This is a genomic window from Pseudomonas veronii (assembly GCF_001439695.1).
Classification (GTDB): domain Bacteria; phylum Pseudomonadota; class Gammaproteobacteria; order Pseudomonadales; family Pseudomonadaceae; genus Aquipseudomonas; species Aquipseudomonas veronii.
In genome coordinates this window covers 56,845-113,041 of sequence record NZ_JYLL01000009.1, presented here as the reverse complement: position 1 = coordinate 113,041, position 56,197 = coordinate 56,845, and the positions used below count along the sequence as shown (strand labels likewise).

General features: G+C 60.9%; 56 protein-coding genes (2 of these 56 running past the window's edge). 15 read left to right on the top strand and 41 right to left on the bottom strand.

All coding sequences use genetic code 11. The annotated features are described in order from the left end of the window. Positions 1-346, top strand: partial view of a Na+/H+ antiporter NhaA gene (gene nhaA, locus TU80_RS14250; protein ID WP_057004729.1) — the end only. Its footprint begins 830 nt before the window's first position; 346 of the gene's 1,176 nt are visible here — the last part of the coding sequence; its start codon lies off the left edge, out of view; it ends in the stop codon at positions 344-346. A gap of 76 nt (positions 347-422) precedes the next feature. On the opposite strand, the gene TU80_RS14245 is transcribed toward nhaA, so the two are convergent. Continuing rightward, positions 423-887: an outer membrane lipoprotein gene (locus tag TU80_RS14245; protein ID WP_003189251.1), complete on the bottom strand. Its 465-nt coding sequence runs from the start codon at positions 885-887 to the stop codon at positions 423-425. Positions 888-1,044: 157 nt separating this feature from the next. Here TU80_RS14245 and TU80_RS14240 point away from each other — a divergent pair, with 157 nt between their 5' ends. Further along, positions 1,045-1,287: a hypothetical protein gene (locus TU80_RS14240; RefSeq protein ID WP_017844787.1), complete on the top strand. Its 243-nt coding sequence runs from the start codon at positions 1,045-1,047 to the stop codon at positions 1,285-1,287. Positions 1,288-1,341: 54 nt separating this feature from the next. On the opposite strand, the gene pdxH is transcribed toward TU80_RS14240, so the two are convergent. The 5 genes from pdxH to dinG all read right to left on the bottom strand — a co-directional run bounded on the left by pdxH (position 1,342) and on the right by dinG (position 9,208). Beyond that, complete coding sequence (pdxH, locus tag TU80_RS14235; RefSeq protein ID WP_046384443.1) at positions 1,342-1,989, bottom strand: pyridoxamine 5'-phosphate oxidase; 648 nt, start codon at positions 1,987-1,989, stop codon at positions 1,342-1,344. Between the two features lie 27 nt (positions 1,990-2,016). After that, positions 2,017-3,297 carry an OmpA family protein gene (locus tag TU80_RS14230; RefSeq protein ID WP_057004728.1) on the bottom strand — a complete coding sequence of 427 codons (1,281 nt, stop codon included), beginning with the start codon at positions 3,295-3,297 and terminating at the stop codon, positions 2,017-2,019. Positions 3,298-3,439: 142 nt separating this feature from the next. After that, the gene (locus TU80_RS14225) at positions 3,440-4,585 is read right to left on the bottom strand and encodes a serine hydrolase domain-containing protein (protein ID WP_057004727.1); all 1,146 of its coding nucleotides are present in this window, start codon (positions 4,583-4,585) and stop codon (positions 3,440-3,442) included. Between the two features lie 82 nt (positions 4,586-4,667). After that, on the bottom strand, positions 4,668-6,965 hold the full coding sequence (locus TU80_RS14220) for a beta-galactosidase (protein ID WP_057004726.1): 2,298 nt from the start codon (positions 6,963-6,965) through the stop codon (positions 4,668-4,670). A 98-nt stretch (positions 6,966-7,063) separates the two neighbouring features. Continuing rightward, positions 7,064-9,208: an ATP-dependent DNA helicase DinG gene (gene dinG / locus TU80_RS14215; RefSeq protein ID WP_017844782.1), complete on the bottom strand. Its 2,145-nt coding sequence runs from the start codon at positions 9,206-9,208 to the stop codon at positions 7,064-7,066. A gap of 99 nt (positions 9,209-9,307) precedes the next feature. Here dinG and TU80_RS14210 point away from each other — a divergent pair, with 99 nt between their 5' ends. Beyond that, positions 9,308-9,772 (top strand): CopD family protein, encoded by a 465-nt coding sequence (locus tag TU80_RS14210; protein WP_057004725.1) that lies wholly within the window; start codon positions 9,308-9,310, stop codon positions 9,770-9,772. Positions 9,773-9,874: 102 nt separating this feature from the next. Here TU80_RS14210 and TU80_RS14205 read toward each other — a convergent pair whose 3' ends face one another. After that, positions 9,875-10,633, bottom strand: a complete 759-nt coding sequence (locus tag TU80_RS14205; RefSeq protein ID WP_046384447.1) for a hypothetical protein — start codon at positions 10,631-10,633, stop codon at positions 9,875-9,877. 171 nt (positions 10,634-10,804) lie between these two features. After that, the gene (locus TU80_RS14200; RefSeq protein ID WP_046384448.1) at positions 10,805-11,500 is read right to left on the bottom strand and encodes a PA1041 family peptidoglycan-binding anchor lipoprotein; all 696 of its coding nucleotides are present in this window, start codon (positions 11,498-11,500) and stop codon (positions 10,805-10,807) included. A 190-nt stretch (positions 11,501-11,690) separates the two neighbouring features. Here TU80_RS14200 and TU80_RS14195 point away from each other — a divergent pair, with 190 nt between their 5' ends. The 10 genes from TU80_RS14195 to TU80_RS14150 all read left to right on the top strand — a co-directional run bounded on the left by TU80_RS14195 (position 11,691) and on the right by TU80_RS14150 (position 20,350). Beyond that, positions 11,691-12,188 carry a DUF6231 family protein gene (locus TU80_RS14195; protein ID WP_017844778.1) on the top strand — a complete coding sequence of 166 codons (498 nt, stop codon included), beginning with the start codon at positions 11,691-11,693 and terminating at the stop codon, positions 12,186-12,188. A 4-nt stretch (positions 12,189-12,192) separates the two neighbouring features. Further along, the gene (locus TU80_RS14190; RefSeq protein WP_017844777.1) at positions 12,193-12,663 is read left to right on the top strand and encodes a YchJ family protein; all 471 of its coding nucleotides are present in this window, start codon (positions 12,193-12,195) and stop codon (positions 12,661-12,663) included. Between the two features lie 21 nt (positions 12,664-12,684). Continuing rightward, entirely contained in the window at positions 12,685-13,167 is a 483-nt protein-coding gene (locus tag TU80_RS14185; protein ID WP_046384449.1) for an LEA/WHy family protein, read from the top strand. Beyond that, positions 13,164-13,364, top strand: a complete 201-nt coding sequence (locus tag TU80_RS14180; RefSeq protein WP_003189235.1) for an SEC-C metal-binding domain-containing protein — start codon at positions 13,164-13,166, stop codon at positions 13,362-13,364. Before TU80_RS14185 ends, TU80_RS14180 begins: the two co-directional genes overlap by 4 nt. A 102-nt stretch (positions 13,365-13,466) precedes the next feature. Beyond that, entirely contained in the window at positions 13,467-15,908 is a 2,442-nt protein-coding gene (locus tag TU80_RS14175) for a penicillin acylase family protein (protein ID WP_046384450.1), read from the top strand. A 263-nt stretch (positions 15,909-16,171) separates the two neighbouring features. Then, positions 16,172-16,951, top strand: a complete 780-nt coding sequence (locus tag TU80_RS14170; RefSeq protein ID WP_046384451.1) for a transporter substrate-binding domain-containing protein — start codon at positions 16,172-16,174, stop codon at positions 16,949-16,951. Positions 16,952-17,008: 57 nt separating this feature from the next. Further along, entirely contained in the window at positions 17,009-17,737 is a 729-nt protein-coding gene (locus tag TU80_RS14165; RefSeq protein ID WP_057004724.1) for an ABC transporter permease, read from the top strand. Then, positions 17,734-18,444: an ABC transporter permease gene (locus tag TU80_RS14160; protein ID WP_017844772.1), complete on the top strand. Its 711-nt coding sequence runs from the start codon at positions 17,734-17,736 to the stop codon at positions 18,442-18,444. Before TU80_RS14165 ends, TU80_RS14160 begins: the two co-directional genes overlap by 4 nt. A gap of 9 nt (positions 18,445-18,453) precedes the next feature. Further along, positions 18,454-19,572, top strand: coding sequence for a succinylglutamate desuccinylase/aspartoacylase family protein (locus tag TU80_RS14155; RefSeq protein WP_057004723.1), 1,119 nt, complete (start codon positions 18,454-18,456; stop codon positions 19,570-19,572). Between the two features lie 13 nt (positions 19,573-19,585). Continuing rightward, complete coding sequence (locus TU80_RS14150; RefSeq protein WP_010563548.1) at positions 19,586-20,350, top strand: ABC transporter ATP-binding protein; 765 nt, start codon at positions 19,586-19,588, stop codon at positions 20,348-20,350. A gap of 233 nt (positions 20,351-20,583) precedes the next feature. Here TU80_RS14150 and TU80_RS14145 read toward each other — a convergent pair whose 3' ends face one another. Beyond that, positions 20,584-20,781 carry a hypothetical protein gene (locus TU80_RS14145; protein WP_057004722.1) on the bottom strand — a complete coding sequence of 66 codons (198 nt, stop codon included), beginning with the start codon at positions 20,779-20,781 and terminating at the stop codon, positions 20,584-20,586. 107 nt (positions 20,782-20,888) lie between these two features. Beyond that, entirely contained in the window at positions 20,889-21,455 is a 567-nt protein-coding gene (gene dcd, locus TU80_RS14140) for a dCTP deaminase (RefSeq protein ID WP_017844768.1), read from the bottom strand. Positions 21,456-21,854: 399 nt separating this feature from the next. Here dcd and TU80_RS14135 point away from each other — a divergent pair, with 399 nt between their 5' ends. Then, entirely contained in the window at positions 21,855-22,064 is a 210-nt protein-coding gene (locus TU80_RS14135) for a cold-shock protein (RefSeq protein ID WP_002554837.1), read from the top strand. Positions 22,065-22,254: 190 nt separating this feature from the next. Here TU80_RS14135 and rpoS read toward each other — a convergent pair whose 3' ends face one another. The 8 genes from rpoS to TU80_RS14095 form a co-directional block, all read right to left on the bottom strand. Beyond that, positions 22,255-23,259 (bottom strand): RNA polymerase sigma factor RpoS, encoded by a 1,005-nt coding sequence (rpoS, locus tag TU80_RS14130; protein ID WP_017844767.1) that lies wholly within the window; start codon positions 23,257-23,259, stop codon positions 22,255-22,257. Positions 23,260-23,364: 105 nt separating this feature from the next. Further along, positions 23,365-24,201 carry a peptidoglycan DD-metalloendopeptidase family protein gene (locus TU80_RS31570; protein WP_082643844.1) on the bottom strand — a complete coding sequence of 279 codons (837 nt, stop codon included), beginning with the start codon at positions 24,199-24,201 and terminating at the stop codon, positions 23,365-23,367. 209 nt (positions 24,202-24,410) lie between these two features. Continuing rightward, positions 24,411-25,046, bottom strand: coding sequence for a protein-L-isoaspartate(D-aspartate) O-methyltransferase (locus tag TU80_RS14120; protein WP_169850588.1), 636 nt, complete (start codon positions 25,044-25,046; stop codon positions 24,411-24,413). 41 nt (positions 25,047-25,087) lie between these two features. Continuing rightward, positions 25,088-25,837 (bottom strand): 5'/3'-nucleotidase SurE, encoded by a 750-nt coding sequence (surE, locus tag TU80_RS14115; RefSeq protein WP_017844765.1) that lies wholly within the window; start codon positions 25,835-25,837, stop codon positions 25,088-25,090. After that, a complete protein-coding gene (gene truD, locus TU80_RS14110) occupies positions 25,825-26,883 on the bottom strand; it encodes a tRNA pseudouridine(13) synthase TruD (protein ID WP_046384456.1) in 1,059 nt (352 codons plus the stop codon). Before truD ends, surE begins: the two co-directional genes overlap by 13 nt. Continuing rightward, positions 26,880-27,353, bottom strand: coding sequence for a 2-C-methyl-D-erythritol 2,4-cyclodiphosphate synthase (gene ispF / locus TU80_RS14105; protein WP_017844763.1), 474 nt, complete (start codon positions 27,351-27,353; stop codon positions 26,880-26,882). The genes truD and ispF overlap by 4 nt, the downstream gene beginning before the upstream one ends. Positions 27,354-27,407: 54 nt before the next feature. Next, entirely contained in the window at positions 27,408-28,253 is an 846-nt protein-coding gene (gene fghA / locus TU80_RS14100) for an S-formylglutathione hydrolase (protein WP_017844762.1), read from the bottom strand. A gap of 8 nt (positions 28,254-28,261) precedes the next feature. Next, on the bottom strand, positions 28,262-29,374 hold the full coding sequence (locus TU80_RS14095) for an S-(hydroxymethyl)glutathione dehydrogenase/class III alcohol dehydrogenase (RefSeq protein WP_057004721.1): 1,113 nt from the start codon (positions 29,372-29,374) through the stop codon (positions 28,262-28,264). A gap of 109 nt (positions 29,375-29,483) precedes the next feature. Between TU80_RS14095 and TU80_RS14090 the strand changes: the two genes are divergently transcribed. Further along, positions 29,484-30,386 (top strand): LysR substrate-binding domain-containing protein, encoded by a 903-nt coding sequence (locus TU80_RS14090; protein WP_046384458.1) that lies wholly within the window; start codon positions 29,484-29,486, stop codon positions 30,384-30,386. A 111-nt stretch (positions 30,387-30,497) separates the two neighbouring features. Here the strand turns inward: TU80_RS14090 and ispD are convergent, their stop codons facing one another. The 23 genes from ispD to rpsB all read right to left on the bottom strand — a co-directional run. After that, positions 30,498-31,205, bottom strand: a complete 708-nt coding sequence (gene ispD / locus TU80_RS14085; protein ID WP_017844759.1) for a 2-C-methyl-D-erythritol 4-phosphate cytidylyltransferase — start codon at positions 31,203-31,205, stop codon at positions 30,498-30,500. Further along, on the bottom strand, positions 31,202-31,480 hold the full coding sequence (gene ftsB, locus TU80_RS14080; protein ID WP_003172294.1) for a cell division protein FtsB: 279 nt from the start codon (positions 31,478-31,480) through the stop codon (positions 31,202-31,204). The genes ispD and ftsB overlap by 4 nt, the downstream gene beginning before the upstream one ends. Positions 31,481-31,651: 171 nt before the next feature. Next, positions 31,652-32,941 carry a phosphopyruvate hydratase gene (gene eno, locus TU80_RS14075; RefSeq protein ID WP_017844757.1) on the bottom strand — a complete coding sequence of 430 codons (1,290 nt, stop codon included), beginning with the start codon at positions 32,939-32,941 and terminating at the stop codon, positions 31,652-31,654. Positions 32,942-33,093: 152 nt separating this feature from the next. Continuing rightward, positions 33,094-33,939, bottom strand: a complete 846-nt coding sequence (gene kdsA / locus TU80_RS14070; protein WP_010563535.1) for a 3-deoxy-8-phosphooctulonate synthase — start codon at positions 33,937-33,939, stop codon at positions 33,094-33,096. 5 nt (positions 33,940-33,944) lie between these two features. Then, a complete protein-coding gene (gene pyrG / locus TU80_RS14065; protein WP_026139768.1) occupies positions 33,945-35,576 on the bottom strand; it encodes a CTP synthase in 1,632 nt (543 codons plus the stop codon). 273 nt (positions 35,577-35,849) lie between these two features. Next, positions 35,850-37,169 (bottom strand): tRNA lysidine(34) synthetase TilS, encoded by a 1,320-nt coding sequence (gene tilS, locus TU80_RS14060; RefSeq protein ID WP_057004720.1) that lies wholly within the window; start codon positions 37,167-37,169, stop codon positions 35,850-35,852. A 161-nt stretch (positions 37,170-37,330) separates the two neighbouring features. Next, positions 37,331-38,278 carry an acetyl-CoA carboxylase carboxyltransferase subunit alpha gene (locus tag TU80_RS14055; RefSeq protein ID WP_017844753.1) on the bottom strand — a complete coding sequence of 316 codons (948 nt, stop codon included), beginning with the start codon at positions 38,276-38,278 and terminating at the stop codon, positions 37,331-37,333. Between the two features lie 138 nt (positions 38,279-38,416). Further along, positions 38,417-41,938 (bottom strand): DNA polymerase III subunit alpha, encoded by a 3,522-nt coding sequence (dnaE, locus tag TU80_RS14050; protein ID WP_046384461.1) that lies wholly within the window; start codon positions 41,936-41,938, stop codon positions 38,417-38,419. Positions 41,939-42,014: 76 nt separating this feature from the next. After that, positions 42,015-42,647, bottom strand: coding sequence for a ribonuclease HII (gene rnhB, locus TU80_RS14045; protein WP_017844751.1), 633 nt, complete (start codon positions 42,645-42,647; stop codon positions 42,015-42,017). Next, positions 42,644-43,783, bottom strand: coding sequence for a lipid-A-disaccharide synthase (gene lpxB, locus TU80_RS14040; protein ID WP_017844750.1), 1,140 nt, complete (start codon positions 43,781-43,783; stop codon positions 42,644-42,646). Before lpxB ends, rnhB begins: the two co-directional genes overlap by 4 nt. 2 nt (positions 43,784-43,785) lie before the next feature. After that, complete coding sequence (gene lpxA / locus TU80_RS14035) at positions 43,786-44,562, bottom strand: acyl-ACP--UDP-N-acetylglucosamine O-acyltransferase (protein WP_046384462.1); 777 nt, start codon at positions 44,560-44,562, stop codon at positions 43,786-43,788. After that, positions 44,559-44,999 carry a 3-hydroxyacyl-ACP dehydratase FabZ gene (gene fabZ / locus TU80_RS14030; protein ID WP_003172281.1) on the bottom strand — a complete coding sequence of 147 codons (441 nt, stop codon included), beginning with the start codon at positions 44,997-44,999 and terminating at the stop codon, positions 44,559-44,561. Before fabZ ends, lpxA begins: the two co-directional genes overlap by 4 nt. Before the next feature lie 110 nt (positions 45,000-45,109). Then, positions 45,110-46,165: a UDP-3-O-(3-hydroxymyristoyl)glucosamine N-acyltransferase gene (lpxD, locus tag TU80_RS14025; RefSeq protein ID WP_046384463.1), complete on the bottom strand. Its 1,056-nt coding sequence runs from the start codon at positions 46,163-46,165 to the stop codon at positions 45,110-45,112. A gap of 3 nt (positions 46,166-46,168) precedes the next feature. Continuing rightward, positions 46,169-46,672, bottom strand: coding sequence for an OmpH/Skp family outer membrane protein (locus TU80_RS14020; RefSeq protein WP_003172279.1), 504 nt, complete (start codon positions 46,670-46,672; stop codon positions 46,169-46,171). Between the two features lie 44 nt (positions 46,673-46,716). After that, positions 46,717-49,104 (bottom strand): outer membrane protein assembly factor BamA, encoded by a 2,388-nt coding sequence (gene bamA / locus TU80_RS14015; RefSeq protein WP_057004719.1) that lies wholly within the window; start codon positions 49,102-49,104, stop codon positions 46,717-46,719. Positions 49,105-49,178: 74 nt separating this feature from the next. Continuing rightward, entirely contained in the window at positions 49,179-50,531 is a 1,353-nt protein-coding gene (rseP, locus tag TU80_RS14010; RefSeq protein WP_057004718.1) for a sigma E protease regulator RseP, read from the bottom strand. A gap of 53 nt (positions 50,532-50,584) precedes the next feature. Next, entirely contained in the window at positions 50,585-51,775 is a 1,191-nt protein-coding gene (ispC, locus tag TU80_RS14005) for a 1-deoxy-D-xylulose-5-phosphate reductoisomerase (RefSeq protein WP_057004717.1), read from the bottom strand. Further along, positions 51,772-52,578, bottom strand: coding sequence for a phosphatidate cytidylyltransferase (locus tag TU80_RS14000; RefSeq protein ID WP_017844744.1), 807 nt, complete (start codon positions 52,576-52,578; stop codon positions 51,772-51,774). The genes ispC and TU80_RS14000 overlap by 4 nt, the downstream gene beginning before the upstream one ends. Beyond that, the gene (gene uppS / locus TU80_RS13995; RefSeq protein ID WP_017844743.1) at positions 52,578-53,333 is read right to left on the bottom strand and encodes a polyprenyl diphosphate synthase; all 756 of its coding nucleotides are present in this window, start codon (positions 53,331-53,333) and stop codon (positions 52,578-52,580) included. The genes TU80_RS14000 and uppS overlap by 1 nt, the downstream gene beginning before the upstream one ends. A 16-nt stretch (positions 53,334-53,349) precedes the next feature. Further along, on the bottom strand, positions 53,350-53,907 hold the full coding sequence (frr, locus tag TU80_RS13990; protein WP_046384466.1) for a ribosome recycling factor: 558 nt from the start codon (positions 53,905-53,907) through the stop codon (positions 53,350-53,352). After that, positions 53,904-54,647: a UMP kinase gene (pyrH, locus tag TU80_RS13985; protein WP_003172271.1), complete on the bottom strand. Its 744-nt coding sequence runs from the start codon at positions 54,645-54,647 to the stop codon at positions 53,904-53,906. Before pyrH ends, frr begins: the two co-directional genes overlap by 4 nt. Before the next feature lie 210 nt (positions 54,648-54,857). Continuing rightward, complete coding sequence (tsf, locus tag TU80_RS13980; protein WP_046384467.1) at positions 54,858-55,721, bottom strand: translation elongation factor Ts; 864 nt, start codon at positions 55,719-55,721, stop codon at positions 54,858-54,860. 191 nt (positions 55,722-55,912) lie between these two features. After that, positions 55,913-56,197 carry the 3' portion of a 30S ribosomal protein S2 gene (gene rpsB, locus TU80_RS13975; RefSeq protein WP_017844740.1) on the bottom strand. 453 nt of this gene lie beyond the right edge of the window, so only the last 285 of its 738 coding nucleotides appear in the window; its start codon lies beyond the right edge, outside the window — the gene reads right to left on this strand; the stop codon is at positions 55,913-55,915.

The following is a 56,197-nucleotide window of genomic DNA, read 5'->3' as shown; positions in this document are numbered from 1 at the left end:
GTCCCTGAGCGGGGTCAGCCTCGAGAGCTTCACCCACCACGTACCGCTGGGCATCGCCCTCGGCCTGCTGATCGGCAAGACCATCGGCGTGTTCGGCCTGACCTGGCTCGCCATCAAGACCGGCCTCGCCGCGCTGCCCAGCGGCGCCAGCTGGGGCCAGGTGTTCGGCGTAGCGATCCTGTGCGGGATCGGCTTCACCATGAGCCTGTTTGTCGGCTCTCTGGCGTTCGTGCCGGGCGCCAGCGAATTTGCCGGGGAAGATCGAATGGGGATTCTGACCGGGTCGATACTCGCGGCGTGTATCGGTTATGCGGTGACGGCGATGGCGAGTCGCAAGAAAGCCTGACTCGCACAAAACACCGCGCACAAAAAACCCCAGCCGGTCACCCGGCTGGGGTTTTTCTTTGCTCGCGGCTTAACGCTTAGCGAGTCACGCGGCTGGTACCATCAACGGTCATGATGCGAACGCGATCACCGATGCGGAAGATTTCATTTTCCTGCACGGCCTGCACGTAGGCGCGCATGCTGCCGTCGTCTTCGCGAACGGTGATTTCCACGCCCTGGGTGCGGGTCAGGCCTTCTTCGGTGGCCGAACCCAACAGGCCGCCGGCGACAGCGCCGATCACGGCGGTCACGATACTGCCACGGCCGCCACCGATGGCGCTGCCGCCCACGCCGCCAATGACGGCACCGGCCGCACCGCCGATTGGGGTCTTGGTGCCTTCGATTTTCACCGGACGCAGGGATTCAATGGTCCCCATGCGAACGGTCTGCACGCGACGCGCTTCGTCACGGGAGTATGAGTCGCCGGTCAGACTCGAGGCGCAGCCACCCAACAACAACGACAGGGTAGTAAAGCAGGCAACTAGTAAAACGGACTTACGCATAGCATCAACTCCAAAGGACAGGTGTTCATTAGACGCGGCCGCTTGACGCCTGTCACGGCAAGCTCCGCAGAAAATTGCTTTCATTCAGCCCTAGTACAGAGTGCCAGCACCAAAACAGACGACAAACGGTAGCTCTCATCTCGTAAACAGGACGCTCATGGATTATTTCATCATTATAGTCACGACCGTAGCCGGCTTGTATTTCCATGGCTGGTTATACCTGCGCATCCGCCGCTGGATCGACCGCGACCTGGCGCTATCCCTGGCGGGCAACGACCTGCACAAGCGGGCCTTCATGCTGCAACAACTGGAAAAAGCCCGCACCCTGAAGATCAACCGCCGCGAGCTGCCGGACTGGTTGAAAAACGCGGCGCAGCAGTACACGCCCGAGGCCTCTTGAACAGAGGCTTCGGGGTGACGGGCAACAGTCAGAAAGGGTGACGCAAGACGACGATCAGGGCGCCAGGCGCTCACGGGTCCAGTCGGCCCCATGCAAGCGGTAGTTCAGGCGGTCATGCAGGCGGCTGGCGCGGCCTTGCCAGAACTCGATGCGCTCGGGCAACAAGCGATAGCCGCCCCAGTGCTCGGGGCAGTGCGGCTGAGTGTCGCTGAACCGCTGTTCGGTGACCTTGAGCAAATCGTGCAACTCTTCGCGGTCACGGATCACCTTGCTCTGCGGGGAAGCCCAGGCACCCAGGCGGCTGCCCAAGGGGCGCACCTGGAAATAGGCATCCGACTCTTCCGGCGTGACCTTGACCACCCGACCCTCGATGCGTACCTGACGCTCCAGGGTCGGCCAGAAAAAGGTCATGGCCGCGAAGGGCCGCGCCGCAAGCTGATCGCCCTTGGCGCTCTCATAGTTGGTGAAGAAGGTAAAGCCCTGCGCATCCAGGCCCTTGAGCAGCAGGATGCGACAGTGCGGGCGACCGTCCTCGTCGACCGTGGCAAGGGTCATGGCATTGGCCTCCACCGGCGGCTGCTCGGTTTTCACCGCATCGCCGAACCACTGATGGAACAAGGCAAACGGCTCGCTCGGGGCCTGGGCCTCGCTCAAACCATCCCGTGTGTAGTCACGGCGCATATCAGCCAATGCCTGGGTCATGCGACTTTATCCTTCTGGTTCAGCGGATCAGTTTTTTGCCTGGTCGTTCGCAGCCGGTGCAGCGGCCTTGGCTTTGGCCGCTGCGGGTTTCTTGGCAGCTGCCTTGGCCGGGGCCTTTTTCGCGGCTGGCTTGGCGGCGGATTTCTTCGCGCCAGCCTTTTTCGCCGGGGCTTTTGCGACCGGTGCCGGCGCGGGAACGTCCTGCACGGCAACCATTTCAGCCACAGGCAGGGTCTTGCCCGAGTTGTACTTGCTCAGCAAGGCCAACATAGTTGTACGCTGAGTAAACATAATTTCCATGCGACGGTTCAGCGCACGGCCTTGGGTGCTGTCGTTGGCAGCACGCGGCATCATGTCGCCCATGCCACGCAGCATCAGACGGTCTTGCTTGAGGCCGCTGAGGCTGAAAATCGATGCGATGGATTGCGCGCGTTCTTTGGTCAGCGCCTGGCTCGCCGGGGCCGCGCCGGTGGCATCAACGTGACCGAGGACCAGTACGGCGGTCTTCGGGTCGGCTTCAACAGCCTTGGCGACGCGAGTGAACGGGCCCAGGGTGACCGGCAGCAACATCGCCGGGCGTTTCGGGTTGTAGGAACCGTCTACCGGGGCAATCACCACCAGTACGTTGTCGCGACGTTCCAGTTGCAGGTTGCTGTCCTTGATCGCGGCGCGCAGGCGCGGCTCATAGTCGTCCAGCCAGGCCTGGGTGATTTTCGGGTCGGGCATCGGCACGTTGGTCACGTCGACCTTGGCCAATGGCTTAGGCTTGGACGTGCTTTCGAACGGCCACCACCAGTGAGTCTCGGAGTCGGTCTTGGCCACGGCGGGGGCGGCAGGAGCAGCGGCTGGCGCCGGGGTGGCGGCCTTGAGGTCGGCCTTCAGGTCAGCCTTGGCATCGGCGGCCTTTTCGTCGGCGCTCTTGGAGGAGAACGGCCACCAGCTGGAGCCGGTATCCGCTTTGGCCACCGGGGCTGGCGCAGGAGCGGCGACTACCGGTGCGGCAGGCTTGGCGCCAGCAGCGGCAGCTACCGGTGCAGCCGGCTTGGCGCCAGCTGCGGCAGCTACCGGTGCAGCCGGCTTGGCGCTGGCAGCAGCGGCTACCGGTGCGGCAGGTTTGGCGCCCGCGGCGGGTTTGGCGTCCGGCTTGGCGTCCGGCTTGGCGTCGGTTTGGCTCACTGCGTCCTTGGTAGCAGCCTTGTCAGATCCAAATGACCACCAATGCCCGCCTTCGGCATCATTTTGTGGTGTTTGTGCGCAGCCAGTAATAGATAGGCACAGCGCCAGTGCCAAGGACTTGTTCGATAACATGAGATATCCACAAAATGAGAAAAAACCGAGGGTCTGAATGACCCGTTAAACAGACGCTTCCAGAACATTAAAGTTACAATATTTTGCTCAGCGTCTTCTTATACTTGCATTTGTAACAAAAAAACGTGAAACAGCAAGGGGTTTACAGACAACCGGCCAATATTCTGACCAACTTCTGTGCACGTGGGTCCATAAGTACGTAGGGCCCCAGCGTATTAGTCACAAAACCGAACGCTACATCATGTTCGGGGTCGGCAAACCCCAGCGAACCGCCCGCACCAGGATGTCCAAATGCACGCGGGCCAAGGCCGAAGGTCGCGTTCGGCAATTGCGGTTGATCCAACATGCAGCCCAGGCCGAAACGGGTTTGGGTCAATAAGGTTTTATCGGGCCCGATACTGTGTTCACGGGTCAATTGTTCGAGCATGTCGCTTTCCAGCAAACTACCGTCCAATAAACCACTATAAAAACCCGCCAGGCTACGCGCATTACCGTGACCGTTTGCCGCTGGCTGCTGCATACGCCGCCATTCGGGTTTATTAGTGCTGGTCAGAATAGACGGCGGATTGGCAAATGCCCGCGTCGTCATGGCCGTGGGTTCACGCATCATTACTTGCAGTAAACGTTGCGCGGCTTCATCGCCCATGTTGCCTTTGCCGCGCGCTACATGGGCCACGCGATAAAATTCTTCGTCCGCCAGGCCCACATGAAAATCCAGCCCCAACGGGCGTGCAACCCGCGCCACGATGGATTCGCCCGGCCCACGCCCGTCGGCACGGCGCAGCAATTCCCCGACCAGCCAGCCATAGGTGATCGCTTCGTAGCCGTGGCCTTGGCCCGGCGTCCACCACGGCGCTTCGGCGGCCAAGGTGTCGACCATCAACGACCAGTCGTACAGCGCTTCGGTGGGCAGCATCTCGCGGATCGCCGGCAACCCGGCCTGGTGGCAGAGCAACTGGCGCAAGGTGATCGCTTCTTTACCGGCCGCGGCAAATGCCGGCCAGTAGTTGGCCACTGGCGCATCCAGTTGCAGCTTGCCTTCGGCCACCAATTGCAGGGCCGCAACGGCGGTGAAAGTCTTGGTGCAGGAGAACAGGTTGACGATGGTGTCGCTGTGCCAGGCCTGTGCCCCGTCCTTGTCGGCGGTGCCGGCCCACAGGTCGACCACGGCTTCCCCGCCGATCTGGATGCACAGCGCCGCACCACGTTCCTGCGGGTCATCGAACAACGCGACGAACGCTTCACGTACCGCTTCGAACTGGAGTTCGTAATGCCCCTGAACCTGCACCTAAGCCCCCTCGGAAAACGCTGTAAAAAGTGGCCGACATTGTTCCAGCCCTTGTAGGATTTGTGAACCCGTCAACACTCAATCAATGACCATTTCCGGCATGCCCACCGGTGTGTCCGGCGCCCTGCCCCGCACCTTTACCGTCATGCCCGGGCTTGCTGCCTTCATGCTCGCGAACCGCGCGGGCCGCCTTGGCCTTTTCGGCTTCCTTGCCCAGTTGGTCGACCGCCGCCAGGTTGCTTCGACGCACGCTGTCGACAAAGCCCTGGAACGGCACATCGGTAATGCCGACCAGACCGAAGTGGCCGTTTTCGCCGTCCAGCAGACGCCCGGTCACGGGCTGGTCCAGGTACTGGAACCAGTGAACGCCGACAATCGACGGCTCGGCCATGGCCTGCTTGAGGAAGTTGGCATACGCCGCGCCGCGATCTTCTTCCTTGGCCAACTGGGTCACACCGCCCCAGAACGGGCCGCGGTCTGCCGAGCCGAAGTTGAATTCGGTGATCAACACCGGCTTGTCCAACGCGCGCAAGGCGGCGAAGTCATAGCCGTCCTGGGGTTTGAGCGTGTACATGTTGAAGCTCAACACGTCGCAATACTGCGCACAGGACGCCACCGCCTCCGGAGTACTCACCGCGTAACGCCCGCCCAGCAGCAACTGGTTGGGCGCGTGCCATTTGAGTGCATCGGAGATGGTCTTGAAGTACGTATCGGCGAAGGTCTTCTGGAAGTGTTTGAAGTCGGCTTCGATTTCCGGGTGCTCAGGGTTGGGCATCGGCGGTTCGAAGCCCGGGTCTTCCATCAGTTCCCAGCCCGCCAGGTGGATGCCCCAAGCTTTCGACAGGCCTTCTTCGTTACGGTATTTGTCGCGCAGTTGCTTGAGGAACGCGCGCTTGGCCGGTACATCGGTGGTCATGCGCAGGGTGCCGTAGGCCAGGGCGTAACGGGATTTTGCATCGTCACCGGGACCGGCCCAGGCCAGTTCGTTATCGGCAAAAAAACCGATCAGCCAAGGATCGTCACGATGATCGCGGGCAGCGATGGCCACGGCGCGCTCGGTGGCCATGGCGAAACGCGGGTCGAACGGGTCGGGCATGCCGCCCCACCAGTCGGTGCCGGTGCTGATGCTGGCGTAATCGCCGACGATCGACAGCGGCAAGGTGTACGGCACGCGGTCCGCACTGGCCAGTTGTGCAGCGCTCCAGTTGCCGACGGTGTTGAAACCCCAGGCCTGCAGGCGGTCGAGGGTGTGGCTGACCCAGCGCTTCTGGTCGAAACCGTCAGTGTCATACGTGCGCTGCAGGTTGGCGCGGTAGAAATCGTACCAACGCCCGGCGCCAAAGCTACGCCCTTCGCCGGCGCCGTTACCGGTGCGGTTGTCGCCGCTGCCGTAGTACTTGTCAAAGGGTTCCCCGGCCTTGGGCAGCGCCGCGAACATCCATTCACGGCCCGCCACGTAGGTCTGGTTGTTATCCGAAGCCACGGTGTTGACGCCCAGGGAATAGAACGGATGCCCCTCCGGCGTCACCAGATACCAACGACCATCGCGCTTCTCGGTGCGGAAAAAGCCGCTGGCGTCGAACGCCGGGCCTTTGTTCCAACCGCCGTACTGGTCCAGGGAGGATTTATCCCGCTCGGCCAGCCAAGCCTTGAGCTGTTGCTGCTCCTTGATGGCGGCGGCCTTGAGTTGCTCGTCGCTGCTGACCTTTTCCGGCCAGCGCGCACGGGTGGACTGGCCATAGGCATCCACCAGTTCGCTGTAGGCCGCCTTCAGCACCGGCTCGCTGTCCTGCACGCCAAAGCGTTCCAGCAGAATACTTTGGGCGACATTCGGTTTGATCATCGACAGGGTCACCGACACCACCTGGCTGCGGTCGATGTCTCCGGCGCTGCTGGCCAGTAACACGCGCGGGCCGTCGACGCTGATCGGCATCGGCGGGCCGGCCTTCATGCCCTGGCTCAATGGCGAGTTGGCTTGCAGCGGGATCAGCAGGGTCTGGGCCGGACCGGCCGGCAGGTCGATGCGGCTGACCAGGGTCTTGCCGTCGTTGCTCTGCACCTTGACGTACAGGGTCAGCGCCCAGTCCATGGCACTCTGGATACGCAGGCTGATGGCGCTGGATTGCGACCAGTCCCAGGCGCCGGTCTGCGGGCTGAGCACCAGGCTCGGTTCGGCGGCAGGGTTGAAGGTGATGCGGCGCAGCACCTCGCCTTCAGGGGTTTGTTCGGCGTTGTATTGCGGCAGGCTGGCGTCCTGGGTCGCGACTTTGACCACATCGGCAGGTCGGACGAAGTTGAACAACGTTTGTTGCCCGGCGGGCGCGGCCAGCAGTGGCGCAGCGAACAGCAGGGCAAAAAGGGCGGGCAGCGTGCGAATCATACGAGCAAGGTTCTCCCAAACGGCCGATAAATGGCCTGATGACATAATGCGATGGCAGTGAGATAGACCACGAAGTGGGCGATTTTGCCCACTGTGGCTTAAGAAATTTCGCGCCGGAACGGCGGCAAGGCATTCAGGATGGCCTTGCCATAGCGCTGCGTGACCAGACGGCGGTCCAGCAAGGTGATGGTGCCCCGGTCTTCTTCGGTCCGCAGCAAGCGCCCGCAGGCCTGCACCAGCTTCAGGGACGCATCCGGCACCGAGATTTCCATGAACGGGTTGCCGCCACGGGCCTCGATCCACTCGGCCAACGCGGCCTCGACCGGGTCATCCGGCACCGAGAACGGGATCTTGGCGATCACCACGTGTTCGCAGTAGGCACCGGGCAAGTCCACGCCCTCGGCAAAGCTCGCCAGGCCGAACAGCACGCTGGAATCGCCGCCATCGACCCGCGCCTTGTGCTTGTTCAGGGTTTCCTGCTTGGACAGGTTGCCCTGGATAAACACCTGCTTGCGCCAGTCGCGGTCGAGGCCGTCGAACACGTCCTGCATCTGTTTGCGCGACGAGAACAGCACCAGGGTGCCGCGTGAACCTTCGACCAGCTCCGGCAAGTCACGGATGATCGCGGCGGTGTGGGCCGGCGCATCCCGAGGGTCGGCCTTGAGGTCAGGCACGCGCAGCACACCGGCGTTAGCATGATGGAACGGGCTCGGCACCACGGCGGTGACGGCTTTTTTCGGCAGGCCGGCGCGCATGCGGAAGCGGTCGAAGGTGCCCAGGGCGGTCAGCGTGGCCGAGGTGACCAGGCAGCCATACGCCACGTTCCACAGGTTGCGCCGCAGCATTTCCGCCGCAAGGATCGGGCTGGCGTTGACCTCGATATCGAACAGCGCACCGCTTTCCGACAGGGTCAGCCAACGGGCCATGGGCGGGTTGTCTTCCGGGTCTTCGACGGTGAAGGCCGTCCACAACTCCCAGTTGCCCTGGGCGCGGGACAACAGGCTGCCGAACAGTGGGTACCATTCCTCGGCCTGGTTGCTGGCGATGCCGATGTTGACCTCGCCGTCCATGCCTTCCTTGAGCAGGTCGGTCAGGCGGGTGAACAGGTCGGTCAGGCGCGAAAAACCCTTCTTCAGTTCGACGCCCATTTCACGCATGTGCTCGGGGATCAGCCCGCCGACAAAGCGATGGCGCGGGCGCTCGCGGCCCTCGACGTCTTCGCCGGGCTTGAAGTCGGCGACCTGCTCGCAGGCGCTGAACATGAACTGCTGCTGGGTCTTGATCTCCCGCGCCAGTTCCGGCACCTGTTCGATCAGCTTGCCCAGGTCGCCGGGCAGCGGGTGCTGGGCCAGCAGTTTGGTGAGGTTCTTGGCGGTGGCCTCCAGCCAGTCGGCGGTGGAGCGCAGGCGCGTGTAATGGGCGAAGTGGCCGATGGCCTTGTCGGGCAGGTGGTGGCCTTCGTCGAATACGTAGAGCGTGTCGCGCGGGTCCGGCAGCACGGCGCCGCCGCCCAGGGCCAGGTCGGCGAGGACCATGTCGTGGTTGGTGACGATCACGTCGACCTTGCCCATGCCTTCGCGCGCTTTATAGAAGGCGCACTGGCCGAAGTTGGGGCAATGACGGTTGGTGCATTGGCTGTGGTCGGTGGTCAGGCGCGCCCAATCGGCGTCTTCCAGGGCGGTGGGCCAGCTGTCGCGGTCGCCGTCCCATTTATTCCCGGCCAGTTTTTCGATCATGCTGGTAAACAGCTTCTGGCTGACTTCATCGACTTCGATCTTGAAGCCTTCTTCTTCGAACAAGGAGGCCGTGGCGGTTTGCGCGTGGCCTTCCTGCAGCAGCACGTCGAGCTTGGACAGGCACATATAGCGGCCACGGCCCTTGGCCAGGGCGAAGGTGAAGTTCAGGCCGCTGTTGCGCATCAGGTCGGGCAGGTCTTTGTAGACGATCTGCTCCTGCAGGGCGACGGTGGCGGTGGCGATCACCAGGCGCTTGCCGGCGGCCTTGGCGGTGGGAATCGCCGCCAGGCTGTAGGCCACGGTCTTGCCGGTACCGGTGCCGGCCTCGACGGCCACGACCGCGGGGTCACCGCTGCGCCGGCCTTCGTCGTCGGTGTCGATATCCCCGAGGACCTTGGCCACTTCGGCGATCATCAGGCGTTGGCCGTAGCGCGGTTTCAAGCTCTTGGCTTCGAGAAAACGCGAATAGGCGCCCTGGATCGTGGTTTTGAGTTCAGTGCTGATCATGGATAGTCGGGCGCAAAAAACGCTGGATAAATTTTCAGTGGTTCGGATCGACCGCTATCATACCCCGCTAATTAATCCCGCGCAGAACGGAGTACCGCAATGACCGTGTTCAGCCTCGTTTACACCCTGCATGTATTGGCCGCCCTGATCTGGGTCGGCGGCATGTTTTTCGCCTGGATGATCCTGCGCCCGGCCGCTGTGGCGGCCCTCGAGGGCCCTGCCCGGCTCAAGCTGTGGGCGAATGTGTTTCAACGTTTTTTCGTGTGGGTTTGGGTGGCGGTGCTGGTTTTGCCGATCAGCGGTGTCGGCCTGTTGCAACTGCGCTTCAGCGGGTTTGAAACCGCACCGCGTTACGTGCAGGTGATGATGGGCTTGTATGTGGTGATGACGGCGCTGTTCATCCGCATCCAGGCGTTGAAGTTCCCCGAATTGCGCACAGCGGTGGCGGCTGAAAACTGGCCGGCCGGGGCGGCGGTGCTGGGGCAGATCCGCAAGCTGGTGGGCATTAACCTGCTCGTTGGGTTGGTGGTGGTCGCGATTGCTTCGGCGCGGCCGATGTTCTGAGACGTGCCTTAAACGGCCATCGGGAGCACGCCCCCTCCCACATTTGAAATGCATTCCAAATGTGGGAGGGGGCGTGCTCCCGATGACGTCAGATCGAACGACTCAAAGTCGCTGAATGGTCACAGTTCCCGCAGGCCCGGCCGGCCCCGGCTGCCCTTCCACCCCTGGCCGGCCTTTCTCGCCACCATCGGCGCGGTACACCAGGCAACCCTTGGATTGCCCGCCACGCCCAGGCTTGCCCGCCGTCCCCGCCAAACCGCCCGCGCCGCCATCGACCCAGACCTTGATCTTGTCGCTTGGGAAGTCCTGCGGCAGTTCGACCCGCACCTGCGCACCCGCCGCGCCAGGCAACCCGTCGCCACCGTTATCACCGTTGGCGCCGCGCCCAGCGGAGCCCCAAGTGCAACCCGGGTCTTCGCCGTTGGCGCCGTCCAGCCCGGCATAACCTTGGGCGCCAGCGCCACCACGGGCATCCACCGACAGTTCCTGCGCCGTCAGGGCATTGATGCGCAAGGTCAGGTCACGTCCGGCCCTGGCTGGTTTTTCGTGGGTACCGGGAGCGCCACGCGAGGTGATCTGGCTGCCATGTTCCAGTTGCGCATGCCGCGCCTGCAATTGCAGCCCGGTGCTCCCCGGAGCGATGGCGATGCGTGCTTCGCGGCCCAGGTGCAACTCATCCACCGAGACCTGGCTGATCGTGGCCGGGATGAGCAACGTGCCGTAGTCCGCGACGTCCAGGCGTTCCAGCTGCAATACGCTGGTACTGCTGGGCAAGCGCATCAACGAGTTGGTTTCAACACTCACGCTCTGGGCCAGGGCAACGGGGCTGACCAACAGGGCCAACAGAAAAACCTTACGCATCATGGGGCTCCTGAGTGATGGGGAATTTGTTATTTCAAATTTTTCTTTGGGCGCACAGTAACGACTTCTACAGGCGATTTGCCAGTGAAGGATCAAAAAACTTGAGAAGGCGGCGGTTTCAGCGAGGATCGCCAACGATGCCCCTGTGGAATCCCACAGGGGCAAGGCCTGTCAGCGGTTGATCTGGATTTCTACGCGGCGGTTCAGGGCACGGCCTTCAGCGGTTTTGTTGTCAGCCACCGGATGACTTTCGCCCGCACCGGTCACCGACACGAAGTTACTGCGAGGCACACCGGCGCCGATCAGGTAGTCCGTCACCGAATGTGCGCGTTTTTCCGAGAGTTTCTGGTTGTAGGCGTCCTTGCCGACGCTGTCGGTATGCCCGCTGACCCGCAACTGGGCGCTCGGGGCTTCGCGTTTCAGGCGGGTGGCGATGGTGTCGAGCGCGGTTTTATCCGCCGCCGTCAGCTTCGCCGAGTCGAACTGGAAGTGGACATCGCGAATCACGATGGTTTCTTCCTTGACCACAACCACCTCTTCAACCACCGCCGCGGGTGGCGCAGGAGGGCAACCATTGGCATCGACCTGTACGCCTTTCGGCGTGCCGGGGCACTTGTCGCGGCTGTCCGGCACGCCGTCGCCGTCTTCGTCACCATCGCCGTGTACCCAGCAATAGGCGCCGGCCATGCCGCCGATCAACAACGCGCCGTAGCCGGCATAGGCTGAGCTTTCCGTCGCACCGATCGCCGCACCGGTCACGCCGCCCACGGCGGCGCAGGTGGGCCAATCGGTTTTTTGCAAACCTGCACAACCTGTCAATACTCCGGTGAGCAGAACCAAGGGTAGAGCTGTCCGCATGATGCTCATTTGATTTCTCCTGAGGGGATCGGCAGGGGCCGATGGGTGGAGTAAAGACCGCTCCTTTCAACTGCGCCAGTACGCCACACCCCCGGATTCATTGAGGATGGGCGTACTTGAAGGACTTTTCGCAACCACCCGCTCTAGGCCCGCACGCTCAGCCGCGCTAGTCTCTAGGGTCCTGATGTGAGGATCTCTGATGACCGCTGGTATTTCTTCCCGTACACCCCAGCAAGCCCTGGCTGCCTTGCTCGATTTGCACCAGCCCAAACGCCTGTTGCTGTTGGGTGCCAGCCAGTTCCCGGCGCTGGAGGCCTTTCAAAAGGCGCACCCTGAGACCCAGGTGTCCGTCGCGACGCCTGGCGCGCTGCCGGCGGACCTCGCGGCGCAGCGTTTTGACCTGGCGCTGGTGGTCGATTGCCTGGAGCACCTGTCAAAACCACAAGGCCTGACCCTGCTGGGCGGCATCCGTAACCTCAATGCCAGCCGCATTGCGGTGCTGGTCGACCTGGGCGCCTGCGACTGGAAAGACACTGACTTCTTCTCCCTGGCCCTGCAGGCCGGCGAGCGCTTCCAGCGCGATGAGCAGGTACTGACGCTGTTTACCTATGATCTGCTTGACTATAAACAGGTGCCGGACTGGCTCAACGCCCGCTTCTGGGCCAACCCGGAAAACTTCGGAAAGTATTGGTGGTAACCCGATGAGTACATCCATTTGCCCCTGTGGCAGCGGCAACCTGCTGGACGCGTGCTGCGGCCATTATCACGCCGGCCACCCGGCGCCGTGCGCCACCGCGCTGATGCGCTCGCGCTACAGCGCCTACGTACTGGGCCTGGTGGACTACCTGGTGGCTACCACGTTGCCTGCGCAGCAGGCCGGCCTGGACCGTGATGCCATCGCCACCTGGAGCGCCCAGAGCACATGGCTCGGCCTGGAAGTGGAAAGCTCCGAGGTGTTCGGCGGCCAGCCGGAACATGCGTTCGTGACGTTTACCGCGCGCTGGCATGACAGCACCGGCGAACACAGCCACCGCGAACAGTCCTCTTTCGTACAGAATGAGGGACACTGGTACTTCATCGACCCCACCGTGGAAGTGAAGGCCGGACGCAATGATGCATGCGTCTGCGGGAGTGGGCAGAAGTTCAAGAAGTGTTGCTCCAGCTACCTCTAACCACCTCACAGGGATCGCGCCATGCTCCGCACTTACAGCTTGTTGCTGGCGTTGACCCTTGGCTTGAGTGGCTGCGCCTCATGGTTCGAGGACGATGCCCCACCGCCCCACGTCGCCCTGGTGAAGGTCGAAGTGGTGCGGGCCAAGTTGCTCGAACAGAAGTTCAAGCTGTATTTCCGCGTGGATAACCGCGACGACGCCGACCTCACGGTGCGCGGCCTGATCTACAAGGTCACCCTGGGTCGCTTGCTGCTGACCGAAGGCGAATCCAACGAATGGCTCACCGTGCCGCCGCGTGGCCACGCCTTTTTCAAGATCTCGGTACGCACCAACCTCTGGCCGCAGATCCGTGACGTCGTGCAGATGCTGAAAAACCCCGACCGGCCCGTGCCTTATCGGCTGGAAGGCGAGCTGAAAACCGGATTATTCATCGGTAATGACGTGCGCGTGGACCACAATGGCGAGATAATCCCCGGCGATTTTATTCCGGAGCGACATCGATGACTCAGCAACCCCATGTCCATGGTCCTGACTGCAACCACGATCACGATCACCATGATCACGACCACGGTCATGTCCACGGCCCGAACTGCGGCCACGCTCACCAGGAGCCGGTGCGCAACGCCCTGAAAGACGTTGGCCGCAACGATCCATGCCCGTGCGGCAGCGAGAAGAAATTCAAGAAGTGCCACGGCGCTTGAAACCTGGCTACTGAAAATAAGCTTTAGCTCCTGCTTGCGTCGTTTCACCGCGCTCACTAACGTAGCGCCTTTACTGACGCTACCCCCCGCAGGAGCTTTGCCATGGCCTCGCCAGCCCTTTCACATTTTCTTCCCCGGTTCGGCGTTGCCGCGGCAGTGGCCAGTGCATTAAGCCTGGCCGGTTGCCAGCTCCAGAGCACCCAGGACACCCTGCCACCCGTTACCGGCGTCCAGCCGATCAAGGGCCTCGCGCAGAATGTTTCGATACGCCGCAATGCCCAGGGCATGCCGCTGATTGAAAGCAATACCTTCCACGACGCGCTGTTCAGCCTCGGCTATGTGCATGCCAGCGACCGCATCACGCAGATGGTCACGTTGCGCCTGCTGGCCCAGGGCCGTCTGGCGGAAATGTCCGGCCCCGAGGTGCTGGATGTCGACCGTTTCATGCGCGCGGTCAACCTGAAAAAAAGCGCCGGCGAGCTCTACAACGCCTCGTCGCCGCGCCTCAAGCGCTTCTTTGAAGTGTATGCCCGCGGCGTCAACGCCTACCTGTTCCGCTACCGCGACAAGCTGCCGCCGGACCTGGCCCAGACCGGCTACAAACCCGAGTACTGGAAGCCGGAAGATTCGGCGCTGTTGTTCTGCCTGTTGAATTTCAGCGAGTCGGCCAACCTGCAGGAAGAATTGTCATCGCTGGTGCTCGCGCAAAAGGTCGGTGTCGACAAACTCGCCTGGCTCACCCCAAGCGCGCCGGACGAGCCGATCCCCCTGGCCGAAGCCGACAAGCTCAAGGGCGTGAACCTGAGCCAGATCACCGGCCTGGCCGGGCTGGACACGGTCAGCCAGCAACTGAGCAGCCTCAACTCACTGGCGGTGACCACTTCGAGCAACTGGGCCATCGGCCCGCAACGCAGCCGCAGCGGCAAGAGCCTGCTGGCCAATGACCTCGCCGCCCAGCCGCAAGCCCCGTCGCCATGGAACTACGTGCAGATCCGCGCACCGAAATACCAGGCCGTCGGCGCCTCGATCGCCGGCCTGCCGACCCTGTTGTCCGGCTTCAACGGCAAAGTGGCGTGGAGCATGAGCACGGTCAAGGGCGACACCCAGGACCTGTTCCTGGAAAAGGTCAAACGCCAGGGCAGCGCGCTGTACTACGAGAACAACGGTAAATGGCTACCGGCCGCTGTGCGCAACGAGACCTTTTTCATCAAAGGCCAACGCTCGATTCGTGAGGTGGTGTACGAAACCCGCCACGGCGCCCTGCTCAACAGCAGCCAGGCGCTGACCAGCGGGCTGGGCCTGGCCCTGCAAACGGCGGACTTCAAGGACGACAAGAGCCTTGATGCGTTCTTCGACCTGTCCCGCGCACAAAACGCCGCCAAGGCCTCGGATGCGACCCGGGAAATCCGCGCCATCGCCTTGAACATGGTGTTCGCCGATGCCAGCAACATCGGCTGGCAGGTTACCGGGCGCTTCCCCAACCGCCGCGAAGGCGAAGGCCTGCTGCCCTCGCCGGGCTGGGATGCGCGCTTCGACTGGGACGGTTACGCCGACGCGATGCTGCACCCTTATGACCAGGACCCGGCCCAAGGCTGGATCGGCACCGCCAACCAACGTACCGCGCCGCGCGGTTATGGCATGCAACTGTCCAACTCCTGGGACGCTCCGGAGCGCAGCGAGCGCCTGGCGCAATTGGCCAATGCCGGCAAGCATGACAGCCGCAGCATGATCGCCATGCAATACGACCAGACCACCACGTTCGCCGCCAAGCTCAAGAACATGTTCCAGGCGCCGGGCATGGCGCAGCCGCTGAAACAGGCGATCGCTGCGCTGCCCGCGGCCGAACAGGCCAAGGCCCGTGAAGCGCTGAATCGTCTGATGGCGTTTGACGGCCGCCTGACGCCGACGTCCGCCGACGCAGCGATGTATGAGCTGTTCCTGCAGGAAAGCAGCAAACAGATCTTCCTCGACGAACTCGGCCCGCAAAACAGCGCCAGCTGGAAAGCCTTTGTCAGCAACGCGAGCCTGTCCTACGCCGCCCAGGCCGACCACCTGCTGGGCCGTGAAGACAGCCCGTTCTGGGACGATGTCCGCACCGCGCAGAAAGAAGACAAGCCGACGATCCTCGCCCGCAGCCTGGCCGCTGCGATCACTGCCGGCGACAGCCAACTGGGTACCGATCACAAGGCCTGGCAGTGGGGCAAACTGCACAGCACCACCTGGAAGAACCGCAATGGCCAGGTGATCCGCGGCCCGCTGGCCAGCGGCGGCGACCACAACACCCTGAACCCGGCGCCGTACAACTGGGGGGAGAGTTTCGACACCACCCAAGTGCCGGCACTGCGCATGATTGTCGACTTCGGCCAGGCAGAACCGATGACGGGCCAGGGCGGTATCGGCCAGTCCGGCAACCCGGTCAGCCCGAACTATGCCAATGGCATCGATCCGTCGCTCAAGGCGCAATACCTGAGCTTCCCGATGCAGCCGCAGAACTTTGACAAGGTGTATGGGAAAGCCAGGCTGACCCTCACGCCCGGCAAATAACCGTACCAACAGGTGGGAGCAGGCAAGCCTGCTCCCACATTTTTTAATCTGCGCTCGATCCAAAATAGTGCAGCCTATTTTTCATGCCCATTTTCGGGCACCTCCTATACTCATAGCTCCCTCCTCTCACCTTTTAAAACGATCATTCGGAGCTGCATTCGGAACTATGGTGCAGAAATTGCTACTTGTGATCCGTCTGACACCGTTCAGTAACAGTCCTAAACGCGCCACAAGCGCTTATCTTGGTTTCCAGGGATTACATAATGAAAAAAGCATTGCTGACCCTTTCTGCACTGGCTCTGTGCATGGCCGCTGGTTCCGCCTTGGCCAAGGAATACAAGGAATTGCGTTTTGGTGTCGATCCTTCCTACGCGCCGTTCGAGTCCAAAGCCGCTGACGGCAGCCTGGTGGGCTTCGACATCGACCTGGGCAATGCGATCTGCGCCGAGCTGAAGGTCAAGTGCAAGTGGGTCGAAAGCGACTTCGACGGCATGATTCCAGGCCTCAAAGCCAACAAATTCGACGGTGTGATTTCGTCCATGACCGTCACCGAAGCCCGTATGAAGGCCATCGACTTCTCCAACGAGCTGTTCTCCGGCCCGACTTCGCTGGTATTCAAGAAGGGCGCCGGCTACTCCACGCCTGAGTCGCTCAAGGGCAAAACCGTGGGCTACGAGCAAGGCACCATCCAGGAAGCCTATGCCAAGGCCGTATTGGATAAAGCCGGTGTAACCACCAAGGCCTACGCCAACCAGGATCAGGTCTACGCTGACCTGACCTCCGGCCGTCTCGACGCCTCCGTGCAGGACATGCTGCAAGCCGAACTGGGCTTCCTGAAGTCGCCGGCCGGTGCCGGTTACGAAGTCAGCGCGGCCATCGACGACCCATTGCTGCCGTCGAAAACCGCGGTCGGTATCAAAAAAGGTAACACTGAGCTGAAGGCCCTTTTGGATAAAGGTATCAAAGCGTTACACGATGATGGCACCTACGCCAGCATCCAGAAGAAACACTTTGGCGATCTGAACCTGTACAGCGGCAAATAATGCCTGGGGCGCCCCTTCCCGGGAGGGGCGCTGTTTTATCGCCATAGGTCCTGATTTATGTTCGAAGAACTGTTGCAAACCCTCGGGCTGAGCGCGTTCAGTTTGAAGGGTTTCGGCCCGCTGTTGCTGCAAGGCACCTGGATGACCCTCAAGTTGTCGGTGCTGTCCCTGGCCGTCAGCGTGTTGCTGGGCCTGCTCGGCGCCAGCGCCAAACTGTCCAGCCTGCCCTTCCTGCGCATTCCCGCCCAGCTCTACACCACGCTGATTCGTGGCGTGCCCGACCTGGTACTGATGCTGCTGATTTTCTACAGCCTGCAAACCTGGCTGACCGGTCTTACCGACTTCATGGAATGGGACTACATCGAAATCGACCCATTCAGCGCCGGGGTGATCACCCTGGGCTTTATTTACGGTGCGTACTTCACCGAAACCTTTCGCGGCGCGATCCTCGCGGTGCCCCGTGGTCAACTGGAAGCCGCCACGGCTTACGGCCTCAAGCGCGGGCAGCGGTTTCGCTACGTGACCTTCCCGCAAATGATGCGCTTTGCCCTGCCGGGCATCGGCAACAACTGGATGGTAATGCTCAAGGCCACCGCACTGGTGTCGATCATCGGCCTCGCGGATCTGGTCAAGGCCGCGCAGGACGCCGGCAAGAGCACCTATCAGCTGTTTTACTTCCTGGTGATCGCCGCACTGATCTACCTGCTGATCACCAGTGCGTCCAACTTTGTCCTGCGCCGTCTTGAACGTCGCTATTCGGCAGGCTCGCGGGAGGCCGTGCGATGATCGAACTCTTGCAGGAATACTGGCGCCCATTCCTTTACAGCGACGGCCAGCACATCACCGGCCTGGCCATGACCATGTGGTTGCTCAGCGCCTCGCTGGTGATCGGCTTCCTGGTGTCGATTCCGCTGTCCATCGCCCGGGTGTCGCGCAATCCCTTGGTGCGCTGGCCGGTGCAGTTCTACACCTACCTGTTTCGCGGCACGCCGCTCTATATCCAATTGCTGATCTGTTACACCGGCATCTACAGCATCGCCGCCGTGCGCGCCCAACCGGTGCTGGATGCGTTCTTTCGCGATGCGATGAACTGCACGGTCCTGGCCTTTGCCCTCAACACCTGCGCCTACACCACGGAGATTTTCGCCGGGGCGATCCGCAGCATGGCCCACGGCGAAGTCGAAGCGGCCAAAGCCTACGGCCTCAGCGGCTGGAAGCTGTACGCCTATGTCATCATGCCGTCGGCCCTGCGCCGTTCATTGCCGTACTACAGCAACGAAGTGATTTTGATGCTGCACTCGACGACAGTGGCGTTTACCGCGACGATCCCGGACATTCTCAAAGTGGCCCGGGACGCCAACTCGGCCACGTTCCTCACCTTTCAATCGTTCGGCATCGCTGCGCTGATCTACCTGACCGTGACCTTTGCCCTGGTCGGTCTGTTTCGTCTGGCGGAGCGCCGCTGGCTGGCCTTCCTCGGGCCGAGCCACTAAGGAGCCTTCATGCGTCATCAGGTTCATGAACTGATCGCGCCCGTGCCTGGCACGGCACGGCAGATTCACAGTTTCCACTTCGGCCCGGAGCTGGCCGAACGCAAGGTCTACATCCAGTCGTCACTGCATGCCGATGAATTGCCGGGCATGCTGGTGGCCTGGCACCTCAAGGCGCGCCTGGCGCAACTGGTCGCCGCCGGGCGCTTGCGCAGCGAGATAGTGCTGGTGCCGATCGCCAACCCGGCGGGCCTCGAACAAGTGTTGATGGACATCCCGCTGGGCCGCTATGAGCTGGAAAGCGGGCAGAACTTCAATCGCCTGTTTGTCGACCTCAGTGAAGAGGTGGGCGATCGGGTCGAGGATATGCTCGGGGATGATCCCCAGCGCAACGTCGAATTGATCCGCACGGCACTCTCCACCGCGCTGGCCGCACAAACCGCCGCGACGCAGTTGCAGTCTCAGCGCCTGGTGCTGCAACGCCTGGCCTGCGATGCCGACATGGTGCTCGACCTGCATTGCGATTTCGAAGCCGTGGCGCACCTGTACACCACGCCCGAGGCCTGGCCGCAGGTGGAGCCGTTGGCGCGCTATATCGGCTCGGAGGCCAACTTGCTGGCCACCGATTCCGGCGGGCAATCTTTCGATGAGTGCTTCAGCCTGGTGTGGTGGCAATTGCAGCAACGCTTCGGCGAGCGCTTCCCGATCCCCATGGGCAGCTTTTCGGTGACCGTCGAGCTGCGCGGCCAGGGTGACGTCAACCACGGCCTGGCCGGCCTCGACTGCCAGGCGATCATCGACTACCTGATTCACTTCGGCGCGATTGCCGGCGACGTGGCACCGCTGCCCGCCCTGCCCTACCCGGCCACCCCGCTGGCGGGTGTCGAACCGGTGGCGACGCCGGTCGGCGGCCTGCTGGTGTTCAGCGCCTTGCCCGGCGAATACCTCGAAGCCGGGCAACTGATCGCCGAAATCATCGACCCCATTACTGACCGCGTAACGCCTGTGCATTGTCAAAACGCCGGCCTGCTTTACGCCCGTTCGCTACGGCGCATGGCCACTGCGGGGATGGTCATCGGCCATGTCGCAGGCTCAGAGGCCTACCGCAGCGGCTACCTACTTTCGCCTTGAGGATGCACGCCCCATGTACAAACTGACCGTTGAAGGCCTGCATAAAAGCTATGGCGACAATGAAGTGCTCAAAGGCGTCTCGCTCAAGGCCAAGACCGGTGACGTGATCAGCCTGATCGGCGCCAGCGGCTCGGGTAAGAGCACCTTCCTGCGCTGCATCAACTTTCTGGAAACCCCCAACGACGGCGCGATGACCCTGGATGACAAGCCGATCCGCATGGTCAGCGACCGCCACGGCATGCGCGTGGCCGACGATGCCGAGCTGCAGCGCCTGCGCACACGCCTGGCGATGGTGTTCCAGCACTTCAACCTGTGGAGCCACATGAGCGTGCTGGAAAACATCACCATGGCCCCGCGCCGGGTGCTGGGCTGCAGTAAGAAAGACGCCGAAGACCGTGCCCGTCGCTACCTGGACAAAGTCGGACTGCCGGCCCGCGTGGCCGATCAATACCCGGCATTTCTCTCCGGCGGCCAGCAGCAACGCGTGGCCATCGCCCGCGCCCTGGCGATGGAACCGGAAGTGATGCTGTTCGACGAACCCACCTCGGCCCTCGACCCGGAGCTGGTGGGCGAAGTGCTGAAGGTGATCCAGGGCCTGGCCGAGGAAGGCCGCACCATGATCATGGTGACCCACGAGATGAGCTTTGCGCGCAAGGTGTCGAGCCAGGTGCTGTTCCTGCACAAGGGCCTGGTGGAAGAGCAAGGCACGCCGGAGGATGTGCTGGGCAACCCGAAGAGTGAGCGCCTGCAACAGTTCCTGAGTGGCAATCTGAAGTAAGCCTTCGCCGATCTTCCCACGCGCCCCCTGCGCCGCCTAAGCGCTCTGAGAGCCCGCCCAGCCGGCCCATGCGCTTGAGCGCGGCAATCCACGATAAGCGCGCAGGCGGCCCGCTGCCCGCGTTTTGGGGCTTTGCTGGGGATACTGAGTGCAACACGGCAGATATTTGTGATCGGCCGCCAGGAGAAATGGCCAGCCCGCGGAAGGACTGACCATATTCCAATCTGCAGGCATCAGGCCATCGGCGCGGGTGGCGGCTCGTCCGGAAGGGTCGGTTCGCCAGGTGCGGTAGGCTCAGGGGAATCCGGGTCAGGTTGACCGGGGAGACCACCCGCATAGGCAGGGTCGGCCATCAGGGACCACGCCATCACGCCAATCTGGTTGGGTTCAAGCCGGGCGAGTTCGGCGCTGATTCGCGGGTCGAGCTTCATAAGGTACTCCTCAAGCGTGGCTCGGCGCGCATTGCACGCACCGAAGCAGTACACCCAATAGAGTCACTTTCCGCAGACTAATTCCCTTTACGCGTAGGAGCTTTCGATCAAGCGCGTGGCAAGGTGACGCCGCGCTGGCCCTGGTACTTGCCAGCACGGTCCTTATAGGACACTTCACAGGCCTCATCGGACTGCAGGAACAGCATCTGCGCCACGCCTTCGTTGGCGTAGATCTTCGCTGGCAGGGTGGTGGTGTTGGAGAATTCCAGGGTGACGTGACCTTCCCACTCAGGCTCAAGCGGCGTCACGTTGACGATGATGCCGCAGCGCGCGTAAGTGCTTTTACCCAGGCAGATGGTCAGCACGTCGCGGGGAATACGGAAGAACTCCACGGTGCGCGCCAGGGCGAAGGAGTTGGGCGGGATGATGCACACGTCGCTCTTGACGTCGACGAAGCTCTTTTCGTCGAAGTTCTTCGGATCGACGATCGCCGAGTTGATATTGGTGAACACCTTGAACTCATCGGCACAACGCACGTCGTAGCCGTAGCTGGAAACACCATACGAAATCACGCGATCGGCGTCGTCACCACGGATCTGGCGCTCAACGAACGGTTCGATCATGCCGTGCTCTTGCGCCATGCGGCGAATCCACTTGTCCGATTTGATGCTCATGGCGGGTGTCCTGATAGCGAGGTGGAAAAATTCTGTTGGGCATCTTACCGGGGCAGGCGTTGGGGTTCAAAGGGCGTGGGGCTTTTGTTGACGAATGTGTTGATCAATGCCCGCCTTGTACAAGCCGCGTCCATTGGGGCCGGGACCAGAATCGGCTTGCACGACGGACGTAAATACCACCGCCAGTCACGAAATTAGAGAAACCTTCGGAAATACCATTGGCACGTTCCGGAAAAAGGGTTAAGGTGGCGCCACTGTGCTGCTTGTGTCACTGAGAATCTCTACACGATATGTTGAATTTCGATCCAACCATCTCCAAGAATTTTTCCTGCTCTTTGCACTCAGTCTCGGCCAGGGCTTTTCCTGAGTCGCAGTTAACTTTGTCCAAGGAGATACACCATGTCTAATCGCCAAACTGGTACCGTTAAGTGGTTCAACGATGAAAAAGGCTTCGGCTTCATCACTCCACAATCCGGTGACGACCTGTTCGTTCACTTCAAAGCTATCCAATCCGACGGCTTCAAAAGCCTGAAAGAAGGCCAACAGGTTTCTTTCATCGCTACCCGCGGTCAGAAAGGCATGCAAGCTGAAGAAGTTCAAGTTATCTAACTTGTACTGACTCAGTCGAAAGAACCCCGCCCTTAAAAGCGGGGTTTTTTTATGCCTGGGATTTGGGCATGCATGAGCGCAAAAAATATGGGAGGGGGCTTACTCCCGATGGCAGTGGGTCAGTCAATACATCCAGTGACTGATCCACTGCCATCGGGAGCAAGCCCCCTCCCACATTCAGACCGCGTCGTTACTGAAACAACGACTCGCTCGACAAGCCGTTCTTCTCCAGGATCTCACGCAAGCGCTTGAGCCCTTCTACCTGGATCTGCCGCACCCGCTCACGGGTCAAGCCGATCTCCAGGCCTACATCCTCCAGGGTGCTGCTCTCATGACCGCGCAGGCCGAAGCGGCGAATCACCACCTCGCGCTGCTTGTCCGTAAGCTCCGACAACCACTGGTCAATGCTTTGGGAAAGATCATCGTCCTGCAACAGCTCGCAAGGGTCTGTCGGGCGATCATCCGTCAGGGTGTCCAGCAGGGTTTTGTCCGAATCCGGGCCCAGCGAGACGTCGACCGAAGACACGCGCTCGTTAAGACCGAGCATGCGCTTGACCTCGCCCACCGGTTTTTCCAGCAGGTTGGCGATTTCTTCGGGAGAGGGTTCATGATCGAGTTTTTGTGTCAGCTCACGCGCCGCCCGCAGGTAGACGTTGAGCTCCTTGACCACATGGATCGGCAACCGGATCGTGCGGGTTTGATTCATGATCGCCCGTTCGATGGTCTGACGAATCCACCAGGTGGCATAGGTCGAGAAGCGGAAGCCGCGTTCGGGGTCGAACTTCTCCACCGCCCGGATCAAGCCCAGGTTGCCCTCCTCGATCAGGTCCAACAGGGACAGCCCGCGATTGACGTAGCGTCGGGCGATTTTCACCACCAGGCGCAGGTTGCTTTCAATCATGCGCTTGCGCCCAGCCGGATCACCCTTTTGCGACAAGCGCGCAAAATGGACTTCTTCTTCGGGAGTCAGCAGAGGGGAAAAGCCGATTTCATTGAGGTACAGCTGGGTCGCATCGAGCGCCCGCGTGTAGTCAATGTACTTATGTTGCTTTAACGCAGTGGAGTTCTTGGATTTGGTGCGAACTGAAGGTACAGCCATTCCCTCATTCGACATCGATTCCATAGCGATGCCGGTCTCCGTAAGGAGAACCTCATCGTCGATGTCAAACTCCGGCGCTTCTTTACTGAGAGCCATTGTTATAGTCCTTTGGTGAGTTCGACCTCAAGCTCAAGCGACGCCTTTATCCTTGGCAACGCTGGAGCCTGTTCCTTCTACGTGAGGGAACAGGCTGGCAACACATCAACGACGGGGTAGGAATTGCAGAGGATCTACAGGTTTCCCTTGGCGGCGAATCTCAAAGTGCAGTTTCACCCGGTCTGTACCAGTTGACCCCATTTCGGCAATTGTCTGTCCGACTTTGACCTGCTGCCCCTCCCGAACCAACAGCCTACGGTTGTGGCCGTAAGCACTGACGTAGGTATCGCTGTGTTTGATGATGACCAGCTCGCCGTAGCCCCGCAAACCACTCCCGGCGTACACCACTGTCCCATCAGATGCAGCTAAAACAGGCTGTCCCAAATCCCCGGCGATATCAATGCCTTTATTCAAACTACCGTTTGAAGAGAATTTTCCAATCAATACGCCGTTCGACGGCCATCCCCAGCCGGTCGGCGCAGGCCCCGCAGGCGGCAGCGGCGCGGCTGCCGGTTTGCTCGCAACCGCAGGCGCGGCGCTGCCTGCAGGCCGCGTGATGATCGTGGTTTTGCTCGAGGACGAGGGCGAAGATGTGGTGTTTGTCACCACTGACGTCGGTGTTGAACCGGTGCGTCCATCGAAGCGAATCGTCTGACCCGGATGTATCGTGTAGGGCACCGGAATATTGTTGCGCGCGGCGAGCGCCTTGTAGTCCCAGCCATAGCGGAAGGCAATCGAAAACAGCGTATCGCCCTTGCGCACCACATACTGCCCCGTGGTTACGGTCGGCTTCTGCGGCGCGGCATTCGTGCGATCAACCACCCTCGCGCCCCCGGAAGGCGCGCTCGAACAAGCCGCCAATAAGGAACTCAAGACAAGGCCAAGCACCAGTCGCTGAAAGCTTGTTTTACTCATACGCTGCGCAAGACCTGTGAGACTCACCCGCCGCTCCCTTTGTGGTGGCTGAACATGAATGCCTGTATCAGGCTTGAAATATGTCGTAAGTATAACTGGGCATTGGCTTTTTACTGGCACACGACTGAAACGAAAGATTCATCGCGTTTAAAACCAACGACCGATCATGTTGACTCTATAGACCCCGCCGTAAGACACATCGCCGCCAACAGAATTCACTGCTCGCGAATAAATGATCAGGCCAGCGGGCCATTGAGCAACGGCACGAAACGCACGGCGCCGAGCACATGCCGGGAAAAGCCTTCGTCTTCACGGATAATGAGCATCAATTGTTGCACTTCGCCGGAACCCACCGGGATCACCAGCCGACCGCCGGGGGCCAGTTGATCGAGCAACGCCTGCGGTACATCGGTGGCGACCGCGGTGACGATGATGCCGTTATACGGCGCCAGCGCCGGCCAGCCTTCCCAGCCATCGCCCCAGCGGAACACCACGTTGCGCAGGTTCAGTTCCACCAGGCGTTCCTTGGCGCGATCCTGCAGCACCTTGATGCGCTCCACCGAGAACACGCGCTCCACCAACTGCGACAGCACGGCAGTCTGGTAGCCGGAACCGGTGCCGATCTCCAGCACCTTGTCCAACGGGCCCGCCGCCAGCAGCAGCTCGCTCATGCGCGCAACCATATACGGCTGGGAAATGGTCTGGTTATGCCCGATCGGCAACGCCGTGTCTTCATAGGCGCGATGGGCCAGGGCCTCATCGACAAACAGGTGCCGGGGCGTGCGCCGGATCACTTCCAGTACCTGGGCGTTGGACAGGCCTTCTTCGTACAGGCGCTGGATCAGACGCTCGCGGGTGCGCTGGGAGGTCATCCCGATGCCGCGACGCAACAGGTCGTCTTGTTCACGAGCCATCAGCGCAAGTCCTCCAGCCAGCCATCGAGACTACTGAAGGCATCACTGAAGGTGCGATCGAGCTGCAACGGGGTAATCGATACATAGCCTTGCATCACCGCATGAAAGTCAGTGCCCGGCCCACCGTCTTCGGCATCGCCCGCAGCGGCGATCCAATAACCTTCCTTGCCACGCGGGTCGACCACCTTCAACGGCGCCGCCGCGCGGGCGCGATGGCCCAGGCGCGTGAGCTGGATACCGCGAATATGCTCGAGGGGCAAGTTGGGGATATTGACGTTAAGCACCGTCCGGGGCGGCAGATCGAGGGAACCGTGGGCCTCCACCAGCTTGCGCGCGAAATGCGCGGCCGTCGGCAGGTTGTCCAATTGACGCGAGGTCAACGAAAAGGCAAACGAGGTCCGCCCCAGGAAACGCCCTTCCAGGGCCGCCGCCACCGTGCCGGAATACAGCACGTCATCCCCCAGGTTGGCGCCGAGGTTGATGCCCGACACCACCAGGTCCGGCTCCTGATCCAACAAACTGTTGATCGCCAGGTGTACGCAGTCGGTGGGGGTGCCGTTCACGCTGATATAGCCATTGGCCAGAACGTGCACGTGCAGCGGACGGTCGAGCGTCAGCGAACTGCTGGCGCCGCTCTTGTCCTGGTCGGGGGCAACCACCACGCACTCGGCGTAATCCGCCAGCGCAGCATGAAGCGCGGCGAGGCCGGGTGCGGTGGCACCGTCGTCATTTGATATCAGAATACGCATGGGCTGTCCGTCTGCCCCACCGGCACCAGATCAACAAGCTCGCGCACCAAGACAGTGGCGAAGCATCCGGCCGGCAGGACGAATTCCAATTGCAGAATGTCAGGCCCGGGATAATGCCACGTCAACCCGCCAATGGGCAGTCGCAGAATGCGACGTTCCTGGCTCATGCCGGCATTCACCAGCCAATCGCGCAGGTCGGCCTCACTGGCGGCAACCGCCTGCTCCAGCGCCTGGGTTGCACCGCTGGCTGGCGAATCGCCTTCGCCCCACTGCGGTCCGGTGGGGTGCAGATCGAGGATCGCCAGGCGCGGGTCGCTGCATTCAGCCTCCCCCGCCGGGAAAAAACTGCGGCTGTCGGTGAAGGCCAGCAGATCGCCGACCTGCGCACGCTGCCAGGAACCGTCCGCGACACGGGCCGCCAACACTTTGTTGAAGAGGTAACTGCGCGCCGTCGACAGCAACCGCGAACGCACGTTGCGCTGCTCCGGCAAGGCCTTGCGGGCCGCCCACTCACGCGCATCCACCACATTGCCGCCGTTGTGGCCAAAGCGCTGGGTGCCGAAATAATTGGGAATGCCGTGCTGGGCGATCAGTTGCAAGCGCGCATCGATGGCCGCGTGATCCCCCGCCAGTTGCGTCAGGCGCAAGGTAAAACCGTTGGCCGAATGAGCACCGCGTTGCAGCTTGCGCTTGTGGCGGCCGGTCTTGAGGATCTTGAGGGTGTCGTTTTCCGCGCCACTCAGGTCCGGATCGGCCTTGCCCGGCAGTTGCACACTGAACCACTGGCGGGTCAACGCCTGGCGATCCTTGAGCCCGGCATAGCTGACGGTGCGCAACGGCACGCCGGCGGCCTTGGCGATCCGGCGCGCGGCTTCTTCGGTGTTGAGGCCACGCTTTTCCACCCACAGCCACAGGTGCTCACCCTCACCGCTCAGCGGGATATCGAGCACTTCGTCGACCTGGAAATCTTCCGCGGTAGCCTTCAGCACGGCGCTGCCCAAGGCCTCGCCATAGGCCCTCGGGCCCAGCAGTTGCAAGTCGTTCATGCGCGCAGCAACAAAGCGACGGAATGTACCGCGATGCCCTCTTCACGACCGGTAAACCCGAGCTTTTCGGTGGTGGTGGCTTTCACGTTCACTTGATCCAATTCAATGTGCAGATCCGCCGCGATCAACGCGCGCATCGACTCGATGTGGGGGGCCATTTTCGGCGCCTGGGCCACGATGGTGTTATCGACGTTGCCGACCTTCCAGCCTTTGGCGTGGATCAGGCCGACCACATGGCGCAGCAATACCCGGCTGTCCGCGCCTTTGAAGGTCGGGTCGGTGTCCGGAAAGTGCTTGCCGATATCGCCGAGCGCCGCGGCGCCGAGCAAGGCGTCGCTCAACGCGTGCAGCAGGACATCGCCGTCGGAATGAGCCAGCAACCCATGGTGGTGCGCGATCCGCACGCCGCCCAGGGTGATGAAATCGCCTTCAGCGAAACGGTGCACATCGTAGCCGTGGCCAATACGCATAAAAAAACGCCCCGATTTAATTCAGGGCGTGATTCTACCTACTTTTGTCGCATATTAACCGAGCAAAGCACGGCCATGATGTCGCAAATGATCTTCGATGAAGCTGGCGATAAAGAAGTAGCTGTGGTCGTAGCCCGGTTGCAGGCGCAGTTCGAGCGGATGGTTGGCCGCTTTCGCCGCTTGCTGCAGGGCTTCGGGCTTGAGCTGCACCGCGAGGAAGTCGTCGCGGTCGCCCTGGTCCACCAGCAACGGCAGCTTTTCCGCGGCTTCGCTGATCAGCACGCAAGCGTCCCACTCGCGCCACTTCGAGCGCTCTTCGCCCAGGTAACGGGAGAAGGCTTTCTGGCCCCATGGGCAATCCATCGGGTTGTTGATCGGCGAAAACGCCGACACCGACAGGTAACGCCCGGGGTTGCGCAATGCACATACCAGCGCACCGTGGCCGCCCATGGAGTGGCCGCTGATACCGCGCTTCTGCGAAGCCGGGAAATGCGCCTCAACCAACGCCGGCAATTCCTGCACCACGTAGTCATGCATCCGATAGTGCTTGGCCCAGGGTTCCTGGGTGGCATTCAGATAGAACCCGGCCCCCAGGCCGAAATCCCAGGCGTTGTCCGGATCGCCCGGCACCCCAGGACCACGCGGGCTGGTGTCCGGCGCAACAATGATCAGCCCCAGTTCGGCCGCCATGCGCTGGGCGCCGGCTTTCTGCATGAAGTTTTCATCGGTGCAGGTCAACCCGGACAGCCAGTACACCACCGGCAGCTTGCCGCCCTGCTCCGCTTGCGGCGGCAGGTAGACGGCGAAGGTCATGTCGCAACCGAGCACCTCGGAATGATGCTTGTAGCGTTTATGCCAGCCGCCGAAGCTCTTCTGGCACGACAGGTTTTCCAGACTCATGGCCGACCTCAGAAGTGAATGACGGTACGAATGCTCTTGCCTTCATGCATCAGATCAAACGCTTTGTTGATGTCTTCCAGGCCCATGGTGTGGGTGATGAAGGTGTCCAACGGGATCTCGCCGTTCTGGGCCATTTCCACGTAGCTGGGCAGCTCGCTGCGACCACGCACGCCGCCAAAGGCCGAACCGCGCCAGACGCGGCCGGTCACCAGCTGGAATGGACGGGTGGAAATTTCCTGGCCGGCACCGGCAACGCCGATGATCACCGATTCGCCCCAGCCTTTGTGGCAGCACTCGAGGGCGGCGCGCATCAGTTGCACGTTGCCGATGCACTCGAAGGAAAAGTCCACGCCGCCGTCAGTCAAATCGACAATCACGTCCTGGATCGGGCGATCGTAGTCTTTCGGGTTGATGCAGTCGGTGGCGCCCAGTTGCTTGGCGATTTCGAACTTGGCCGGGTTGATGTCGATGGCGATGATGCGACCGGCCTTGGCTTTTACCGCGCCGATTACCGCCGACAGGCCGATACCGCCCAAGCCGAAGATGGCGACGGTATCGCCGGGCTTGACCTTGGCGGTGTTGATCACCGCACCGATACCGGTGGTGACGCCACAGCCGAGCAGGCAGACTTTTTCCAGCGGCGCGTCTTTAGGAATCTTCGCCACGGAAATTTCCGGCAGCACGGTGTACTCGGAAAAGGTCGAGGTGCCCATGTAGTGGAAAATCGGCTGACCCTTGTAGGAGAAACGCGTGGTGCCATCGGGCATCAGGCCTTTGCCCTGGGTGGCACGAATCGCCTGGCACAGGTTGGTCTTGCCCGACAGGCAGAATTTGCACTTGCCGCACTCCGGGGTGTAGAGCGGGATCACATGGTCGCCGACCGCAACCGAGGTCACGCCCTCGCCGATCGCCTCAACCACCGCACCGCCTTCATGGCCGAGAATCGACGGGAAGATGCCTTCCGGGTCGGCGCCCGACAACGTGTAGGCGTCGGTATGGCACACGCCGGACGCAACCACGCGCAACAGCACTTCGCCGGCCTTGGGCATGGCGACATCCACTTCTACGATCTCGAGGGGCTTCTTGGCTTCGAAGGCTACGGCGGCGCGGGACTTGATCATCCGGGTTTCTCCTGGGAGTTAAAAACTAAGACGGCGAGTGTAAAACATGCCTCGCTGATTAATAATCCAGGCAAAAGCAAAACTTTATTGCTGTACAGGGATAATCGCCATGCTGGAAAACCGCTGGGAAGGCATCGATGAGTTCGTCGCCGTCGCTGAATGCAGTCAATTCACCGCGGCGGCGGAACGCCTTGGGGTGTCTTCGTCGCACATCAGCCGGCAAGTGGCTCGCCTGGAAGAACGGCTGCAAACGCGCTTGCTGTATCGCAGTACGCGCAAGGTGACCCTGACCGAAGCCGGCCAGACCTTTCTGCAACACTGCCAGCGCCTGCAGGATGGCCGCGAAGAGGCCCTGCGCGCCGTCGGCGACCTCGCCAGCGAGCCCAAGGGCATGCTGCGCATGACCTGCGCCGTGGCGTATGGCGAACGATTCATCGTGCCGCTGGTGACGCGGTTCATGGGGCTTTACCCGCAACTGCGGGTGGACATCGAACTGAGCAATCGTCAGTTGGACTTGGTACACGAAGGCCTCGACCTGGCGATTCGCCTGGGACGCCTGCAAGACTCGCGCATGGTCGCCAGCCGCCTGGCGCCGCGCCGCATGTACTTGTGCGCGTCGCCGTCCTACCTGGCGCGGTATGGGCGGCCACACAGCTTGTCGGAATTGACTCGGCACAACTGCCTGATCGGCAGCTCGGACATCTGGCAACTGGCCCAGGACGGGCGCGAATTTTCCCAAAGGGTGCAGGGCAACTGGCGCTGCAACAGTGGGCAGGCGGTGTTGGACGCGGCGTTGCAAGGGGTGGGCTTGTGTCAGTTGCCGGACTATTACGTGCTCGAGCATTTGCACAGTGGCGCGCTGGTGTCGTTACTGGAAGCGCATCAGCCGCCGAATACGGCGGTGTGGGCGTTGTATCCGCAGCAGCGGCATTTGTCGCCGAAGGTCAGGAAGCTGGTGGATTATTTAAAGGCAGGGTTGGCCGAACGGCCGGAGTACGGTACTGAGCATTGATGGCGTTTATCGTTTATGTAGGAGCGAGCTTGCTCGCGAAAAACGTCAACGATAACGCGGACAATCTGGATTGAAGCGGCGCTCTCAAGTTTTTCGCGAGCAAGCTCGCTCCTACAGCCGATTGGCCCAGCGTAGTCGCAGCCATTCCAGGTCCTCGGGCCGGGTCACCTTGATATTGTCCGAGCGCCCTTCGATCAGGCGCGGCGCCTGGCCAGACCATTCCATGGCCGACGCTTCGTCGGTAATGACCGCATCGGCCACAAGGCTATCAGCCAGTGCACGGTGCAGCGCACCCAGGCGGAACATCTGCGGCGTGTAGGCCTGCCAGATCAAGCTGCGGTCAACGGTCTCGATGACGCGACCATGCTTGTCTACACGCTTGAGGGTATCGCGGGCCGGCACAGCCAGCAGGCCACCCACCGGATCGTCCGCGAGTTCGGCGAGCAGTTTGTCGAGATCGTCACGACTCAGGTTAGGCCGCGCCGCATCATGCACCAAGACCCAATCATCATCGCTGGCACCCAGGGCATTGAGCTGCAGCAACGCATTGAGTACCGAGCCCGAACGCTCCGAGCCACCGTCCGCCCGCTGGATACGCGGGTCAGCGGCACACGCGAGGTGAGGCCAGTAAGGGTCATCAACAGCAAGACTGACCACCAGGCCCTTGAGCGAGGGGTGGTCGAGAAAACAGCCAAGGCTGTGTTCGAGAATAGTGCGCCCGCCCAGTTGCAAGTACTGCTTGGGACGGTCCGCAGCCATACGGGCACCGATGCCCGCGGCAGGAATCACGGCCCAGAAGGCCGGCAAACGGTGATTCATTGGGCCAACTGGTAGAGGGTTTCGCCCTCCTTGACCATGCCCAACTCATGGCGAGCCCGCTCTTCGACGGTCTCCGTGCCTTTTTTCAGCTCAAGCACCTCGGCATCGAGAACGCGATTGCGCTCCAGCAGGCGTTCGTTTTCGGCGTGCTGGTCGGCAATTTGCTGGGTCAGGTCTTTTACCTGCGCAAAGCTGCCATTACCCACCCATAGGCGGTACTGCAGGCCAGCCAGCAACAAGAGCAAGACGAGGAACAACCAATTGGGACTGCGCATCGAATATCGGGTATCCAGTGAAAAAAGACCGCCATACAAAACTTTTGCAGCAACGGATAGCACGAAGCCTGGAAGACCCAGGCTTGTGCTTGATCGTCATCAGATTAGCGTCGAATTGCACACTCTCGTGATTTTTCCGACACAATCTGCCGACTTTTTACCATTTACTGATCAGCCGCGAAACTCGCTGCGACCGTTGTACTTGGCTTTACCCGCCAGTTGCTCTTCGATACGCAGCAATTGGTTGTACTTGGACACGCGATCGGAACGGCACAGCGAGCCGGTCTTGATCTGGCCCGCCGACGTGCCCACGGCCAGGTCGGCAATGGTCGAGTCTTCGGTTTCGCCGGAGCGGTGCGAGATCACGGCAGTGTAGCCCGCGGCCTTGGCCATCTGGATGGCTTCCAGGGTTTCGGTCAGGGTGCCGATCTGGTTGAACTTGATCAGGATCGAGTTGGCGATCTTCTTGTCGATGCCTTCTTTCAGGATCTTGGTGTTGGTCACGAACAGGTCGTCGCCCACCAGCTGGATTTTTTCGCCGATCTTGTCGGTGAGGATTTTCCAGCCGTCCCAGTCGGACTCGTCCAGGCCGTCTTCGATCGAGATGATCGGGTAGCGCTGGGTCAGGCCCTTGAGGTACTCGGCAAACCCTTCGGAGTTGAACACCTGGCCTTCGCCGGACAGGTTGTACTTACCGTCTTCGTAGAATTCGCTGGCGGCGCAGTCCAGGGCCAGGGTCACGTCGGTGCCCAGGGTGTAGCCGGCGTTGGCCACGGCTTCGGAGATGACTTTCAGTGCATCTTCGTTGGACGCCAGGTTCGGCGCGAAACCACCTTCGTCACCCACGGCGGTGCTCAGGCCACGGGCCTTCAGCACAGCCTTGAGGTGATGGAAAATCTCGGTGCCCATGCGCAGGCCTTCGGAGAAGGTCTTGGCGCCAACCGGCTGCACCATGAATTCCTGGATGTCGACGTTGTTATCGGCGTGCTCGCCGCCGTTGATGATGTTCATCATCGGCACCGGCATCGAGTACACACCCGGAGTGCCGTTGAGGTTGGCGATGTGGGCGTACAGCGGCAGGTCCTGGTCCTGCGCGGCGGCCTTGGCGGCGGCCAGGGACACGGCGAGGATGGCGTTGGCACCCAGGCTGCCTTTGTTTTCAGTGCCGTCGAGTTTGATCATCGCGTGGTCCAGGGCTTTCTGGTCCAGCGGGTCTTTGCCCAGCAACAGGTCGCGAATCGGACCGTTGATGTTGGCTACCGCCTTGAGGACACCCTTGCCCAGGTAACGGCTCTTGTCGCCATCACGCAGTTCCAGCGCTTCGCGGGAACCTGTGGAAGCACCGGACGGCGCGCAAGCGCTGCCGATGATGCCGTTATCGAGAAGCACGTCGGCTTCGACGGTGGGGTTGCCACGGGAGTCGAGAACTTCACGACCTTTGATGTCGACGATTTTTGCCATTGTTGTAAACACTCCAAAGTTGACGAAAATGCTCTATACCGCTCGATTTAACTTGTCGCGCACATTGCAATATTTGGAACGAACTTGCCAGTAATAGTGCCCTCTCGGGCCTCATCGCGAGCAAGCTCGGCTCCTACACGGAGAACTGGCGCTTACGCGGTCTCTACCGTCGGAAAACTCTTGACCAGTTCGTCCAACTGCTTGAGCTGGGCCAGGAATGGCTCCAGTTTGTCCAGGCGCAGGGCGCAAGGACCGTCGCATTTGGCGTTGTCCGGGTCCGGGTGGGCTTCCAGGAACAGGCCGGCCAGGGACTGGCTGATGCCGGCCTTGGCCAGGTCCAATACCTGGGCACGACGCCCGCCAGCGGAATCGGCGCGGCCACCCGGCATTTGCAGCGCGTGGGTCACGTCGAAGAACACCGGGTATTCGAACTGTTTCATGATGCCGAAACCGAGCATGTCCACCACGAGGTTGTTGTAGCCGAAGCTCGAACCGCGCTCGCAGAGGATCAACTGGTCGTTACCCGCTTCCACGCACTTGTTCAGGATGTGCTTCATTTCCTGGGGCGCGAGGAACTGGGCTTTCTTGATATTGATCACCGCACCGGTCTTGGCCATGGCGACCACGAGGTCGGTCTGGCGCGACAGGAAGGCCGGCAACTGGATGATGTCGCACACCTCGGCGACCACGGCAGCCTGTTCAGGCTCGTGGACGTCGGTGATGATCGGCACGCCGAAGGCTTGCTTGATGTCCTGGAAGATCCGCATGCCTTCTTCAAGGCCCGGGCCGCGATAGGAGGTCACGGACGAACGGTTGGCCTTGTCGAAGCTGGCCTTGAACACATAAGGGATACCCAGTTTCTGGGTAACCTTGACGTACTCTTCACAGACCTGCATCGCCATGTCGCGGCTTTCCAGCACGTTCATGCCGCCGAACAGCACCATGGGCTTGTCGTTGGCAATCTCGATGTCGCCTACGCGAATGATCTTCTGGGCCATCAGCTTCACGCCTTCTTCTGATGTTGCGTCAGTGCTGCTTTAACGAAACCGCTGAACAACGGGTGACCGTCGCGCGGCGTCGAGGTGAACTCAGGGTGGAACTGGCAGGCCACGAACCATGGATGATCCGGCGCCTCGACCACTTCGACCAGCTTGCCGTCACCGGAGCGACCGGAGACTTTCAGGCCGGCTGCTTTGATCTGCGGCAGCAGGTTGTTGTTCACTTCGTAGCGGTGACGGTGACGCTCGACGATCACGTCCTTGCCATAGCAGTCGTGGACCAGCGAACCCGGCTCCAGCAGGCAGTCTTGCGCGCCGAGGCGCATGGTGCCGCCCAGGTCGGACGATTCGGTACGGGTTTCAACGGCGCCGGTGGCGTCTTCCCACTCGGTGATCAGGCCTACGACCGGGTGGCCGCTGGAATGATCGAACTCGGTGGAGTTGGCGTCTTTCCAGCCCAGCACGTTACGAGCGAACTCGATAACGGCCACTTGCATGCCCAGGCAGATCCCCAGGTACGGCACCTTGTGCTCACGAGCGTACTGCACGGCGGTGATCTTGCCTTCCACGCCACGCAGGCCGAAACCGCCCGGAACGAGGATCGCGTCGACGCCTTCGAGCAGCGCGGTGCCTTGGTTCTCGATGTCTTCGGAATCGATATAGCGCAGGTTGACCTTGGTACGGTTGCTGATGCCGGCGTGGCTCATCGCTTCGATCAGCGACTTGTACGCGTCCAAAAGCTCCATGTACTTGCCGACCATGGCGATGGTGACTTCGTGCTCAGGGTTGAGCTTGGCGTCGACCACGGCTTCCCACTCGGACAGATCCGCGCCGCCGCATTGCAGGCCGAAACGCTCGACCACAAAATCGTCCAGGCCCTGGGAATGCAGGATGCCCGGGATCTTGTAGATGGTGTCGGCGTCTTCCAGGGCAATCACCGCACGCTCTTCAACGTTGGTGAACTGCGCGATCTTGCGACGCGAGGAAATATCGATCGGGTGATCGGAACGGCACACCAGCACGTCCGGCTGCAGGCCGATGGAACGCAGTTCCTTGACCGAGTGCTGGGTTGGCTTGGTTTTGGTTTCGCCGGCGGTGGCGATGTAGGGCACCAGTGTCAGGTGCATCAGCATCGCGCGCTTGGCGCCGACTTCGAAACGCAACTGGCGGATGGCTTCGAGGAACGGTTGGGATTCGATGTCACCCACGGTGCCACCGATCTCGACCATCGCCACGTCGGCATCGCCCGCGCCCTTGATGATGCGGCGCTTGATTTCGTCGGTGATGTGCGGGATCACCTGGATGGTTGCACCCAGGTAGTCACCACGACGCTCCTTGCGCAGCACGTGTTCGTAGACACGGCCGGTGGTGAAGTTGTTGTTCTGGGTCATGGTCGTGCGGATGAACCGCTCGTAGTGGCCCAGGTCCAGGTCGGTCTCGGCGCCGTCGTGGGTGACGAACACTTCACCGTGCTGGAACGGGCTCATGGTGCCCGGGTCAACGTTGATGTACGGGTCCAGCTTGAGCATGGTGACCTTAAGTCCCCGCGCCTCCAGGATGGCCGCCAATGAAGCGGAGGCAATGCCTTTCCCCAATGAAGAAACAACACCGCCCGTGACGAATATGTAGCGCGTCATGAAAAACCCTAGAAGTCTGCGTTAAAGCGGTCCGAGCCGCCGGGGAAAGCGAAGGAAGGCCGAAGCCCCCGATCACCTGCATTAATCACAGTGCACCTTTCAAAAAAACCGCCGCGTGGTGACAGACCAGCAATGAAACACCGGTACGTTGATCGCTACACATTTTTTGGAATCGCCCAGCAAAGACTGCTTGGTAATCGGCAACTGCTGCGATTCAGGCGAATCCACAGAAGTTGTATCAAGAAGGGAGCGTAGTCTACCGGAAAGGCGCTATCAGCTCAAACCTTGATCGCAGGTCTGTGGCATCCAATGTAATTGCCAGCCGTCATTCGACGTCTTCCAAAGCCCTGCAAGGCTGGGCACAGCCAGCAATTGCTCGCCCCGATACAGCAGCGGCAATCTGCCACGGACAAAACCCGGCAGCCCACTTTCGTTGAGCAGACGCTTCAAATCGCGCCGACCGCGCCCCGGAATGTCGATGATTTCGCCGCCCTGGCGATAGCGAACCTGCAACACGCCCTCGGGAACCCGACCGATCAACCGGAGTTGGCCATTACCCGGTAACTCTAGCGGGTTTTGCGGCTGCGCCCAGCTCACCGATGCGTCGGAAAACTCCGACCAACTGGAGGGCAGCCACCAGATGCGCTCGCCGCAACGGTGCAGATCGCCGTTGGCCAAGCGCCACAGGGGTTGTGCATCGAGCTTGGCGTCGCGCAGGGAATGCCAGCCGGCCCAGTGGTCGCTGTCGGGTAAACGCGTCAGCGGGCTCAGCCAATGGCGCAGGGCGTTGCGTTGACGCGCGTCGGAAAGCTCACACAACGGCGCCAGGGCCAAGGACGGCAAGGGCAGCCACGGAAAAGGCGAAGGCTGCTCGGCGGCTTGCAGGTCGATGTGCGCCAACTCGTCCAACAGGCCTTGGGCTTCGCTCAAATGTTCAGCGGCACGGGCCAGGTTGGCCACGGCCTGGGGCCAGCGCTCGGTCAGGCGCGGGAATACACGATGGCGCAGGTAATTGCGCGAAAAGCGGGGATCGGCGTTGGAAGGGTCTTCGATCCACGTCAACTGGTGCTCCTCGGCGTAGGCCTGCAGTTGCGCGCGTGAACTGCGCAGCAACGGCCGCAGCAGATGACCGCCCGCCAGCGCACGCTGCATCGGCATGGCCGCCAACCCTTGCACCCCCGCGCCGCGCAACAGACGAAACAGCAAGGTTTCGGCCTGATCGTCGCGGTGCTGGCCGATGAGCAACACTTCCCCTACCCCGACCACCTCACTGAATGCCTGATAGCGCGCATCACGAGCTGCGCGCTCCAGGCTTGCGCCAGCCCGCACCTGCACGCGCATCACCCGCAACGGCACGCCAAGGGCGTCACAGACCGACTGACAATGAGCGGGCCAGGCATCGGCCGCAGCTTGCAGGCCATGGTGGACATGAACAGCGTCGAGCGTAGGAAGCTTCTCAGTTTTGGCGAGATTTGCCAGGAGGTGCAGCAGGACGGTGGAATCAAGCCCGCCGGAAAAAGCGATATGCCAGGCCGGAGCGTTGCGCCAGGGGGCCAGGGTTTGCAGGAGTTTGGCGGAGAGTAATGGTTTCATCAGATGTTACCGCCGCAAACCTGGAATACGTTGGCCAAGCATACACAAAGCAAATGTGGGAGGGGGCTTGCTCCCGATAGCGGCAGGTCAGTCACCAGATGCATTGACTGACACTCAGCAATCGGGAGCAAGCCCCCTCCCACATTTTTTACTGCTGCGGTTTAGAGACCGTAGCTCATCAGGCGCTCGTAACGCCGGGCCAACAGTGCTTCGGTATCCAGCTTCTTGAGCATCGCCAGTTGCGAACCCAGTTCGGCACGGATGGTCGCGGCAGCGGCGGCCGGGTCGCGGTGGGCGCCGCCCAATGGTTCGGCGATGACTTTATCCACGATCCCCAGGCCCTTGAGGCGATCGGCGGTGATGCCCATCGCTTCGGCAGCGTCCGGCGCTTTCTCGGCGGTTTTCCACAGGATCGAGGCGCAACCTTCCGGCGAGATCACCGCGTAGGTCGAATATTGCAGCATGTTCAGTTGGTCGCAGACACCAATGGCCAACGCACCGCCGGAACCACCTTCACCAATCACGGTGGCAATGATCGGGGTTTTCAGGCGGGACATGACGCGCAGGTTCCAGGCGATCGCTTCGCTCTGGTTGCGCTCTTCGGCGTCGATACCCGGGTACGCGCCCGGGGTGTCGATGAACGTCAGGATCGGCATCTTGAAGCGCTCGGCCATTTCCATCAGGCGGCAAGCCTTGCGGTAGCCTTCCGGACGCGGCATGCCGAAGTTACGGCGGACTTTCTCGCGCACTTCACGGCCTTTCTGGTGACCGATCACCATCACCGGCTGGTCGTCCAGGCGAGCGATACCGCCCACGATGGCGGCGTCGTCGGAGAAGTGGCGGTCGCCGTGCAGCTCGTCGAACTCGGTGAAGATGTGCTGAATGTAGTCCAGGGTGTACGGACGGCGCGGATGGCGGGCCAGGCGCGCAATCTGCCAACTGGTCAACTTGCCGAAGATGTCTTCGGTGAGCGAGCTGCTCTTGTCTTGCAGGCGAGCGATTTCATCGCCGATATTCAGCGAGTTGTCATTGCCGACCAGGCGCAGTTCTTCGATCTTGGCTTGCAGGTCAGCGATCGGCTGTTCGAAATCAAGAAAATTCGGGTTCATAAGCGTCCGTCTTGGGTCGACGGCCAAGGAGTGCCTGGCCAGCCGGTTGTCTATTCGCGCCCTACCTTAAGGGAGAGGCGCGTCTAGGTCGAGATTAAATGTTTGGTCGAGATCAGGCTATTTGCCATCACCTGATCCTCAACGGTATTGGAGGAAGACGTTGTCACGACCGAACTGGTCACGCAATGCTTGAATCAAGCCATCAGCGGGATCAATTCGCCAGGTCTCGCCGAACTGCAGCATGGCCTTGGCGTCGTTACCGGTGTATTCCATGGTCACCGGGCATGCGCCACGGTGGCGTTTGAGCAAGTCCCCCAACCAGCGCAGCTGATCGCCCTTGAGCGCCTCGGTCTTGACTTTCAAGCGCAGGCTTTCGGCCAGGTTGGTGCGCGCGTCTTCCATGCTCATCACGCGCTTGATCCGCAGGCGCAGGCCGCCGGAGAAGTCGTCGTTGCTGACCTCCCCCTCCACCACCACCATGGCGTCGGTCTGCAACAGCGACTGCGCCGAATGGAACGCATCGGCAAACAGCGACGCCTCGATCCGGCCGGAGCGGTCGTCGAGGGTGATAAAGCCCATCTTGTCGCCCTTTTTGTTTTTCATCACCCGCAGGGCGATGATCATGCCGGCGACGGTCTGGGTGTCGCGCGCCGGTTTCAGGTCGATGATGCGCTGACGGGCGAAACGACGGATTTCCCCTTCGTATTCGTCAATCGGGTGACCGGTCAGGTACAGGCCCAGGGTGTCTTTCTCACCTTTGAGGCGTTCCTTGAGGGTCAGCTCCTTGGCCTTGCGATGGTTGGCGTAGACATCCGCGTCTTCTTCGACGAACAACCCGCCAAACAGGTCGGCGTGACCGCTGTCGTGGGTGCGGGCGGTCTGTTCGGCGGCCTTGATCGCTTCTTCCATGGCGGTCAGCAGCACCGCGCGATTGCGGTCGATATTCGCCTGATAGGCCTTCGGCTCATCATGGAAATACGGGCCGAGACGGTCGAGGGCGCCGCTGCGGATCAAGCCATCGAGGGTACGTTTGTTGATGCGCTTGAGATCGACCCGCGCGCAGAAATCGAACAGATCCTTGAACGGGCCGTTTTGGCGCGCCTCGGTGATCGCTTCCACCGGGCCCTCGCCCACCCCCTTGATCGCCCCCAGGCCATAGATGATGCGGCCTTCGTCGTTCACGGTGAACTTGAACTCCGAGGCGTTCACGTCCGGCGCGTCGAGGCGCAGCTTCATGGTTCGCACTTCCTCGATCAAGGTCACGACCTTGTCGGTGTTGTGCATATCCGCCGAGAGTACCGCGGCCATGAACGGCGCCGGGTAGTGGGCCTTCAGCCAGGCGGTCTGGTACGACACCAGGCCGTAGGCAGCGGAGTGAGATTTGTTGAAGCCATAACCGGCGAATTTTTCCACCAGGTCGAAAATGTTACCGGCAAGGTCGGCGTCGATATTGTTGGTGGCGCAACCCTCGATGAAACCGCCGCGCTGCTTGGCCATTTCCTCGGGCTTTTTCTTACCCATGGCGCGACGCAGCATGTCCGCACCACCGAGGGTGTAACCGGCCATGACCTGGGCGATCTGCATCACCTGTTCCTGGTACAGGATGATGCCGTAGGTCGGTGCCAGTACCGGCTTGAGGCCTTCGTACTGGTAGTCCGAGTGCGGGTAGGCCAGTTCGGCGCGACCGTGCTTACGGTTGATGAAGTCATCCACCATGCCCGATTGCAGCGGGCCCGGACGGAACAGGGCGACCAGTGCGATCAAGTCTTCCAGGCAGTCGGGCTTGAGCTTTTTGATCAGCTCTTTCATGCCGCGGGATTCCAGCTGGAACACCGCCGTGGTTTCGGCTTTTTGCAGCAGGCTGTAGGTCGGCTTGTCATCCAGCGGGATAAACGCGATGTCCAGCGGTGCTTCGCCGACCTTGGCACGGTCGCGGTTGATCGTCTTGAGCGCCCAGTCGATGATCGTCAGAGTCCGCAGGCCGAGGAAGTCGAACTTCACCAGGCCGGCCGCCTCCACGTCGTCCTTGTCGAACTGGGTCACCAGGCCATCGCCTTCTTCGTCGCAATAGATCGGCGAAAAGTCGGTGAGCTTGGTCGGCGCGATCACCACGCCACCGGCGTGTTTACCGACGTTACGCACCACGCCTTCGAGCTTGCGCGCCATCTCCCAGATTTCGGCGGCTTCTTCGTCGACCTTGATGAAGTCGCGCAGGATTTCTTCCTGCTCGTAGGCCTTTTCCAGGGTCATGCCGACTTCGAACGGGATCATCTTCGACAGGCGATCCGCCAGGCCGTAGGACTTGCCCTGCACCCGGGCCACGTCGCGGATTACCGCCTTGGCCGCCATGGAACCGAACGTGATGATCTGGCTCACGGCGTTGCGGCCATACTTATCGGCCACGTATTCGATCACGCGGTCGCGACCGTCCATGCAGAAGTCGACGTCGAAGTCGGGCATGGAGACCCGTTCCGGGTTAAGGAAGCGTTCGAACAGCAGGTCATATTCCAGCGGGTCGAGGTCGGTGATCTTCTGCACATAGGCAACCAGCGAGCCGGCACCCGAGCCCCGGCCAGGACCAACCGGCACGCCGTTACTCTTGGCCCACTGGATAAAGTCCATCACGATCAGGAAGTAACCGGGGAACCCCATCTGGATGATGATATCCAGCTCGAAATTCAGCCGATCGACGTAGACCTGACGCTTGGCTTCGTAATCTTCGGTGGTGTCCTTGGGCAGCAGGACCGAGAGGCGTTCCTCCAGACCATCGAACGATACCTTGCGGAAATACTCATCGATGGTCATGCCTTCGGGAATCGGGAAGTTGGGCAGGAAGTGCTTGCCCAGCTTCACTTCGATATTGCAGCGCTTGGCGATTTCGACGGAGTTTTCCAGGGCCTCGGGCAGGTCGCTGAACAGCTCGGCCATTTCCTCGGCGCTTTTGAGGTATTGCTCTTCGCTGTAGTTTTTCGAGCGGCGCGGGTCATCCAGGGCCCGCCCTTCGCCGATGCACACGCGGGTTTCGTGGGCTTCGAAATCTTCCTTCTTGATGAAGCGCACATCGTTGGTCGCCACCAGCGGCGCGCCCAGCTTGTCGGCCAGGGCCACGGCGGCGTGCAGATGTTCTTCATCGTTGGGGCGGTTGGTGCGCTGGACTTCCAGGTAGAAGCGGTCAGGGAACACGGCCATCCACTCGCGGGCCAGCACTTCGGCTTCCTGCGGGTTGCCGCCCAGCAGCGCGATCCCGATTTCGCCCTCTTTGGCCGCCGAGAGCATGATCACGCCCTCGCTGGCCTCGGCCACCCACTCACGCTCGATGATCACCGCGCCGTTGCGCTGGCCGTCGATGAAGCCACGGGAAATCAGTTCAGTGAGGTTGCGATAACCGACGCCGTTCATCGCCAACAGGCTGATGCGGCTCAGAGGGTTATCCGGGTCTTTGTTCGACAGCCACAGGTCGGCGCCGCAGATCGGCTTGATGCCGGCGCCCATGGCGTTCTTGTAGAACTTGACCAGGGAACACATGTTGTTCTGATCGGTGACCGCGACGGCAGGCATGTTCATGCCCACCAGGGTTTTGACCAGCGGTTTGATCCGTACCAGGCCGTCGACCAGGGAGTATTCAGTGTGCAGGCGTAGGTGAACGAATGAAGCCGGCATAGTGATCCTGTCTTAAACGTAGAAACAACAAGGCCCGGGATTGTACCGGGCCTGGGCAAAAACATCAGCCTCGCGACTAAACCTCGCTGAGGCTCTCGCGCTGTTCGTAAGCCAGGCGCACCGGGGCGAACGAGCGGCGGTGGATCGGCGTCGGGCCGAGACGGGCCAGCGCTTCCAGATGAACGGGCGTCGGGTAGCCTTTATGGCCCGCAATGCCGTAGCCGGGGTAGATCAATTCGAACGCAGCCATTTCACGGTCACGGCTGACCTTGGCCAGAATCGAGGCGGCCGCGATGGCGGGCACCTTGCTATCACCCTTGACCACCGCTTCAGCCGGCATCGCCAGTTTCGGGCAGCGATTGCCATCGATCATCGCCAGTTTCGGGGTGATATGCAGGCCCTCGACGGCGCGCTGCATGGCAAGCATGGTGGCGTGGAGGATATTCAACTCGTCGATCTCTTCGACTTCGGCCCGGGCAATATGCCAGCTCAGGGCTTTTTCACAGATCTCGTCGAAGAGTTTTTCCCGACGCGCTTCGGTGAGTTTCTTCGAGTCGTTGAGGCCGAGGATCGGCCGGTTCGGGTCAAGAATCACCGCCGCCGTCACCACGGCACCACAGAGCGGGCCGCGCCCGACTTCATCCACGCCGGCCACCAGTTCGTGGGCTTGCGCGACCAGGCTGAAATCCAGCCCCATTTGCGTCGTCATAGGGCTTCCTGTTTATGGCCGATCAAGGTCAACACGGCATCCGCCGCCTGGTTTGACGCATCGCGCCGCAGGGTGCGGTGGATCTCGTCAAAGCCGCGGGTCTGCTCTTCGCCGCCGTCGATCAAGGGGAGTAGCGTCTGCGCCAGGGCTGCGGGCGTTGCATCGTCCTGCAACAATTCCGGCACCAACAGGCGCTGGGCCAGCAGATTGGGCAAGGAGATGTAGGGGCTTTTAACCATGCGCTTGAGAATCCAGAAGGTCAGCGGCGCCAGGCGGTAAGCCACGACCATCGGACGCTTGTACAGCAACGCCTCCAGGGTCGCGGTACCCGAGGCGATCAGCACCGCGTCGCACGCCGCCAGGGCCAGGTGCGACTGACCATCGAGCAGGGTCAACGGCAGGTTGCGTCCTTGCAGCAAGGTTTCGATCTGTGCGCGACGTTGCGGGCTCGCACACGGCAGCACAAAGCGCACGCCAGGCTTCATGATCAGCAGGCGCTCGGCGGCATCAAAAAACAGCGCGCCCAGGCGGCCCACTTCGCCACCCCGACTGCCCGGCATCAGCGCGACCAGCGGGCCGTCCGGCAAGCCCAGTTCGGCACGCGCCGCAGCACGATCGGCGTGCAGCGGGATGGTGTCGGCCAGCGTGTGCCCGACAAACCGCACCGGCACGCCCTTCTCTTCGTAGAAACGGGCTTCGAACGGCAGCAAGGTCAGCATCAAATCACAGCCTTCGCGGATCTTCAGCACGCGCTTCTGCCGCCACGCCCACACGGACGGGCTGACGTAATGCACGGTCTTGATCCCGGCCTGACGCAACTTGAGTTCGATATTGAGGGTGAAATCCGGCGCGTCGATTCCGATGAACACGTCAGGCTTTTCTTGGATCAGGGTCTGAATCAGCAGCTTGCGCCGTGCCAGCAGCTCACGCAGACGGCCCAGCACTTCCACCAACCCCATGACCGACAAGCGCTCCATGGGGAAGTAGGAGGTGAGGCCCTCGGCCTGCATCAACGGGCCGCCCACGCCAATGAACTCGACCGCTGGATGCTGGGCCTTGAGCGCCCGCATCAGCCCCGCGCCCAGGATATCGCCGGAAGCTTCCCCGGCGACCAATGCGATACGCAGATTGGCCATGATCAGCGCGTGATGCCGCGGGTCGACGCCTGGATCGAGTCACGGAACACCGCGACTTCCGGGAACAACATTGCCGGCTCGGTCAGTTCGGCCAATGCCTGCTCAACCGTCAGGCCCTGGCGGTAAACCACCTTGTAGGCGCGACGCAGGGCGTGGATCGCATCGTCGCTGAAACCCCGACGACGCATGCCTTCGAAGTTCATGCTGCGGGCTTCGGCAGGGTTGCCGAACACCGTGACGAACGCCGGGACATCCTTGCCGATAGCCGTGCCCATGCCGGAAAAACTATGGGCGCCGATGTGGCAGTACTGATGCACCAGGGTGAAACCGGACAGGATCGCCCAATCGTCAACGTGTACATGGCCTGCCAACGCGGTGTTGTTGACCAGGATGCAGTGATTGCCGATCACGCTGTCGTGGCCGATATGCGCGTAGGCCATGACCAGGTTGTGATCACCCAACGTGGTCTCGGCACGGTCCTGCACGGTGCCACGGTGAATGGTCACGCCTTCACGAATGATGTTGTGATCACCGATTACCAGGCGTGTTTCTTCCCCCTTGTACTTCATGTCGGGGGTGTCTTCGCCTATCGAGGAAAACTGATAGATGCGATTGTGCCTGCCAATGCGGGTCGGTCCCTTGAGGATCACGTGCGGCCCGATGACAGTCCCCTCGCCGATTTCCACACCTGCGCCGACGATCGACCAAGGGCCGACCTCAACGTCGGCGGCCAGTACGGCCGACGGATCGATGATTGCGCGAGGGTCAATCAAACTCATAGTTTGCGTTCCGCGCAGATGATTTCGGCGGAGCACACCGGCTTGCCATCCACCGAGGCCTGGCATTCGAACTTCCAGATCTGGCGCTTGCAGCTGATGAACTTGGCTTCCAGGATCAACTGGTCACCCGGGGTGACCGGGTTGCGGAAACGCAACTTGTCGGAGCCCACGAAATAATAAAGCGTGCCGTCGGCAGGCTTGAGGTCGAGCATTTTGAAACCAAGGATACCGGCAGCCTGGGCCATTGCTTCAATGATCAACACGCCCGGCATGATCGGATGCGCGGGAAAGTGGCCATTGAAGAACGGTTCGTTGATGCTGACATTCTTGTAGGCACGAATGCGCTTTTCCTCAACATTGAGGTCCACTACACGGTCCACCAGCAGGAACGGGTAACGGTGAGGCAGGTATTCGCGAATCTCGTTGATGTCCATCATTTCGGGGGGAAGCCTGTAATAAAGATTGGGGGCGGGCGACTAAACGCACGCCCCGCTAGCAAATCAAGGAGGCAGTCTAGCGGCTGTGCACACTTGATATGGAAATGGTATCAGCCTTCTGATGAAGCATTACCGCCAGGGGTCACGTCCCCAACACGCTTTTCCAGCTGCTTGAGACGTCGAGCCATGTCGTCGATGTGCCTCAAACGCGCCGCACTCTTGCGCCATTCAGCCGCAGGCTGCATGGCGGTACCGGACGAATAGGCACCGGGCTCGGTAATCGAGTGGGTGACCATGGTCATGCCGGTGATGAAGACGTTGTCGCAAATATCGATGTGGCCCACCAGCCCTACGCCACCGGCGAGCATGCAATGCTTGCCGATCCTGGTGCTGCCGGATATGCCTACGCAGGCCGCCATGGCGGTGTGATCGCCAATCTGTACGTTGTGGGCAATCTGGATCTGGTTATCGAGCTTCACGCCATTGCCGATCACGGTATCGGCCAAAGCCCCGCGATCAACAGCGGTATTGACGCCGATTTCCACATCGTCGCCGATCAATACGCCGCCGACCTGGGCAATCTTGTGCCAAACGCCTTTCGAATTGGCAAAACCGAAGCCTTCGCCACCGATCACTGCGCCCGACTGAATGACCACCCGCTGCCCGATACGCACATCGTGGTACAGGGTCACGCGGGGCGCCAGCCAGCCATCGGCACCGATTTCACAGCGTGCGCCGATAAAGCACTGAGCGCCCACGGTGACACCGGCGCCAATGCGCGCGCCACTTTCGATCACGGCAAAGGCGCCAATGCTCGCCGCAGGATCAACCTGGGCATCATCGGCGATCACCGCCGTCGGGTGGATCCCTCCAGCCGCCTTGGGTTTCGGATCGAACAGGTGGGATACCCGCGCATAAGCGAGGTACGGATCAGGCACCACCAGCGCATCCCCGGCGTAACCCTCGGCGTCAGCAGCCTTCAGCAGCAGGGCTGCGGCTTGGCTATCGGCCAGGTATTTACGGTATTGGGGATTTGCGAGGAAGCTCAACTGAGATGGGCCAGCCTCCTGCAAGGTGGCTAGCCCAGTGATTTCTTTCTCCGGGGAACCACGCAAGGTGGCTCCCAGGAACTCGGCCAACTCGCCGAGCTTGATAGTCGCGGTCATGGCTTACTTCAGCTGGTTCATGCGCTCGATCACCTGGCGGGTGATGTCGTATTGAGGCTTGACGTCAATCACGGCGCCGCGCTCGAACACCAGGTCAAAGGCACCTTTCTTGATGACTTCTTCCACAGCGCTGTCGAGTTTCGGCTTGAGCTGCTTGAGCATTTCGCGGTCGGCAACAGCCTTGGCTTCGTTCAGCTCCTTGGACTGGAACTGGTAGTCACGGGCCTTTTGCTTGAATTCAAGCTCCAGGCGCTCACGCTCGCCTTGCTGCATCTTGTCGCCACCGGCTACCAGACGATCCTGGATGCCCTTGGCACTGCTTTCCAACGTTTTGAGCTTGGTCAGTTGCGGACCGAACTTCTTCTCGGCATCCACCGCGTACTTCTTGGCCGCGTCGGATTCCAGCAGGGCCATCTGATAGTTCAGGACGGCGATTTTCATCTCGGCGAAGGCCGGGGTGGTTACCAGCACAGTGGCCAGCAGAACCAATTGAGTCAACTTACGCACGATGTACTCCTACAGATCCGTTGTCGTTATCTTGGGTCAGACGCTTAGAACGTCTGGCCGAGGGAGAATTGGAAAATCTGGGTTTCAGCGTTATCCGGTTTCTTGACTGGCATGGCCAGAGCAAAGCTCAACGGACCAAGCGCAGTCACCCACGTCACGCCAACACCTACGGAGCTCGCTAGGTTGCTGAGGCTTACTTCGTTACACTGGGTATTGGACTTCACGCCAGTCGGGTTGGTGACCTGATCGCACTTGGAGTCGAATACGTTACCCACATCCCAGAAAACCGAAGTACGCAGGGACCGCTGATCTTTCACGAACGGCAGCGGGAACAGGATCTCGGCACCACCCTGGATCAGCACGTTACCACCGAATGGCAGTGCGCTAGTGTCCGTATCCGCCACAGTGCCGGTGTTACCGGTCACGCCAGCGCCACGGCTAGGGGTACCACGAGGACCCAAGGTGCTGTCCTTGAAGCCGCGAACCGAGTTGAAACCACCTGCATAGTAGTTCTCATAGAACGGCAAGCCGCTGGTCGAACCATAACCGTCGCCATAGCCCAGTTCAGTGTGCAGGCGCATGGTGTAGTTGTCGCTCAAAGGCTGGAACAACTGGCCACGGTAGTCGAGCTTGAAGAACGACAGGTCGCTGCCCGGCGTGGTGGCTTCCAGGGTCACGCTCTGGGAGTGACCACGGGTGGCCAGTACGCCTTTGTTCAGGGTCGACTCGGACCAGCCGGCAGACGCCTTGAAGTTCAGGAACTGGTCGCCTTCACGACGGGTGAAGTCGAAGATCTCATCCACGGTGTACACACCGGTCTTGATCTTATCCTGCTGCGCGGTCAGGCCGAAGGTCAGACGCGAGGTCTCACTGATCGGGTAACCGATGTTGACGCCGGCACCCAGGCTGTCGATCGCATAGCTGGCAACGTTGACGTCGAGGTCTTTGTAGTCGGTGGTGCGATAGAAGGCGTTGTAGCCCAGGCTCACACCGTCAGCGGTCCAGTAGGGGTCGACATAACCGAAGTTATAGCGGCTCTGGTATTGGCTGCGGGTCAGGCCGATCGAAACCTTGTTACCGGTACCGAGGAAGTTGTTCTGGGTGATCGAACCACCGAGGATCAGGCCGGCACTCTGTGCGAAACCGACGCTGGCGGTGATCGAGCCCGAGGCTTGTTCTTCAACGGCGTAGTTCACGTCAACCTGGTCGTCCACACCCGGTACGGCTGGGGTTTCGACGTTGACTTCCTTGAAGAAGCCCAGGCGTTCAAGACGGGTCTTGGACTGGTCGATCAGGTAGGTCGACGCCCAGCCACCTTCCATCTGACGCATTTCACGACGCAGCACTTCGTCCGCAGACTTGGTGTTGCCACGGAAGTTGATGCGGTTCACGTAGGCACGCTTGCCCGGGTCGACCACGAAGGTGATGTCCACGGTGTGGTCGTCATCGTGCGGGGTCGGCACGCCGTTGACGTTGGCGAAGGTATAGCCTTCGTTACCCAGGCGACGGGTGATCAGTTCGGACGTGGTGGTCATCAGCTTGCGCGAGAACACCTGGTCTTTCTGCACCAGCAACAGGGCCTTGACCTGGTCTTCAGGCACTTTCAAGTCGCCGCTGAGCTTGACGTCGCGGACCTTGTACTTCTCACCCTCGTTGACGTTGACGGTGATGTACACATGCTTCTTGTCAGGGGTGATGGACACCTGGGTCGAAGCGATATCCATGTTGATATAGCCACGATCCAGGTAGTAGGAACGCAAGCGCTCCAGGTCACCGGAGAGTTTTTCACGGGCGTACTTGTCGTCGTTCTTGAAGAACGACAGCCAGTTGGTGGTCTTGAGCTCGAACAGGCCGATCAGGTCTTCATCAGGGAACTTGGTGTTGCCCACCACGTTGATGTGCTGAATGGCCGCCACGGTGCCTTCGTTGATGTTGACCTTGAGGCCGACACGGTTACGAGGCTGCGGGACCACTTCCGTTTCCACGGTCGCGGAGTAGCGGCCCTGGGCAACGTACTGGCGTTGCAGCTCGTTACGCACACCCTCGAGGGTGGCGCGCTGGAAGATCTCGCCCTCGGCCAGGCCGGATTGCTTGAGGCCCTTCATCAGGTCTTCAGTGGAGATCGCCTTGTTACCCTCGATCTCGATACTGGCGACGGAAGGTCGCTCGACGACGGTGATGACCAGGACGTTACCTTCGCGACCCAGTTGGATATCTTGAAAGAACCCGGTTTTGAACAGCGCACGAGTGGATTCCACCAGGCGACGGTCATCAGCCTGTTCCCCGACGTTCAACGGCAAGGCACCAAAGACGCTACCCGCGGAAACCCGCTGGAGGCCGTTGACGCGAATATCGGAGATAGTGAAGGACTCGGCGTGAACTTCGGCGATCATCAATACGGTGAGAACCGCAGTTAGCAGCAGACGTTTCATGAAGTCCTTTCTTATTCCAACTGGCAATAAACAAACTGCCGCAAAATGCGGCAGATTCGCAATTCAGCGAAGCGTTACAGTCGTCCCAGATCGTTGACCAAGGCTAACAACATCACCCCGACCACCAAACTGATACCGATCTGTATCCCCCAACCCTGCACCCGATCCGACAAGGGGCGACCACGCACCCACTCGACCAGATAAAACAACAGATGCCCCCCATCCAATACTGGAATGGGCAACAAATTCAGAACCCCAAGGCTAATACTCAGATAAGCCAGGAAATTCAGGAAATCCGCGACACCCGACTGGGCAGAAGCGCCCGCCACTTTAGCAATGGTTATCGGCCCACTCAAGTTTTTTACCGAGAGCTCGCCGAACAACATTTTCTTGAGCGATTCGAGAGTCAGCACGCTCATGGTCCAAGTGCGTTTCGCACCCTCGCCAATTGCCGCCAACGGCCCGAAACTGACCTCGCGCATCATCGACGGCGGCCACTCCGGGCTTTTCACGCCGGCACCGAGGTAACCCCCGGCCGCCTTGGCTTCCCCGCGAACCGCCAGGGCCACGGGGACGTCGATTTGAGCACCATCGCGCTCAACTTTCAGCACAATTTTGGTATCAGGCCGTACACGCACCAGGTCGACCACTTGCTGCCAGTCGCCCAGCGCCTGGCCATCGAGGGCCAGCAGGCGGTCGCCGGTTTTCAGACCTGCGGCCTGGGCCGGGCCTTTCGGGTCGAGCTCGGCGAGCACCGGCGGCAAGGCCGGGCGCCATGGGCGAATGCCCAGGGACTTGATCGGGTCCGGCTCATCGGCCCCCTTGAGCCAATGGTCGAGGGCCAGTTCACGCGGGGTCTCGGCGGAAGAGTCCTGCTCGCGCACCACCACCTTGACGGTGCCGCTTTCGCCCAGGCGACGTACCAACTGCAAATTGACCGCACCCCAACCGGTGGTTGGTTCGCCATCAATGGAAACAATTTCCTGCCCGGCGACCAATCCCGCCTTCGCCGCCATGCTGTCCGCTTCAACCGCGCCGATCACCGGACGTATCTGTTCGCTGCCGAGCATGGCCAGGAACCAGAAGAACACCATGGCCAACAGGAAATTGGCGATCGGGCCGGCGGCGACAATAGCGATGCGCTGACGAACGGTCTTGCGATTGAAGGACTGGTCCAGTTGATCCGCCGGCACTTCGCCTTCGCGCTCATCGAGCATCTTGACGTAGCCGCCCAAGGGGATGGCCGCGATCACGAACTCGGTGCCACGGCGGTCGTGCCAGCGCAGCAACGGCATGCCGAAACCAACGGAAAAGCGCAGTACCTTGACGCCGCAACGACGCGCCACCCAGAAGTGGCCGAATTCGTGGAAGGTAACCAGCACACCCAGAGCAACCAGGGTGCCGACAATCATGTAAAGCGCACTCATCTAATTTCTCCGCATTCCAATCCAGTGCCTGAAGACGCAAACACGCCCAAAGACTAACGCGCGTTGCGGTTCAACCATTGTTCGGCCAGGGCGCGGGCCTTGGCATCCGCCTCGAACACTGCCCCCAGATCATTCACAGCCACCACGGGTTCAAGGCTCAGAACATCCTCGATGATACTCGCGATCTGCGGAAAGCGGATGCGCTGTGCAAGAAACGCTGCCACAGCCACTTCGTTAGCCGCATTGAGCATCGCCGGCGCACTGTTGCCCGCCTCCGCGGCCTGCCGCGCCAGGCGCAGGCATGGAAAGCGCTGCTCGTCCGGCGCCTCGAAGTCCAGGCGTGCAATCGCGAACAGGTCCAACGGTGCAACACCGGAATCGATCCGCTCAGGCCAGGCCAGGGCATTGGCGATCGGCGTCCGCATGTCGGGGTTACCCAACTGCGCCAGCACCGAGCCATCCACATAGTCGACCAGGGAATGAATCACACTTTGCGGATGAATCACCACCTCGACCTGATCGGGCCGCGCATCGAACAACCAGCAGGCCTCGATCAACTCCAGGCCCTTGTTCATCATGCTGGCCGAATCCACGGAGATCTTGCGCCCCATGGACCAGTTCGGATGGGCGCACGCCTGATCCGGAGACACATGCTCCAGGTCCGCCAGCGGAGTTTTGCGAAAAGGTCCACCGGATGCTGTCAGCAAAATCCGGCGTACACCGACCTGGCTCAGGCCGCGGGCAAAATCGCCGGGCATGCACTGGAAAATCGCGTTGTGCTCACTGTCGAGCGGCAGCAATACCGCCCCGCTCTTGCGCACCGCCTGCATAAAGAGCGTGCCGGACATGACCAACGCTTCTTTATTAGCCAGCAGGATCTTCTTGCCCGCATCGACGGCAGCCAGGGTCGGGCGCAAGCCAGCGGCGCCGACGATGGCCGCCACCACGGCATCCACCTCGGCATCGGCCGACACCTGACACAACCCTTCCTCGCCCACCAGCACCTGAGTGGCCAGGCCGGCGGCGCGCAGGTCATCCTGCAAGCCTCGCGCGGCGGCGACCCCAGGCACGACGGCAAAACGTGGCGCATGGCGCACGCACAACGCCAGCAGCTCAGTCAGGCGAGAGAAGCCGGTCAATGCGAAAACTTGATAGCGTTCCGGGTGGCGCGCGATCACATCCAGGGCGCTCAACCCTACCGAGCCGGTCGCACCCAGCACGGTGACCTGTTGCAGGCGGCTCACGACGCAGCCATCCACAACAGCACGGCAAAGATCGGGATCGCAGCGGTCAGACTGTCGATACGGTCCAGCACGCCGCCATGACCCGGCAACAGATTACTGCTGTCCTTGATCCCGGCCTGGCGCTTGAACATGCTCTCGGTGAGGTCGCCCACGACCGAGATCAATACGACGATGGCCGCGCCCAGCAAGGCCAGGCACAGCTCTTTCACCGACCAGCCACGCACAACACCAACCACGAGCGTGATCACCAAGGTCAAGGCCAGGCCGCCGTACACGCCCTCCCAGCTCTTGCCCGGGCTGACCGCCGGCGCCAGCTTGCGCTTGCCGAAGGCCCGACCGGAGAAGTAGGCACCGATATCGGCACCCCAGACCAACACCATCACCGCCAGGATCAACTCATTGCCGATCGGAAAACGCTTGATCTCCACCAGCCCTTGCCAGGCCGGCAGCAGAATCAACAAGCCGATCACCAGCTTGCAGGCAACACTGGACCACTGGCTGCTGGTGCGCGGATAAGTCAACACCAGGAAGGTCGCCAACGCCCACCACAGCACTGCCGCACCCAACACCCAAGGAGCGAGATCCGGGAGGATGTACATCAGGAACAGCAACAGCGCCACGATGGCGGCATACACCACCCGCGGCAACTGCGCACTGAAGCCGGCCAGGCGCGCCCATTCCCAGGCACCAAGCGTCACGACCAGGCCGATGAACAGCGCAAAGCCGGATCCGTCGAGCAGAAAAAAGCCACACAAGGCAATCGGCAGCAGGATCAGTGCAGTGATGATTCGTTGTTTAAGCATTAAACCCGGGCTCCAGCTTCGATCTGCTCGCTCGTTTTACCGAAGCGACGCTGACGGGAAGCGAAATCGGCCAGCGCTTTACGCATGGCATCGTGTTTGAAGTCCGGCCAGAACAGGTCGGAGAAATACAGCTCGGTATAGGCCAACTGCCACAACAGGAAATTACTGATGCGGTGCTCGCCACCGGTACGGATGCACAAGTCCGGCAGCGGCAGGTCGCCGGTAACCAGGCAGGTCTGCAACAGTTCGGGCGTGATTTCGTCCGGCTGCAGGTGGCCGGCCTGCACTTCGCGGGCAAGCCGTTGCGCAGCCTGGGCGATGTCCCACTGGCCACCGTAGTTGGCGGCAATCTGCAGCACAAAACGGTTACTGCCGGCGGTAATGGCTTCAGCCTCACGCATGGCCGCTTGCAGCTCCGGGTGGAACCGCGAGCGATCACCAATGATGCGCAGCGTGATGTTGTTGTCGTTGAGGCGCTTGGCCTCACGACGCAGGGCCCTGAAGAACAGATCCATCAAGGCACTGACTTCCTCGGCCGGGCGCTGCCAGTTTTCACTGGAAAACGCGAACAAGGTCAACACTTCGACCTTGGCCTCGGCGCACACCTCGATCACTGCCCGTACCGCATCGACACCCGCTTTGTGCCCGGCGACGCCAGGCAGGAAGCGTTTTTTCGCCCAGCGATTATTCCCATCCATGATGATCGCGACATGGCGCGGCACCACGGAGGGCACAGTCTGCTTGGTCTTTTCCATGAAAGCGCCCTGACCCTTATACGGCCATCAAGTCCGCTTCTTTTTGCTTGGTGGCCGCATCGATATCAGCTTCGGCCTTGTCGGTCAGCTTCTGGATGTCAGCCGCCGCACGGCGCTCTTCGTCTTCGCTGATTTCCTTGTCCTTGACCAGCTTCTTCAGCTCGCCCAGGGCATCGCGACGGATGTTGCGCACGGCAACACGTGCATCTTCTGCTGCGCTGCGCGCCTGCTTGGTGAAGCCCTTGCGGGTTTCTTCAGTCAGGGCAGGCATGGAAATCAGCAGCAACTCGCCCAGGTTGGTCGGGTTGAGGTTCAGGCCGGCGCTCTGGATCGCCTTGTCGACCGCCGCGAGCATGTTGCGCTCGAAGGCAACGACTTGCAGGGTGCGCGAGTCTTTTACGGTGATATTGGCCACTTGGGTGATGGAGGTGTCGGCACCGTAGTACGGCACCATCACGCTACCCAGAATGCTGGGGTGCGCCTTGCCTGTACGAATCTGGCCGAACGCATGGGCCAGAGACTCCAGGGATTTGTGCATACGCGCTTGGGCGTCTTTCTTGATTTCGTTGATCATTGTTGGCCTTCCTCGATCAGAGTGCCTTCCGCGCCGCCGTGTACGATGTTCAGCAGGGCGCCGGGCTTGTTCATGTTAAATACGCGCAGCGGCATCTTGTGGTCGCGGCACAGGCAAATTGCCGTCAGGTCCATCACGCCCAGCTTGCGATCCAGCACTTCATCGTAGGTCAGATGATCGAACTTCTCGGCATGCGGGTCTTTGAATGGATCTGCAGTGTATACGCCGTCGACTTTGGTCGCTTTCAACACGACGTCAGCATCGATTTCAATCGCACGCAGGCATGCGGCCGAGTCGGTGGTGAAGAACGGGTTGCCGGTACCGGCGGCGAAGATGACCACTTCCTTGGCGTTCAGGTGGCGCATGGCTTTGCGACGGTCATAGTGATCGGTCACGCCTACCATGGAAATAGCCGACATCACGATCGCCGAGATGTTGGCGCGCTCCAGGGCATCGCGCATGGCCAGGGCGTTCATCACAGTGGCCAGCATGCCCATGTGGTCGCCGGTGACCCGGTCCATGCCCGCCGCACTCAGTGCGGCACCGCGGAACAGGTTGCCACCGCCAATCACCAGGCCGACCTGCACGCCGATGCCGACCAATTGGCCAACTTCCAGCGCCATGCGGTCGAGTACCTTGGGATCGATCCCGAACTCTTCCGAGCCCATCAGGGCCTCGCCGCTGAGCTTGAGTAGAATGCGTTTATAGCGAGCCTGATAACCACTGCCCTGCTGAGCCATTGCGAATCTCTCCTGCGGCGTATTTTAAAAAATTCTTGGCGAGCCGTTTACGGCTTGCGTTCACTCTAGCTGGACGCTATCACAGCGCCATCGGAACACGGCTTTGTAAGCCAGTTCCGAAGGGAAGCCAAATAAAATTAGCCTTCCCATTTGAAAAGAGGCTGCGCGCGTGAGCGGGCAGCCTCTTTCGGGCGACAGTTGAAAACCGTCTTATTGCTTGGCGGCAGCCAGCTGGGCAGCAACTTCTTCAGCGAAGTTGTCGACCGGCTTCTCGATGCCTTCGCCTACTTTGTAGTAAGTGAAGGAAACGATTTCAGCACCGGCTTTCTTGGCCAGTTCGCCAACCTTGATTTCAGGGTTCTTGACGAACGCCTGCTCAACCAGGCTCGCTTCAGCCAGGAACTTGCTGATACGGCCTTTGATCATGTTTTCAACGATGTTTTCTGGCTTGCCCGCGATCTTGTCAGCGTTGAGGCTCAGGAACACGGCTTTTTCGCGTTCGATGGCTTCAGCGGACACTTCCGATGGCAGCAGGAATTCAGGGTTGCTGGCCGCTACGTGCATAGCGATGTCTTTGGCCAGCTCAACGCTGCCGCCTTTAAGGGCAACCACAACGCCGATCTTGTTGCCGTGCAGGTAACCACCGACAACATCACCTTCAACGCGAGCCAGGCGACGGATGTTGACGTTTTCGCCAACCTTGCCGACCAGTACCAGGCGATCAGCTTCTTGAGCGGCGATCAGCGGAGCGGCGTCAGTCAGCTTGTCAGCGAACGCTTTCTCAATGCTGGCAGCAACAAATGCCTTGAAGTCGTCCTGCAGAGCCAGGAAGTCGGTCTGCGAGTTCACTTCCAGCAGAACTGCGGATTTACCGTCTTCCTTCAGCGCGATGGCGCCTTCAGCAGCAACGTTGCCTGCTTTCTTGGCAGCCTTGATGGCGCCCGAAGCACGCATGTCATCAATGGCTTTTTCGATGTCGCCGCCAGCCTTGGTCAAGGCCTTTTTGCAATCCATCATGCCTTCGCCGGTACGCTCACGCAGTTCTTTAACCAACGCTGCAGTAATCTCTGCCATTTCAAAATCCTCTTGGATAGGTTTTCAACCATTCCACCCGATCAAACGGGCGATCAATTCTTCCCGAATCACCCTTGTAGGCCGCTGCACGTTACAGATGTTGTAGCTGCGCTGCCGACAAATGGTTTTCGAGGGGGCAAAAAGGGGGCCAAGCCCCCTTTTTGCTTACTGAGTCAACGCCAGGGCGTCAATTACTCAGCTGCGGCTACCGGAGCTTCTTCAGCGAACTGCTCGGTACCACCAGCAACGTGGTTGCGACCGCGGATGACAGCGTCAGCCATCGAACCCATGTACAGCTGGATAGCGCGGATGGCGTCATCGTTGCCTGGGATGATGTAGTCAACGCCTTCTGGGCTGCTGTTGGTATCGACGACGCCGATAACAGGGATGCCCAGCTTGTTGGCTTCGGTGATCGCAATGCGCTCGTGATCAACGTCGATAACGAACAGTGCGTCAGGCAGACCGCCCATGTCCTT

What these genes read in the sequence shown, in the direction of transcription:
- TU80_RS14150 (WP_010563548.1), top strand. Translation starts at nt 19,586, where the DNA reads ATGTACAAACTGACCGTTGAAGGCCTGCATAAAAGCTATGGCGACAAT.
- TU80_RS14230 (WP_057004728.1), bottom strand. Translation starts at nt 3,297, where the DNA reads ATGTTATCGAACAAGTCCTTGGCACTGGCGCTGTGCCTATCTATTACT.
- pyrG (WP_026139768.1), bottom strand. Translation starts at nt 35,576, where the DNA reads ATGACGCGCTACATATTCGTCACGGGCGGTGTTGTTTCTTCATTGGGG.
- TU80_RS14145 (WP_057004722.1), bottom strand. Translation starts at nt 20,781, where the DNA reads ATGAAGCTCGACCCGCGAATCAGCGCCGAACTCGCCCGGCTTGAACCC.
- truD (WP_046384456.1), bottom strand. Translation starts at nt 26,883, where the DNA reads ATGAACGACTTGCAACTGCTGGGCCCGAGGGCCTATGGCGAGGCCTTG.
- TU80_RS14210 (WP_057004725.1), top strand. Translation starts at nt 9,308, where the DNA reads ATGACCGTGTTCAGCCTCGTTTACACCCTGCATGTATTGGCCGCCCTG.
- tsf (WP_046384467.1), bottom strand. Translation starts at nt 55,721, where the DNA reads ATGGCAGAGATTACTGCAGCGTTGGTTAAAGAACTGCGTGAGCGTACC.
- TU80_RS14205 (WP_046384447.1), bottom strand. Translation starts at nt 10,633, where the DNA reads ATGCGTAAGGTTTTTCTGTTGGCCCTGTTGGTCAGCCCCGTTGCCCTG.
- TU80_RS14175 (WP_046384450.1), top strand. Translation starts at nt 13,467, where the DNA reads ATGGCCTCGCCAGCCCTTTCACATTTTCTTCCCCGGTTCGGCGTTGCC.
- TU80_RS14000 (WP_017844744.1), bottom strand. Translation starts at nt 52,578, where the DNA reads ATGCTTAAACAACGAATCATCACTGCACTGATCCTGCTGCCGATTGCC.
- dnaE (WP_046384461.1), bottom strand. Translation starts at nt 41,938, where the DNA reads ATGCCGGCTTCATTCGTTCACCTACGCCTGCACACTGAATACTCCCTG.
- pdxH (WP_046384443.1), bottom strand. Translation starts at nt 1,989, where the DNA reads ATGACCCAGGCATTGGCTGATATGCGCCGTGACTACACACGGGATGGT.
- TU80_RS14200 (WP_046384448.1), bottom strand. Translation starts at nt 11,500, where the DNA reads ATGAGCATCATGCGGACAGCTCTACCCTTGGTTCTGCTCACCGGAGTA.
- TU80_RS14055 (WP_017844753.1), bottom strand. Translation starts at nt 38,278, where the DNA reads ATGAACCCGAATTTTCTTGATTTCGAACAGCCGATCGCTGACCTGCAA.
- tilS (WP_057004720.1), bottom strand. Translation starts at nt 37,169, where the DNA reads ATGAAACCATTACTCTCCGCCAAACTCCTGCAAACCCTGGCCCCCTGG.
- rnhB (WP_017844751.1), bottom strand. Translation starts at nt 42,647, where the DNA reads ATGACGACGCAAATGGGGCTGGATTTCAGCCTGGTCGCGCAAGCCCAC.
- eno (WP_017844757.1), bottom strand. Translation starts at nt 32,941, where the DNA reads ATGGCAAAAATCGTCGACATCAAAGGTCGTGAAGTTCTCGACTCCCGT.
- uppS (WP_017844743.1), bottom strand. Translation starts at nt 53,333, where the DNA reads ATGGAAAAGACCAAGCAGACTGTGCCCTCCGTGGTGCCGCGCCATGTC.
- TU80_RS14135 (WP_002554837.1), top strand. Translation starts at nt 21,855, where the DNA reads ATGTCTAATCGCCAAACTGGTACCGTTAAGTGGTTCAACGATGAAAAA.
- ispD (WP_017844759.1), bottom strand. Translation starts at nt 31,205, where the DNA reads ATGAATCACCGTTTGCCGGCCTTCTGGGCCGTGATTCCTGCCGCGGGC.
- lpxD (WP_046384463.1), bottom strand. Translation starts at nt 46,165, where the DNA reads ATGACCGCGACTATCAAGCTCGGCGAGTTGGCCGAGTTCCTGGGAGCC.
- bamA (WP_057004719.1), bottom strand. Translation starts at nt 49,104, where the DNA reads ATGAAACGTCTGCTGCTAACTGCGGTTCTCACCGTATTGATGATCGCC.
- pyrH (WP_003172271.1), bottom strand. Translation starts at nt 54,647, where the DNA reads ATGGCTCAGCAGGGCAGTGGTTATCAGGCTCGCTATAAACGCATTCTA.
- TU80_RS14185 (WP_046384449.1), top strand. Translation starts at nt 12,685, where the DNA reads ATGCTCCGCACTTACAGCTTGTTGCTGGCGTTGACCCTTGGCTTGAGT.
- ispF (WP_017844763.1), bottom strand. Translation starts at nt 27,353, where the DNA reads ATGCGTATTGGCCACGGCTACGATGTGCACCGTTTCGCTGAAGGCGAT.
- lpxB (WP_017844750.1), bottom strand. Translation starts at nt 43,783, where the DNA reads ATGGCCAATCTGCGTATCGCATTGGTCGCCGGGGAAGCTTCCGGCGAT.
- fabZ (WP_003172281.1), bottom strand. Translation starts at nt 44,999, where the DNA reads ATGATGGACATCAACGAGATTCGCGAATACCTGCCTCACCGTTACCCG.
- TU80_RS14240 (WP_017844787.1), top strand. Translation starts at nt 1,045, where the DNA reads ATGGATTATTTCATCATTATAGTCACGACCGTAGCCGGCTTGTATTTC.
- TU80_RS14165 (WP_057004724.1), top strand. Translation starts at nt 17,009, where the DNA reads ATGTTCGAAGAACTGTTGCAAACCCTCGGGCTGAGCGCGTTCAGTTTG.
- TU80_RS14190 (WP_017844777.1), top strand. Translation starts at nt 12,193, where the DNA reads ATGAGTACATCCATTTGCCCCTGTGGCAGCGGCAACCTGCTGGACGCG.
- ftsB (WP_003172294.1), bottom strand. Translation starts at nt 31,480, where the DNA reads ATGCGCAGTCCCAATTGGTTGTTCCTCGTCTTGCTCTTGTTGCTGGCT.
- TU80_RS14180 (WP_003189235.1), top strand. Translation starts at nt 13,164, where the DNA reads ATGACTCAGCAACCCCATGTCCATGGTCCTGACTGCAACCACGATCAC.
- TU80_RS14220 (WP_057004726.1), bottom strand. Translation starts at nt 6,965, where the DNA reads ATGATTCGCACGCTGCCCGCCCTTTTTGCCCTGCTGTTCGCTGCGCCA.
- TU80_RS14120 (WP_169850588.1), bottom strand. Translation starts at nt 25,046, where the DNA reads ATGACCTCCCAGCGCACCCGCGAGCGTCTGATCCAGCGCCTGTACGAA.
- surE (WP_017844765.1), bottom strand. Translation starts at nt 25,837, where the DNA reads ATGCGTATTCTGATATCAAATGACGACGGTGCCACCGCACCCGGCCTC.
- TU80_RS14095 (WP_057004721.1), bottom strand. Translation starts at nt 29,374, where the DNA reads ATGATCAAGTCCCGCGCCGCCGTAGCCTTCGAAGCCAAGAAGCCCCTC.
- rseP (WP_057004718.1), bottom strand. Translation starts at nt 50,531, where the DNA reads ATGAGTGCGCTTTACATGATTGTCGGCACCCTGGTTGCTCTGGGTGTG.
- rpoS (WP_017844767.1), bottom strand. Translation starts at nt 23,259, where the DNA reads ATGGCTCTCAGTAAAGAAGCGCCGGAGTTTGACATCGACGATGAGGTT.
- TU80_RS14245 (WP_003189251.1), bottom strand. Translation starts at nt 887, where the DNA reads ATGCGTAAGTCCGTTTTACTAGTTGCCTGCTTTACTACCCTGTCGTTG.
- TU80_RS14090 (WP_046384458.1), top strand. Translation starts at nt 29,484, where the DNA reads ATGCTGGAAAACCGCTGGGAAGGCATCGATGAGTTCGTCGCCGTCGCT.
- TU80_RS14195 (WP_017844778.1), top strand. Translation starts at nt 11,691, where the DNA reads ATGACCGCTGGTATTTCTTCCCGTACACCCCAGCAAGCCCTGGCTGCC.
- TU80_RS14155 (WP_057004723.1), top strand. Translation starts at nt 18,454, where the DNA reads ATGCGTCATCAGGTTCATGAACTGATCGCGCCCGTGCCTGGCACGGCA.
- frr (WP_046384466.1), bottom strand. Translation starts at nt 53,907, where the DNA reads ATGATCAACGAAATCAAGAAAGACGCCCAAGCGCGTATGCACAAATCC.
- dinG (WP_017844782.1), bottom strand. Translation starts at nt 9,208, where the DNA reads ATGATCAGCACTGAACTCAAAACCACGATCCAGGGCGCCTATTCGCGT.
- lpxA (WP_046384462.1), bottom strand. Translation starts at nt 44,562, where the DNA reads ATGAGTTTGATTGACCCTCGCGCAATCATCGATCCGTCGGCCGTACTG.
- TU80_RS14160 (WP_017844772.1), top strand. Translation starts at nt 17,734, where the DNA reads ATGATCGAACTCTTGCAGGAATACTGGCGCCCATTCCTTTACAGCGAC.
- TU80_RS14170 (WP_046384451.1), top strand. Translation starts at nt 16,172, where the DNA reads ATGAAAAAAGCATTGCTGACCCTTTCTGCACTGGCTCTGTGCATGGCC.
- dcd (WP_017844768.1), bottom strand. Translation starts at nt 21,455, where the DNA reads ATGAGCATCAAATCGGACAAGTGGATTCGCCGCATGGCGCAAGAGCAC.
- kdsA (WP_010563535.1), bottom strand. Translation starts at nt 33,939, where the DNA reads ATGGCCCAGAAGATCATTCGCGTAGGCGACATCGAGATTGCCAACGAC.
- fghA (WP_017844762.1), bottom strand. Translation starts at nt 28,253, where the DNA reads ATGAGTCTGGAAAACCTGTCGTGCCAGAAGAGCTTCGGCGGCTGGCAT.